Raw genomic sequence first — 55,164 nt, forward strand, 5'->3', positions numbered from 1 at the left:
ATCTCGGCGTACAGCGCGACGATGCCGCGATTCGTGTCTTCGAGCTCACGCGTCAGCGACAGCAAATCTTCCTGGCGCTCGCGCAGTTCGGCCAGGGTCTCGACGAGTTCCCGGTTCTGCTGCTGCACTTCCTGCCAGGTGTTCGGCGTGGGTGCGGATGCCAGTTCGGCGCCGATCTGGGCCAGGCGCGCGCTGCTCAGCGGCGGCTGCGGCGGCAGCGCCTTGCGCATCACGACGGCGGTACCGCCGGCGCCGTCGGCAATCTCGCAGGCATCCATCAGGCGGTGCGCGGTGACGATCGCCGGGTCGCCGGCCAGGCCCACCTGCACGCTGGCCAGGTGCGTGCCGGCGTTGATGCTGACTTCGAGCTGCTGGCCGCCACGCAGATCGGCCAGTGCGAATATGGCGCGCGCACCGGGGCCGCCGAGCGAGGCGGCGCGCGCCACTTCGGAAACGGCGGTGGCGATGCGCACCTGGTCCTGCTTCGAGAAGCCGAGCAGATGCGAGACCTGGCGCGCGCGCTGGCGCACCAGCACCACGTCCTGGTCGCTTTCCAGGGCCACGTTCAGGATACGCTGGCTCATGCCCTTCCCTCCCTTCTGCGCACGACGAGCACCATGGCGTCGTCGCGGCGGCGGATATAGTCGCGCATCAGCACCGCCGCGATCAGCGCCGGGCTGTGCCCGAGCAGGCCCGGATACTTGTCCAGGTCCCACTGCGTCTGGATGCCGTCCGAGTGCATGACGACGATGGCGCCGGCCGGGCACGGCGCGCTGAATTCCTGCACCTTGCGCATGTTGTGGCCGACGATGCCGTTGTGCGAGATGAGCGCGCGGCGCACCTCGCCGTCGATTACGCAGGCATTGATGTTGCCGATGCCGGCGAAGCGCACGCTGTCGCCCGCGAAATCGATGCGCGCCGCGGCCAGCGCCGCGCCGCGCGTGACGCGCAGGGCCTGGTGCGAGGAATCGACCAGCTGCGCCGGCTCCGACGTGGGCCGGTGCTGCAGCTCGACGATCGCGGCATGGGCCGCGGCGGCCGCTTCCGGGCCGTGGCCGAGGCCATCGGCGGCGAGCAGGGTCGCCCCCTGCCCATCGCAGGCCACGCCCCAGCCGTCGCCGCAGGCATCCTCGCCGGCCAGCGGCACGGTCAGCGCACCGACCTCGACCCGGCACAGCTCCGGCGCCGCTTCGTCGCGCCACAGGCGCATGAAGAACAGCGCGCCGTCGCCCGGCCGCGAGTAGACATCGAACTCGTTCGAGAGGCGGCGCAGGGCGCCCAGGCCGGTGCCGGCGGTGCCGGCGGTGGACATGCCGTCGCGCAGGCAGGCATCGACGTCGAGGATGCCGGGACCCTTGTCGACCGCCAGCACGTCGACCCCGGGCACGCCTTCGGCCTGAGCCACGTTCAGGTAAATGGTGCCCTCGCCCGCGTGCTTGAGCAGGTTGGTGCCGGCCTCGGTAACGATCAGCGCCAGCTGGCCGGCGCGGGTTTCGCTGAAACCGAGCTCGCCGGCCAGGCGCTGCCCGGCGCGGCGTGCGGCCGCGATGTCGCTGGCGTGGGTGATGGCGAACGACAGCTGGGTATCCAGCGAAGAAATCAGCGTTTCCATTTTACGACCGCGACCGCGGTGCCCTCTCCCACGCGGGTGTCGATCTCGAACTCGTCGACCAGGCGCTTCGAGCCGCTCAGCCCCAGGCCCAGGCCGCCGCCGGTGGTGTAGCCGTCGCGCAGCGCCAGGTCCAGGTCGGGGATGCCGGGACCGTTGTCGACGAACAGCAGGCCGATGCCGTTGCGGAAACCGTCGGCCAGCTTGTCGAGGTGGCAGGCGCCGCCGCCGCCGTACTTGATGGTGTTGCGTCCGAGTTCGCTGGCGGCGGTGACGAGCTTGGTCTGGTCGACCAGCGACAGGCCGATGGCCACCGCACGCTCGCGCACGTGCTTGCGCAGGCCGACCACATCCTCGTCGCCGCGCAACGGCAAGGTGATGCGGTCGGTGCGCAGCCGGGCGTTCAGCTCCAGCAGCTCGGTGTCGAATTCAACTGCGGTTGCAGCGTTCATCTAGTCAGGTTCTTTCCGAGCAGGGCCATACCCTTCTCGACGTTCAGCGCCGTCTTGACGCCATGCAGGGTCAGGCCCAGCTCGACCAGGGTAATCGCGACGGCCGGCTGCATGCCGACCACCACGGTCTGGGCGTCGAGCACGCGCGCCATCGCCGCCGTATTGCTGATCATACGCCCGATGAAGGAATCGACCAGGTCGAGCGCGGAGATGTCGATCAGCACGCCCTTGGCGCCGTCGCTGACGATGCGCTCGGTGAGGTCGTCCTGCAGGGTCATGGCCAGGCGGTCGTGCATGTCGACCTGGATGGTGACCAGCAGCAGGTCACCCATCCGCAGAATAGGAATGCGTTCCATCGCTTAGGCCTTGGCGATCAGCGCGGTGCCGGTGCGCTCGAGCGCCACGACGAAGGCGTCGGCCAGGGTGGCCTTGGTGATCACGTCTTCGAGATTGACGCCCAGGTGCACGATGGTCTGCGCGATTTGAGGACGGATGCCGCTGATGATGCAGTCGGCGCCCATCAGGCGCGCGGCGGCGATGGTCTTCATCAGGTGCTGGGCCACCAGGGTGTCGACGGTCGGCACGCCGGTGATGTCGATGATGGCGATGATGGCGCCGGTGTCGACGATCTTTTGCAGGATGTTTTCCATCACCACCTGGGTGCGCGCCGAATCCAGGGTGCCGATCAGCGGCAGCGCCAGGATGCCGTTCCACAGCTTCACGACCGGGGTCGACAGCTCCAGCAGTTCCTGCTGCTGGCGCACGATGATCTGGTCTTTCGCTTTCTGGAAGACTTCGATGGTGTACAGGCCGAGCTTGTCGAGCAGGGTGCTGATCGACCACGACGCGGCGGCCAGGGCTTCCGGTTCGGCGGCGAAGCCGGCACTCATCTGGGCGAAGATCGGCTGCTTCAGCGAGAACACGAACGTGGCGGTTTCGCTCGGGGTCGAGCCCGACTTGGCGCGGCTGGACGAGATCTCGGCCAGCAAATCGCGCACTTCATCCCACGAACGGTGGTCGACGTTTTCCAGCTCGCCACCGCGGGTGGCGGCAGCAAAGGCAGCCAGGAACTGCTGGCAATGGCCGCGTAGTTGCGCCTTCGAGCTGGCAGTGCCGCGCACGGTCAGCGCCTCGAGCTGCGCAATCCATTGCGAGCCGATCTCGGCTTCGTGTTCCTGGATGAGCTGGCTGATGCGGGCGGCGTTGTCCTTCGTGGTCATCTCTTCGTCCTTGGTAGGTAGGTTTGGCGTAGTGGTCCGGAACCGTGTGCGCAAGCGCGGCGCACCGCTCCCATGATTGGAAAAATGGCCAACTATAACATCTATTTAACTTTCACCACGGCACGGTTGTGCATACGAAAAAGCGCGGAGATACACAATTGACAGGCTGTTTTTTATTCCGCTGCGAGCGCGCTCAAGATGGCCTCGTCCGGGAAGGCCGTCACGCGCCAGCGCGGCAACTGGAACCCTTCCTCGCGCACCATCAAGTGGCCGGCGGCGGCAACCAGGTCGGCCCAGGCGACATTCCAGCGCCGCCCTTCCCGGCCCGGCTCGTCGAGGTAGCCGAGCACGATGCGGTCGGTCTCGGGCAGCAACGCCTCGACGCCGGCGGTCCAGGTCGACACACTGAAGATACGCTCCTCCTCGCCCTTTACCAGCATGTAGGTGGCAACGAAAACATCGGTTCCGTCCTGCTCGTAGCGCTGGTCGAGCAAGCCCTTCTGCTCGGCGTAGTCTTCCTGCAGCGCCACGCGCCGCAAATCGGCCAGCTTGCGCGCCACTTCCTCGTCCGCCGGGACGTAGGGAACCGCCTTGCCGTCGACGTATTCGTACATCAGGGTCGACACGCGCCGCCCCTCGGTCTGGATCGCCGACTGCGCATAGGTCACCAGGGTCAGCAAGTCGTCGCGGTCGTGCGAGGCCGACAGCAGCATGCGCCCGCGCGTCGGGATCATCACGACCGGATGCTGGCCGGCCACGCGGTGCACCAGGTCGGGCAGCAGGATGCGCGAGGAATCGTAGGCGTCGTTCCAGTCGCTGGCGTACAGGTTGGCGCCCAGCTGGACGAATTGTTCGGCCGCCAGGTCGCGCAGGTTGTCGAGGGCGATGGCGTGGGCGGTTTCCTTGGACACGCCCCATTTGTCGAGCTGGCTGGTGTCGAGGATGCGGGTCAGGTGCTCGGTGTCCCAGGCCAGCAGCATCACGGTATCGAGGCTGAAGTCGTTTACTGCGAAGCCGGTGTTCGGGGCGGCCCCGGTGGCCAGCGGGCCGAGTTGGGCGGCCTGGAGGAAGGCGCCGGTGCGCAGCACGGGCAGCAGCTTGCGTTTTGCGCCCTCGAAGGTGTCCGGGATATCGGTCTGGACGAACAGGTTCGAATACTTGTCCACCACGGCGCGGCGCCCGGCGCGCGAGGCCTGGCAATAGTCGTGGTAGAAGTTGTGCAGGTTGACGGCGCCGCTTTCGGCGCCCGGCATCAGGATGCGGAAGTTGGTTGCGTCGAATTCCATCGGGCCTTGAAAACCGCGCTCCCTGGCGGCCCCCATGGCGATCTGCGCGAATTTTTCAGGCGAGGGCTTGCGGAAGAAAAGGTCGAGGATTCCCACTGTGTGCTCCGAGATGGCGATAGCTCGGCAGTGTAGAGGGCTGGCGTAGCGGCGTCCATCGATCAATCGTGCGTGCTCAGCTCCGGATCATTCGCAAGGCTGCAGATTCCGGATCAATCGCGCTGTAACCGGCTCCGGATCAATCGTGCTGCAATCCGTACGGTGGGCACCCCGTGCCCACGCGGTTACGTGCGCGTCCTTTCTCCGGCGGCCGTGACTATTCGCCCGCCGGCTCGACACCTGGATACAAGCGCTAGCGAGACGCTTTTTGATGCGCTGCGAAGACGCGGCAATATCGATCAAACGAACGCCAACAATGATCATCGTTCCGCGTGGGCACGGCGTGCCCACCGTACGGTTACCGCCGCCGGTCATTGCCGATGCACCGAGCGCCCATAAAAAAACCGCCAGGCTCACGCACTGGCGGTTTTCATTATTGAAGCGGCGAACCGCTCCCGATACGACTTACTGCGCCGCAGCCTCAGCCGGATCAGCCGCCTTCATCGACAGCTTCAGGCGACCACGCTCGTCGGTCTCCAGCACCTTCACGCGCACCTGCTGGCCTTCCTTCAGGTAATCGGCAACCGCGTTCACACGCTCGTTGGCGATCTGCGAGATGTGCAGCAGGCCGTCCTTGCCCGGCATGACTTGCACGATCGCGCCGAAGTCCAGCAGCTTGAGCACGGTGCCGTCGTAGGTCTTGCCCACTTCGACCGATGCGGTCAGCTCTTCGATGCGGCGCTTGGCTTCCTGGCCGGCAGCGGCGTCGACCGAGGCGATGGTCACGATGCCTTCGTCGGTGATGTCGATCTGGGTGCCGGTTTCTTCGGTCAGCGCGCGGATGACAGCGCCGCCCTTGCCGATCACGTCGCGGATCTTCTCAGGGTTGATCTTGATGGTGATCAGGCGCGGTGCGAAGTCCGACAGCTCGGTCTTCACGGTCGGCACGGCCTTCTGCATTTCGGCCAGGATGTGCTGGCGGCCTTCCTTGGCTTGCGCCAGCGCCACCTGCATGATTTCCTTGGTGATGCCCTGGATCTTGATGTCCATCTGCAGCGCGGTGATGCCCTGCGCGGTGCCGGCGACCTTGAAGTCCATGTCGCCCAGGTGGTCTTCGTCACCCAGGATGTCGGTCAGGACCGCGAACTTGCCGCCTTCCTTGATCAGGCCCATGGCGATGCCGGCGACGTGCGCCTTCATCGGCACGCCGGCGTCCATCAGTGCCAGGCAGCCGCCGCAGACCGATGCCATCGACGAGGAACCGTTCGATTCGGTGATTTCCGACACCAGGCGCACCGAGTACGAGAACTCTTCCGGCGATGGCAGCGCTGCAACGAGTGCGCGCTTGGCCAGGCGGCCGTGGCCGATTTCGCGGCGCTTCGGGGTGCCCACGCGGCCGGTTTCGCCGGTAGCGAACGGAGGCATGTTGTAGTGCATCATGAAGTCGTCGGTGTACTCGCCCATCAGCGCGTCGATCTTCTGGCTGTCGCGTGCGGTGCCGAGGGTGGCGATGACCAGCGCCTGGGTTTCGCCGCGGGTGAACAGGGCCGAGCCGTGGGTACGCGGCAGGACGCTGGTGCGGATCGAGATCGGACGCACGGTGCGGGTGTCGCGGCCGTCGATGCGCGGCTCGCCTTCCAGGATCTGCGAACGAACGACCTTGGCTTCCATGTCGAACAAAATGTTGCCGACTTCGGCGGCGTCGGCCTGCACGCCCTGCTCGCTAAGTGCGGCCAGGACTTCGTTTGAGAGCGACTTCAGCTTTTGCTGGCGCGCCGATTTTTCGCGGGTCTGGTAGGCGTCGCGGATTTTCGCGTCGGCCAGGGCGGCCACTTGGCCGATCAGGACTTCGTTCTTGGCCGGGGCGGTCCACTCGACTTCCGGCTTGCCGCCTTCGGCCACCAGGTCGTGGATGGCGTCGATGACGGCGCGCATCTGGTCGTGGCCGTAGACGACCGCGCCCAGCATGATTTCTTCCGACAGTTGCTGGGCTTCCGATTCCACCATCAGGACGGCGGTTTCGGTACCGGCAACGACCAGGTCCATCTGCGAGGTCTTCAGCTGGGTGGTGGTCGGGTTCAGGATGAACTGGCCGTTGGCGTAGCCGACGCGGGCGGCGCCGATCGGGCCGCTGAACGGGATGCCCGACACTGCCAGGGCAGCCGAGGCGCCGATCATGGCCGGGATGTCCGGATCGATCTCAGGGTTGACCGACAGCACGTGGATGATGACCTGGACTTCGTTCAGGTAGCCTTCCGGGAACAGCGGGCGGATCGGACGGTCGATCAGGCGCGAGGTGAGGGTTTCCTTTTCGGAAGGACGGCCTTCGCGCTTGAAGAAACCGCCCGGGATTTTACCGGCTGCGTACGTTTTTTCGATGTAGTCGACGGTCAGGGGGAAGAAGTCCTGGCCTGGCTTCGCGTCTTTTTTCGCGACCACGGTGGCCAGCACGACGGTGTCTTCGACCGAGACGATGACGGCACCGGATGCCTGACGGGCGATTTCACCGGTTTCCAGGGTGACGGTGTGTTGGCCGTACTGGAAGGTTTTCGTAACTTTATTAAACATGGGTAATCCCTTTCTATTTGCCGACAGATTTTCAGGAGCTGTCGTTCACCTCATTACTGACGCCCGGACAGCGGCGTATTTACTTCAAACTGCGAACGGCTGAAACAAAAAATGCCCGCGTCAGCAACACTGGCGCAGGCATTTCATCGTTAAACCGACTGGCGCAAAGATTACTTACGCAGGCCGAGTTTGGCGATCAGGTCACGGTAACGGTTCAGGTCTTTGCCCTTCAGGTAAGCCAGCAGGCTCTTACGACGGTTGACCATCATGATCAGGCCGCGGCGCGAGTGGTGGTCTTTCTGGTGGGCTTTGAAGTGGCCGTTCAGTTCGTTGATGCGTGCGGTCAGCAGTGCAACTTGCACTTCCGGCGAACCGGTGTCGTTCTGGCCACGAGCGTTGTCCGCGATGATCGCGGCTTTGTTGATGTTTTCTACGGACATGATGTTACCTTTCACATGCGGTGCAAGAGTCGGAACCCAGCGCACCGTGATTGTTCATAAGCCTGCCCAAAACGGACAGACCCGCCAGTATATGCGAAAACAGTTGGCATCACCAGCGTTTACCGCCGCGAAGCTGGGGCATCATGGAGTCCTCAGCCATTTTGCGAGGTGAATGATGCACAAAATGATAAAGATGGCAATGTTATGTGCGGCAATCGTGCTGGCCGGCTGCGTCGGTCCTTTCATGCGCGAAGTGCCGAACCCGGGCGAACCGGTGGCCGCCGTCACCGCCAAGCTGGGCCAGCCCACGGGCAGCTACCCTGCCCCGGACGGCGGCCGGATGCTCGAATACGCCACCGGGCCGATGGGGCAATTTACCTGGATGGCGCGCATCGGGCCGGATGGGCGATTGGTGTCGTACGAGCAGGTGCTTACCGGGGAAAAGTTCGCGACGATCAAGATCGACAAGGCCACCAAGGCCGACGTGCTGAGCACCATCGGCCGCCCGGCGGAGCGCTCGGGCGTGGCCATGCACAACTACGAAGTCTGGTCTTACCGTTACAAGGAAGCCGGCGTCTGGAACTCGCTGATGCACGTGCACTTCGACCAGGCCGGCGTGGTGCGCATGATGCAGAACGGACCCGATCCGATGTTCGAGCCGCGCGAACGCTTCAGCTGGTAAGCGGCTGCCCTGGAGCCAGGCGCTTAGCGGGCAACAGGCTGGCGGCCGCCGTCGCTGCGCACGAACGCTTCCACCGCGTCGAGCGTCGGCGCCAGCGTGTGCAGCGAGCGCGAGAGCGATGCGACCAGGGTGGCGTGGTTGACGCCGTCGTAGTACAGCTCGCGCACCGGCACATGTTTTTCGCGCAGGCGCGTGGCCAGGGCGCCGGTATTGCGCACCGGGTTGACCGTCTTGTCCTCGTAGGCGGCAATCAGGAGGGCCGGCGGCGCGCCGGCGCTGACGTGCTGCACCGGCTGCGAATCCGGCGGCGTGTCGGGATAGTTGAATACCGGACGCGTGGTCTTGTTCTGCACCGGGAGGAAGTCGTAGGGGCCGGCCAGGCCGATCCAGCCGCGCAGCGACTCCGGCTTGACGCCCTGCTTGCCGAGCCAGCGCGCGTCGAGCGCCAGCATCGCGGCATTGTAGGCGCCGGCGCTGTGGCCCATCACGAAGACCCGCTTCGGGTCGCCGCCGTAGTTGCCGATCTCGCGCTCGGTCCACGCCACGGCCTGGGCGGCATCGTCGAGGAAGTCGGGATAGCGCGCTTCCGGATACAGCCGGTAATCGGGCACGACCACCACGAAGCCGCGCTTGGCCAGCGCCTGGCCGACAAAAGCATAGTCCTCGCGCTTGCCGCTTACCCAGTTACCTCCGTAAAAGAAGACGATGACCGGCGCCGTGCCGGCGTTGTTCGCGGGCTGGTAGATGTCGAGCTTGTTGCGCTCGCCCTTGCCATAGTGGATGGCCTGGGTGGCGCGCGCGTCGCCGTCGGGCGATACCGCGTTCACCAGTTTCAGGGGCGAGCAGGCGGACAGGGTGGCAGCCAGGAGTGCGAGGGCCAGGACAGGCAGGACGGTTGCAGGTCGGAACATGGTGTCGCCAATACGGAAAGATGAGTCCAGTATATCCCGCTGGCATCGGTTTTCCGCGCACCCAAGGCATCTTATTTAGAACCTGTCTCGGTAGGAGGGAGGAAGTTGATGACGATGCATGACGAGCGCGGGCAAGGCGCGAGGAGGCCGCATGGCGAGCCATGCAACGACGAGCAACGCAGTACCCGCTTGTCAGGCGCGTCAGAAACGACTCGCTCCTACCGAGATAGGTTCTTACAGCCCGGACAGCCACGCACTTTCGCCCTATACTGTTGCGTTATGGATAACACATACGCACTGCCGCCAGGGCTGCGGCCACGCCATGCCACCGGGATCGGCATCTCGCTGGCCGTGCACGCCTCGCTGCTGGCCATGTGGCAGATGTCGCGCCCGGTTCCCGCGCCCGACGACTGGACACCGGAAACCATGGTGCTGCGGCTCTTGCCTGAACCTGCACCGAAGCCTGCCCCTGCGCCGCAGGACCCGGTGGCCGTGGCGGCGCCGCGCGCCCTTGCCGGTTCGCATGCGCCGAGCGCGGCCAGGAAGGCGCCTGCGCCCATGGCCGCCCCGGCGCCGGCCATGCAGGCGGCGGTTTCCGAGCAGGACGCTGCCGAACCGGAGCCGGCTGTGCCCGGCGAGGCCCCTGCCCCGCCCGCATCCGGCAGCATGCTGGAACGTGCCCGAGCGATCGCCGGCGGCGCCGACCGCGCCATGCGCAAGGAACATCCGACGCGCGGCATCTTGGCGCCAGTCGTGACGCCGCAGATGAAGCTGCAAAAAGGAATTGTTAGGGCGAACGAACTGGCGCCCAACAAATGGTATGAGGCGCCGAAGACCGAGGAAGTCCTCGATCCCAGCCATTACGACCGCCGGCGCTACCGGATCGTCGGGGCGAGGGGCACCTATTGCGTGACCTACGAATCCCACCATGCGCCCGACGGTCTCGATACGATGCGCGATGGCATCAAACCGAAGAAGACGACTTGCGACCCCGATTGGTCGCCGCCAACTGCCCAGAAATGGAACTGAACAGTTGACATAAAAACGGCGCGTATCGCACGCGCCGTTTTGCATCAAGCCGGGCTCAGCGGCGCGGTGTGTCGTCGAGCGGATCGTCGTCCGTCGGGATGATGCTGACCGGCTTGCCCTTGGCACGCTGCAGCACATACACCGCATAGCCCGACAGGCCGTACAGCACGAAGATCGGCCACAGCACCTTGGTCGGGTCGCTCGCCACCAGCGCAAACGCCAGCACGATCAGGAACACGACGATGAAGGGCACCGACTTGCGGAAGTTCACGTCCTTGAAGCTGTAGAACGGCACGTTCGAAACCATGGTCAGGCCGGCGAACACGGCGATGCACCAGCTCACCCAGTCGACCTGGCGTGCGCTGATGTTGATGTCCGGGTCGGTCATGAACATGATGAAGCCGACCACCAGGGCCGCCGCCGCCGGGCTGGGCAAGCCCTGGAAGAAGCGTTTATCGACGACTTCGCTATTCGTGTTGAAGCGGGCCAGACGCAGCGCCGCGCCGGCGCAGTAGACAAAGGCCGCGATCCAGCCGAGTTTACCGAGGCCGCGCAGCGACCATTCGTAGATCACCAGCGCCGGCGCCGCGCCGAACGACACCATGTCGGACAGCGAGTCGTACTGGGCGCCGAACTCGGACTGGGTATTCGTCAGGCGCGCCACGCGGCCGTCCAGGCCGTCGAGCACCATCGCCACGAACACGGCCCAGCAGGCGTAGTCGAAACGCTGGTTCATCGCCATCACGATCGCATAAAAACCGCAGAACAGGGCGCCGGTGGTAAAGGCGTTCGGCAGCAGGTAGATGCCACGTCCGCGCTGCCCCTGTTTATCCTCGGCCCGGCGGCCGAAGCGCCTGAGGCGGGAGAATCGTGGCGCGCGCGGCGCCCCTCCGTTTTTTTTGCGTCGTGGGAAGGCTGGCATAGTTGTCCGTATTCAAAGCTGCGCGATCGAGCGCCGTTCCCTGCATTATAGAGGCGAGAACGGCTTGTTAGCGAACGGATACTATTGGGAATGTCATCATGCAGGCGGCCGGGCTCGCCGGCGCGCCTGCCTGTCGTGTTCTTACTTGAACTTCACCTTGCCGACCAGGCGCATCTGCAGGGTGGTTTCGCCCGGCTCGAAGCTCGGTTCCGGCATCTCGCTCGACACGTCGCGCTTGGAACGCGCCATCATCATCGGCGCGGCGGCTTCCTGCTGCACATAGTTGCCCGAGCCTTCGAAGTCGACCACATCCAGGGTCGCGTCGCCCGGCTGGCGGCCCATGGCGCGCGCGATCGAGACGATGCGCTCGTTCAGGTTGCGGTAGGTTTCGGCAATGCGCTGGTCATCCAGGCGCTTTTCCAGGGCCGGGCTGAGGCCGAAGCTGATGTTGTTGATCGACAAGACCTTCTGGGCGGCGGCGACGGTCTTCTCCAGCGTGGCGAGATTGGTCGTCTTCACTTCCAGGTACTGGCCGACGCGCCAGCCGATCGGCACCGGCTGCACCGGGGTGCGGCCTGCAGGCAGCGGCTGCACCGGCGGTTCCGGGTAGACCGGGTAGGTGAAATAGCCCATGGTCTTGAGCTCGGCCTTCGGATCGGCACGGCGCACGATCTCGGTACCCTCCTTCATCTTGCGGTTGACGCGGGCGGCGGCGGCCTGCTTGTCCTTGTCGTGCTCTTCCACAATGAAGCTGACGATGGCCTGGTCGTTGGCCGCCCGCACTTCACCGGTGGCAGGAACGACCACGACCGTGCCGCTTGTTGCGGGCATGCTGGTCGAAGGCGCGGTCTGCGCTTGAACGTGGGACGCCATCATCAGGCTGGCCAAGAGGATCATTTTTGGAAGGGACATCGGTTTTCTCCTATAAGAATGCATGTGTGCATGACTTATACGATACCGTCCCGTTCCTAGATAGAGTGATTTTGTAATGGAAAGTTGCAAATGGACGAAGCATGGGTTGCTGTGTGTCGCTGGCCCGGGACGATGACCGTACGGTGGGCACCCCGTGCCCACGCGGTTACGTGCGCCTCCTTGCACCTGTGGAGATGACCATCCGCTCGCGAACTCGGTAACGGCCGCGGGAGGGCAAATCAGCGTCCGGGCCGTCGCTCACATCGCGAGCGAGTCGGGACAGCCAACGGTGCAAGGAGACGTACGTACCGCGTGGGCACGGAGTGCCCACCGTACGAGTACGTGCAACCCGCCAGCATATGCCAACGGGGCATCGACCATCCGATCAGTTCTTCGACTGATCCACCAGCTTGTTCTTCGCAATCCACGGCATCATCGCGCGCAGCTTGGCGCCGACTTCCTCGATCTGGTGTTCCGACGTCAAGCGGCGGCGCGAGATCAGTGTCGGGGCGCCGGCCTTGTTCTCGAGGATGAAGCTCTTCGCGTACTCGCCGGTCTGGATGTCCTTCAGGCACTGGCGCATCGCATCCTTGGTGGCCGAGGTGACGACCTTCGGGCCCGTCACGTACTCGCCATACTCGGCGTTGTTCGAGATCGAGTAGTTCATGTTGGCGATGCCGCCTTCGTAGATCAGGTCGACGATCAATTTGAGTTCGTGCAGGCACTCGAAATAAGCCATCTCCGGCGCGTAGCCCGCTTCCACCAGGGTCTCGAAGCCTGCCTTGATCAGCTCGACGGTGCCGCCGCAGAGCACGGCCTGTTCGCCGAAGAGGTCGGTCTCGGTCTCTTCGCGGAAGTTGGTTTCGATGATGCCGGCGCGGCCGCCGCCGTTGGCCATCGCGTACGACAGGGCGATGTCGCGCGCGGCGCCGGACTTGTCCTGGTAGACCGCGACCAGGTGCGGCACGCCGCCGCCCTGTTTATAGGTGTTGCGCACGGTGTGGCCTGGGGCTTTCGGCGCGATCATGATGACGTCGAGGTCGGCGCGCGGCACCACCTGCCCATAATGCACGTTGAAGCCGTGGGCAAAGGCGAGTACCGCGCCCTGCTTGGCGTTCGGCTCGACGTTTTCCTTGTAGACCTGGGCGATGTTTTCGTCCGGGAGCAGGATCATGATGACGTCGGCGTTTTTCACGGCTTCGTCGACTTCGGCGACCTTCAGGCCGGCTTGCTCGACCTTGTTCCAGGAGGCGCCGCCGCGGCGCAGGCCGACGGTGACGTTGATGCCGGATTCGGAGAGGTTTTGCGCGTGGGCGTGGCCTTGCGAGCCGTAGCCGATGATGGCGACGTTCTTGCCTTTGATGAGGGAGAGGTCGCAGTCTTTATCGTAGAAAACTTTCATTTTTTTGTCCTGTATTTGGGTTCGTTGTCGTTGCCAGAGTTAGTGGCTGTTCGTTTGTGCGGCCGCGGGCTGATCATCGTTCCGCGTGGGCACGGGGTGCCCACCCTACGGACCGTGGCTCCGATCACGGTCGGTGGCCGGCGGGCCGTGGCTTCGGTCGCGGTGGTGGCCGTTCGTTACACTTTCAAGATCCGTTCGCCGCGGCCGATGCCCGAGCCGCCGGTGCGGACGGTTTCGAGAATGGAGCTGCGGTCGATGGCGTCGATGAAGGCGTCGAGCTTGCTCTTGGCGCCGGTCAGTTCGATCGTGTAGGTCTTTTCCGTGACGTCGATGATGCGGCCGCGGAAGATGTCGGCGGTGCGCTTGAGTTCCTCGCGCTCCTTGCCGACCGCCCTCACCTTGATCAGCATGAGCTCGCGCTCGATGTGCTGGCCTTCCGTCAGGTCGACCACCTTCACCACCTCGATCAGGCGGTTCAGGTGCTTCGTGATCTGCTCGATGATGTCGTCCGAGCCGGTGGTGACGACCGTCATGCGCGACAGGGTCGCGTCCTCGGTCGGCGCCACGGTCAGGGTTTCGATGTTGTAGCCGCGTGCGGAAAACAAACCAACGACGCGCGATAAAGCACCGGCTTCGTTCTCCAGAAGAACCGAGATGATGTGTCTCATTTACAGGTCCTCCGAGCCGAGCAGCATTTCAGACAGGCCCTTGCCCGCCTTGACCATCGGCCAGACGTTCTCGCTCTGGTCGGTGATGAAGTTCATGAACACGAGGCGGTTCTTCATGTTGAATGCGTCCACCAGCGCGCCTTCGACGTCGCCCGGCTTTTCGATGCGCATGCCGACGTGGCCGTAGGCCTCGGCCAGCTTCTCGAAGTCCGGCAAAGAGTCCATATAGGACTCGGAATATCGCGAACCGTAGTCGATCTGCTGCCACTGGCGCACCATGCCGAGGAAGCGGTTGTTCAAGAGGATGATCTTCGGCGTCAGGTGGTACTGCTTGCAGGTGGCCAGCTCCTGGATGCACATCTGGATCGAGCCTTCGCCGGTGACGCAGGCCACCGTCGCATCCGGGTTCGCCATCTGCACGCCCATCGCGTACGGCAGGCCGACGCCCATCGTGCCCAGGCCACCGGAATTGATCCAGCGGCGCGGCTTGTCGAAGGGATAGTACTGGGCTGCCCACATCTGGTGCTGGCCGACGTCGGAGGTGATGAAGGCGTCGCCCTTGGTGACTTTCCAGAGCTTCTCGACCACCGATTGCGGCTTGATGACGAGGTCGGAATCCTCGTACTTCAGGCAGTTACGGCCACGCCATTCGTCGATCTGCTTCCACCAGCCGCGCAGCGCTTCCGGATTCGCGCGCACGCCAGCGGTGTCCAGTTGCGCCAGGAATTCGGTCAGCACGTCCTTGACGTTGCCGACGATCGGAATGTCGACCTTCACCCGCTTCGAGATCGACGAGGGGTCGATGTCGATGTGGATGATTTTACGAGGATGGCTGGCGAAGTGCTTCGGGTTGCCGATCACGCGGTCGTCGAAGCGGGCGCCGATGGCGATCAGCACGTCGCAATGCTGCATCGCCATGTTCGCTTCATAGGTACCGTGCATGCCGGGCATGCCGACGAACTGTTCGCTGCTCGAACGCGAGCCGCCCAGGCCCATCAGGGTGTTGGTGACCGGCGCGCCGAGCTTGTCGACCAGGCGGTTCAGTTCGGGCGAGGCGTTCGCCAGGATCACGCCGCCGCCGGCATAGATCATCGGGCGCTCGGCCTGCTGCAGCAGCTGCACGGCCTTGCGGATCTGGCCGGCGTGGCCCTTGTCGACCGGCTTGTACGAGCGCATCTCGATTTCGCGCGGATAGTCGTAGGCGCACTTGTGCATCGAGATGTCCTTCGGGATGTCGACCAGCACGGGACCGGGGCGGCCGGTGCGGGCAATGAAGAAGGCTTTCTTGATGGTGGTCGCCAGCTCGCGCACATCCTTGACCAGGAAGTTGTGCTTGACCACGGGGCGGGTGATGCCGACGGTGTCGCACTCCTGGAAGGCGTCCTGGCCGATCGCGTGGCTCGGCACCTGGCCGGAAATCACGACCATCGGGACCGAGTCCATGTAGGCGGTGGAGAGACCCGTGACGGCATTCGTCACACCCGGACCGGAGGTCACGATGGCGACGCCGACGGTGTTGGAGCTGCGCGAATAGGCGTCGGCCGCGTGCACGGCTGCCTGCTCGTGGCGGACCAGGACGTGCTGGAACTTGTCCTGGTTGAAGATGGCGTCGTAGATGTAGAGGACTGCTCCACCGGGGTAACCGAAGACGTGCTTGACGCCCTCCTCGGCCAGACATCGGACGACGATTTCAGCGCCGGTGATCTGATGAGATCCCTGGCCTGATGCTTCGTTATTCATGAATCGTTCCTTTCAAGACCCATAGGGAGATTGATCGGATGCTCGTTCCTAACGAAATACGGTTTGCCCCACAGCGCTCCAGCTTCCCTTCTTTCTGCGCGCACGACGTTCGATCCGGGTATCGGCAGATACCGTTCACAACGACGCGAAACGCAACTCGTTTGGCTGAGTGTCTGTAGCGGCTCGACGCATCTCTCGCGCTTGTGGCGCGGGTTGGAGCAAACTGCCTACAAATGAAAGCGTGTCAGCCAGTTGGACTTTGTGTGTCGAACAGGATGACCATGAAGCTTCGGGGGTGCAAAGCGTAAGGAACACCTTACTGCGTTGCACCATTTTGGTCAAGATAAAAAGAAAGAAACAATTTGCCGAGTAGAGGATGTGCTCGGTTGGGGGATTGGGTGCACCGGCATGGTGCGTTGCGGGGTGGTGCGTGCATTCGGAATGGTGGGTTCGAGAACCCACCCTACATGCTACGGAGTCGCCGCCGTTGTAGGGTGGGCACTCGTGCCCACGCGGTACAAGCCCAATATAGTCGAACACGTAGGGTGGGTTCTCGAACCCACCATATGTAAAGCGCAATCTAGCGCTGCATCCCCCACCGCCGCACCGTCACCCGCTCCAGCGTATGGAACACCACCTGCTCCACCGCCAGCCCGATGATGATCACCGCTGCCAACCCCGCAAACACCTTGTCCGTGAACAGCTCGTTGCGGCTCTGGAAAATGAACCACCCCAGCCCACCCTGCCCCGAGGTCGTCCCGAACACCAGCTCGGCAGCGATCAAGGTACGCCACGCAAACGCCCAGCCGATCTTCAGCCCCGACAGGATCGCCGGCAGCGCCGCCGGTATCAAAATCTGCAGCACCAGCCGCAACCCGCCCAGCCCATAGTTGCGCCCCGCCATGCGCAGCGTCTCCGGCACCGCGCGGAAACCGGCGCAGGCATTCAGGGTCAGCGGCCACATCACCGAATGCATCAGCACCATGATCAGCGAACCTTTGCCCAGCCCGAACCACAGCAGCGCCAGCGGCAGCAAGGCAATCGCCGGCAGCGGATTGAACATCGCCGTCAGGGTCTCGATCAGCTCGCGCCCGACGCGATTCGACACCGCCAGCCAGGTCAGCAAGAATGCCCCGACAATCCCCATCAGATACCCCTGGGTCAGCACCGCAAACGACACGCCCACATACCCGAACAGCTCACCGGACACGATGCCCTCGACCAGCGCCTTGCCGGTGGCCAGCGCCGTCGGCAGCAATAAATCGTTGTCGTACCAGCGCGCCAGCGCTTCCCAGATCACGGCCAGCACCAGCAGCAGCGCCGCCTTGCGCAGCCAGGCCAGTTCGCCAAACGCAAAGCCACGGGAAGCAACGACATGCGCGGATGGCCGCAGCGGCGCACCGCCCAGGCTGGGCAGCGGCAAGGCCAGTTCGTATTCGGGACGGATCGGGGGTTCGCGGAAAGCACTCATGGATGGCTGGCGTAGGCTGGTGTGGAAAGGGTGGATGGAAAAACGGCATCGCCGAACAGCAGCCGGTGAATCCGTTCGTTCGCGGCCTGGAATTCAACGCTGCCGGCGCTGCCCAGGTCGAACTGGTGGCTGTTCAATTCGGCGCGCACCCGCCCTGGATGCGGACTCAATAACAGAATGCGGTTGCCCACCACCAGCGCCTCCTCGATCGAGTGGGTCACGAACAGCATGGTGAAACCGATCTCTTCCCACAGCGCCTGCAACTCTTCCTGCATCTTGCGCCGCGTGAGCGCATCGAGCGCGGCAAAGGGCTCGTCCATCAGCAGGATTTCCGGCTGCATGGCCAGCGCCCGCGCAATCGCCACCCTCGCCTTCATGCCGCCCGACAGGGTGTGCGGATAGGCGTCGGCAAAGCGCGCCAGCCCGACCTTGCCCAGCCAGTGACGCGCGCGTTCGCGTGCCTCGGGCTTCTTCATGCCGCCGGCCAGCAACGGGAACATCACGTTCGCCTCCACCGTCTTCCAGGGCGGCAGCTGGTCGAATTCCTGGAACACGACGATGCGGTCCGGCCCCGGCGCCGTGATCGGCTTGCCGCCCAGGCGCAAACTGCCCGCGCGCGGCGCGATGAAGCCGCCCACCGCCTTCAGCAAGGTCGACTTGCCGCAGCCCGAAGGCCCGAGCAGCACGAAACGGTCGCCGCGGTACACGTCGAAACCCACATCCTCGGTGGCGCGCACGGTGCCGTGCTCGCCGGCGTAATCGATGGTCACGTGCTCGGCGCGCAGCAACGGGCCCGACGGCGCAACGACTTGCAAAGCGGGTGCGATCATCTCAGCTCCCTTTTGCCAGGGCCGGATGCGCGAAGAAGTAATCGCGCCAGCTTTCCGGCTTCTTGCGGATCGCGCCCACCTGGTGCAGGAATTGCGCCAGCCCGAGCGTGTTTTGCGGCGCCACGCTGAACTGCACCTTCGGGTTCTTGATCACCTTGATCAAAAGCGCACGGTCGATGCTGTTCTTGTTCACGCGCAGGTAGGCGTCGGCCGCCGCTTCCGGGTTGGTCGACGCCAGCTCGGCCGCTTCCACCAGCGCATCGAGGAAGGCGCGGTAGGTCTTCGGATTCTCCTTCACCCACTTCTCGGTGGCGTACAGCACCGTGGCCGAGCTCGGCCCGCCCAGCACCTGGTAGGAGTCGAGCACGATCTTCGCATTCGGGTTGCCGGCCAGTTCCTGCTCCTGGAACGGCGGATTGGCGAAGTGGGCGTTGATCTCGGTCTTGCCCGCGATGACGGCGGCGGTGGCGTCCGGGTGCGGCAGCGCCTGGGTCAACGGATCGAGCTTGCGGAACTGGGCCTGCCCCCACTGCCTGGCCGCCGCCATCTGCAGGATGCGCGCCTGCACCGACACCGTCACGGCCGGCAGCGCGATGCGGTCCTTCGGCCCGAAGTCGGCAATCGACTTCACGGCCGGGTTGGTGCTGATCAGGTAATACGGAAAGCTGCCGAGCGAAGCCACGGCGCGCACGTTCTGCTTGCCCGCCGTGCGGTCCCATACGGTCAGCAACGGTCCCAGCCCGGCGCCGACCACGTCGACCGAATTCGACAGCAGCGCATCGTTGGTGGCCGCGCCGCCGGACAATTTGATCCAGTCGACGTCGATATCGACGCCCTGCCGCTTGCCATGCTTTTCGATCAGTTTTCCGTCTTGCGCCACGTTCAGCAGCAAATAGACCACCCCGAACTGCTCGGCGATGCGGATCCTGCCTTCGGCATGGGCCGACGCGGAGGCAAGCAGGGACAGGGCCGCCAGCACGGCGGCAAACTTGGTCAAGCGCTTCATGGATGCTCCTGGTCAGAACGGGACGTCGCCCGCGATGGTCGTGCGGTACAGCTTGCGGCGCTGGTCCGGCGGGCAACCGGCGGCCAGGTGCATCAGCGAACGGTTATCCCAGAACACCATGTCCCCGGCTTTCCACTGGTGGCGGTAGATGAATTCGGGCCGGGTGCCGTGCTCGAACAGGGCCGCCAGCAGTTCGCGGCTGCGGTCCTCCCCGATGCCGACGATACGCGTGGTGAAATGCTCGCTGACGAACAGCGCGCGGCGCCCGGTTTCCGGATGCGTGCGCACCACCGGGTGGCGCACCGGCACCACTTCGTCGATCTGCGCTTGCGTGAGTTGCGGGCGCCACGGGTTCAGCTTGCGCAGGTCTTCGTAGCGCGCCAGGTAGCTGTGCTCGGCCTGGGCATGCTCGACTTCGCGCTTGAGCCAGTCGGGCAGCGTGTCCCAGGCCAGGTGCTGGTTGGCGAACAGGGTGTCGCCGCCATCAATCGGCAGTTCCTGCGCGTGCAGCATCGAACCGAGGCTGGGCGTGGCTTTATAGGACAGGTCGGAATGCCACAGGTGGCCGGCGTCGCCCAGGCCGATCGGTTCGCCGTTCTCGCGGATGTTCGAGATGACCAGCACTTCCGGGTGGCCGGCCAGCTGGAACTGGCGCAGCACGTGGATCTGCAGTTCGCCGAAGCGGCGGCTGAAGTCGACCTGCTGGGCCGGCGTGATGGCGGTATCGCGGAACACCAGCACGTGGTGGTCGAGGTGGGCGCGGTGCACGCGCGCCAGGTCGGCGGTGCCGAGCGGGCGCGACAGGTCGAGGCCGAGGACTTCGGCGCCGAGCGGGGCGTTCAGGGGCTGGATGTCGAAGTCCTGGCGCTGGGTGGTGTCGAGTGGCATGGCAGTCAAGATGAATAATCGTTCAACCCAGCTTATCCACGCCCCCTTGGCGCGACAACGAATCATTTCGACTATCGTCATGCAGTTTTTGACAGCCGCGTCGCGCGTCGCAAAAGGGCTGGACTGAGCAATTCCGGTGCATGGCCGGTGGTTTTTTGCTAGGATTCGACAGTTTTCCATAAAGCACAGGCCAAGTACCTGCGCGCATCACCCCCTTTCATCGCATGGCGACAGACAAAGAACTCAACGACTTCCTCGAGAATGTCGAGCGGCGCGCTTTCAAGCAAGCCGTGTACGCCGTGCGCAAGGACGAGGCCGCGCTCGACATCGTGCAGGACGCGATGATCAAGCTCGCCGAAAAATACGGCGACAAGCCGCCCGCCGAACTGCCGATGCTGTTCCAGCGCATCCTGCAGAACACCATCCTCGATTACTTCCGCCGCGAAAAAGTCCGCAACACCTGGATCAGCCTCTTCTCGGGCTTCGGCCGCAAGGACGAGGGCGATGAGGACTTTGATATACTCAACACGTACGAGGCGGAAGAAGGGTCGGCCGCGGCCGAGTCGAGCATGGACCAGGTCGAGCGGGCACAAACCTTGCACCTGATCGAAGCGGAAATACAAAAGCTCCCAACGCGTCAACGCGAAGCCTTCCTTATGCGTTACTGGCAGGATATGGACGTGGCCGAAACGGCCTTAGCGATGGGCTGTTCCGAGGGCAGCGTCAAAACGCACTGCTCGCGCGCGACACATGCGCTTGCCGATGCCCTGCGGGCCAAGGGAATTAAACTATGAATACCGACGACATCAACCTGGCGTACAAGCTGCGCCACGCCTTGAACGAGAATCTCGACGCGCTGCCGGCTTCCACCACCGAGCGCCTGGCCGCTGCACGCGCGCTGGCGCTGTCGCGCAAGAAGCCGGATGCCGCGAGCACCGCGCCATTCGCGAAAAAGGACTGGCGCCGCAGCTGGTTCGATGTCGATTCGCTGTTTTCGCATGCCGCGCTGGGCCGCCTGGCGGTCGCGGTGCCGCTGCTGGCCCTGGTCGTCGGCCTGGGCGGCGTGTATCAGTATGAACAACAGCAGCAGATTGCCGAACTGGCCGAACTCGACGCCGCCGTACTGGCCGACGAGCTGCCGCTGACCGCCTACCTCGACCACGGCTTCAATGCCTACGTGGAGTCGCAACAGCGCCGCCAATGACGAAACGCACCTCCAAACCCCGCCGCGCCTGGATAGCAGTCGTGGCGGTGGCGGTGGCCGTCATCGCGGCCTGGGCCATTTCCGAAAGGTGGAGCATCGTCTCCCCCGACGCGGTGTCGGCCGGCGCCTCCGCAAGCGCAGGTAGCGCCCCGCACGCCGGCAAGAGCGGCCCGCTGATCCTCGACAAACCGCTGTGGCGCGACCTGACGCGCGCCCAGCAGCTGGCGCTGGGGCCGCTGCAGGCCGAGTGGGACGAGATGGATGGTGCGCGCAAGCGCAAATGGCTGGAAATGTCGCGCCGCTTCGCCTCGATGAACCCGGAAGAGCAGGGCCGCGTGCACGAGCGCATGCGCCAGTGGATCCGCCTGACGCCGGAAGAACGCAACCTGGCGCGCGAAAACTACAGCAAGGTACGCAAGCTCGCGCCGGGCGAAAAGGCCGCCAGCTGGGAAAGCTACAAGCAGCTGAGCACCGACCAGAAGCGGCGCCTGGCGCGCACGCCGGTGCGCAAACCCGATGCCGCCCCGACGCCGTCGGAGCCGACCATCGTGGCCCCGACCAGTTGCCCGCCCGGCACCACCCGCCGCGGCGCGGCCTGCATTGCCTTGCATGCACCGGAGACGCTGCCGAATGCGCCGGCGCTCACGCAGCCAGCCACGCAGCCGGCGCCCGCATCTGCGCCCTCCTCTGTTCCCGCCCCTGCGCCTTCCGCTCCGGCGCCGGCAGAACCGGCGGCGCCGGCGTCAAGCTCGCCGGCCACGCCGGCGGTGACGGCGCCCGGCACGAGCACCCAACCCGCAACCACTTCCACCGTATCGAATGCAAACGGCTAATCCATCCGCGATCGGCACGCCCACCGTCAAGCGTCGCCTGATCGCGATGGTGTATGAAGCTTTCCTGCTCACCGCCGTCGAGGCGCTGGCCGTCTTCATCTTCATCTTCGCCACCGGCAACCGCCAGGAACCGGCCTACCGCGCCGGACTGATGGCCTTCCTGTTCCTGGTTACCGCCGCCTATTTCGTGCATGCCTGGAGCGGTGCCGGCTTTACACTGGCCATGAAGACCTGGCGCATCAAGGTGGTCAAGGTTGGGCATGCAAAAGTACCGTTCAGGAATGCGGCGCTCCGCTACCTGCTGGCCTGGGGCTGGTTCGCACCGGCGCTGGCCATCGGCGCCCTGCTCGACCTGCATCATGTGAAGGAATGGGCGCTGTTGCTGACCCTGGGGCTGGTGGCCTGGGCACTGACGGCGTTCCTCGACAAGGATCGCCAGTTCCTGCACGACCGCATCGCAGGCACGCGCCTGATCGCGCTGCCGAAGATGCAGAAGGCGCAGAAAACTCAGGCAAAGGCAAACACGAAATAACCGCCCAGCAGCAGCATGCCGGCCACGGCGCACAGCACGCCGCCCAGCGACACCTGGTAACGGCGCTTGAGCAGGCTGGTCCATGATCCTGCGGCAGCGCCCTCATACCCATGCCAGCTTGCGCGCCAGGTCGTAAGCGCATACAGGTGCAGCGCCATCGACGCGGCCAGCAAGGCGGCGGCTTCGCGATGAACGGCCAGCACGACCGCCGCCAGGACCAGACAAAACGATGCAGCTTTGCATTGCGTTTTCATACTCGGTTCCGCCCGCTTCAGATGCCGGCTTTTTCCTGCCGCGCCAGCACGGATATCAACAAGATCAACAAACGTCACGGCTCATTGACTGAAGTTAATTCAATCGATTACGGGAGTCTATTTCTTTTGGGTGAAGTGCTGAGGCAAATCAAAGCGGATTGCGGGGCTGGACGCGTGGTTGACGCCACAGCGGTAGGGTGGGGTGTCGAACCCACCGGTTCACGGCAAGTGTATCGACAGATCGACCGGGGTACGGTGGGTTCGAGAACCCACCCTACGTCGGATCGCGGCCGGCCGCGGTTCAGAACCGTTCGTACTCGGCCAGGTAGCGCCACTGGCCTTCAGCCAAGCCCGCCATCGGCATGCGGCCCACGCGCAGGCGTTTCAGTTCCGTCAGCGTCAGGCCGACTTCGGCGCACATGTGCTCGATCTGGCCCGGCACCACGCCCTTGGCGGCAAAGCGCAGGCGCCCTTCGCTCTGCCAGCTGACCTTCATCGGCGCGATCGGCTTGCGGTTGAAGGTCAAGCCGTGGTTCAGCAGCGCCAGGCCGCCGTCCCTGATGCCGCCTTCGACCTCGGCCACGTATTCGTACTCCACGCGCGAGGCATCGTCGACCAGCTTGCGCGCCACGCGGAAGTCCTGGGTGTAGACGACCAGGCCGCTGGCATCGGTTTCCAGCGGCGTGCACAGGGTCAGGCGCGCCAGGTGGCGCTTCAGGAAGCGCGGCGCGCCGTGCGTCGCTACCAGGGACTCCGGCGTCACGCATTCCAGCGCACTGGCGCCGCGCATGCCGACGCCGGCATTCGCGCCCGACGGCTTGTGCAGCAGGATCGTCACCGGCGCCGGCTCCTCGGCCTTGGCGCCGGGCAGCAGCACGACCTGCTGGGCCGGCGTCACGCGCGTGGCAGGATCTTCCGCCACCACGCCATCGACGCTGACCCAGCCGCCGGCGATGTAGCGCTCGGCCTCGGCGCGCGAGCAGGATGCCAGTTCGGCCACGCGCTTGGCGAGGCGGATACCTTCGTCCGTCATGCCGCCTGCCAGTTCTTGAAGAAGGATTTGAAGGCGCCGACCGTGCGGTCGACATCGGCGGCCGAGACGTTCAGGTGGGTCACGATGCGCATGCGCGGACCGACCGTGGCACGGATGCCCGCATCAAGCAGCGCTTTACGCAGCGGGTCGCAGGCGGCGGCCGGCACGTCGAGCCAGAAGATGTTGGTCTGCGGGGTGCCGACGTTCAAGGCGTCGATCTCGGACAGGCCACGCGCCAGCGCGGCGGCGTTGTCGTGGTCATCGGCCAGGCGCTGCACGTTGTGCTCGAGCGCGTACAGCGCGGCCGCGGCGATGACGCCGGCCTGGCGCATGCCGCCGCCCAGCATCTTGCGCCAGCGCTTGCCCTGCTCGATAAAGGCCTTCGGTCCCAGCAGCACGGAGCCGACCGGGGCGCCCAGGCCTTTCGACAGGCAGACCGACACGGTGTCGAAACCCAGCACCGCTTCGCGCAGCCCGATGCCCTGCTTGACGGCGGCGTTGCAGATGCGCGCGCCGTCGAGGTGGGTGGCGAGACCGCGCACGTGAGCCAGCGTGGTTGCTGCCGCCACGTATTCCTGGCTCAGCACGCGGCCGCCGATGGTGTTCTCCAGCGCCAGCAGGCGGGTGCGCGCGAAGTGCATGTCGTCGGGCTTGATGTAGGCCTCGATGTCGGCCAGCGCGATCGAGCCATCCGGCTGGTTCGCGATCGGTTGCGGCTGGATCGAACCCAGCACGGCGGCGCCGCCGCCTTCGTACTTGTAGGTATGGGCTTCCTGGCCGACCAGGTATTCGTCGCCGCGGCCGCAATGGGTCATCAGCGCGATCAAATTGGTCTGCGTACCGCTCGGGGCGAACATGCCAGCTTCGTAGCCGAAGAGTTCGGCCGCGTGCTCCTGCAGGCGGTTGACGGTGGGGTCGTCGCCGTAGACGTCGTCGCCGACGTCGGCTGCCGCCATCGCGGCGCGCATCGCGTCGCAGGGTTGGGTGACGGTGTCGCTGCGCAGGTCGATCAGGTGTTGTTCGCTCATCGTTATCAGTCGTCTTGGGTTACTGCTTCAGGGTCAGCTTGAGATTTGGCTCGCTCAACGTGCGAGGTATAGAAACGCTGGCCCATCTCTTCCAGGCCCAGCGTGGACAGCACTTCCTGCAGTCGCTCGCTCGGACGGCGGCGCGGCAGGTTTTTATACGTGGCGACGATCAGCTCGTTCTTCATCGAGTGCTCCCAGCCGACCAGTTCCGTCACCGTCACCCCGTAGCCGTGGGCTTCCAGCTGCAGGCAGCGCAGCACGTTCGTCACCTGGCTGCCGAATTCGCGCGTGTGGATCGGGTGGCGCCAGATTTCGGTGAGCGCGCTCTTGCCCAGGTCCTTGCCCTTGTTCTTGCGCAGCACGGTGGCCACTTCGGCCTGGCAGCACGGCACCAGCACCATGTGCTTCGCCTTTTTCTTCAACGCGAAGTCGATGGCGTCGTCGGTCGCCGTATTGCAGGCGTGGAGCGCGGTGACGACGTCGATGGTTTCCGGCAGCCGGTTCGAGGTGGTCGATTCCGCCACCGACAGCGGCAGGAAGGACATGTTGGTGAAACCCAGGCGCGCCGCCAGTTCGGTCGATTTCGCGACGAGTTCCTCGCGCGTCTCGATGCCGTAGATGTGCGAGGCGTCTTCCAGCGATTTGAAGAACAGGTCGTAGAGGATGAAGCCGAGGTAGGACTTGCCGGCGCCGTGGTCGACCAGCGAGACGCTGCCCTTCTCGGCGCGGACGTCGTTCAGCAGCGGCTCGATGAAGTTGACCAGGTGGTAGACCTGCTTGAGCTTGCGGCGGCTGTCCTGGTTCAGCTTGGCGTCGCGCGTGAGGATGTGCAGCTCTTTCAGGAGCTCGATCGACTGGCCTGGTCGGACTTCCGGCGGCAGCGCGGGCGCTGCGGCGGTCTTGGTATTGGGTTGTTTAGCGTGCTTCATCGATCCATGCTGCCTGAATGGCCTCCAGTACGCGCTCGCCGCCGCGCGTGCGGTCGTCGTCGAAGCCGTCCAGCCCGACGACCCAGTTGTGCAGGTCGACGAAGCGCACCGTCGTCGGATCGACGTCCGGGTACTGTTCGTAGAGTGCTTCGGCGATGCTCGTGACGTCGGTCCACTTCATGGCAGATCCTGTCAGTGATTTTTCTCGGCTGCGTGGTTGATGGTGTATTTCGGGATCTCGACGACCAGGTCTTCCTCGGCGATGATCGCCTGGCAGGACAGGCGCGAATTCGGCTCCAGGCCCCAGGCCTTGTCGAGCATGTCTTCTTCTTTTTCTTCCTGTTCGTTCAGCGAGTCGAAACCCTCGCGCACGATCACGTGGCAGGTGGTGCAGGCGCAGACGCGGTCGCAGGCGTGTTCGATCTCGATGTCGTTCTCGAGCAGGACGTCGCAGACGGACTTGCCGGCCGGGGCTTCCAGGACGGCGCCGTCGGGGCAGAACGTCGGGTGGGGCAGGATGACGATTTGTGGCACTTTGTTACCTCGTAAATTGTTTATATCGTTTTTTGGCGGCATGATGCACGCCGGCGCTTCGCATATCGTTGGCGCTGACCGTACGGTGGGCACTCCGTGCCCACGCGGAACGATGCGCTAACGAGACGCTTTTCCACCCGCGAACAATGCGCAGAGTTTGCGGCTCAAAAAGCGTCAACGCGGCTCATGCTTCCGCGTGGGCACGGAGTGCCCACCGTACGGTCGCCGCTGCGTTTCATTTCATACGACTACGGCCGATCACACCTCGTCCAGCGACTTCCCGGCCAGCGCGCTGCGCACGCTCTTGTCCATGCGGCGCGCGGCGAATTCCTCGGTGCCGTGCGCCAGCGCCTGAACCGCGTCGTGCAAGCCATTCTGGCGCAGACCCGGCTCGATCGACGCATCGTTCGAACGATGCACCGCGTCACGCACGCCCTGCACCAGTTTCGCCACCGCGTCCTGCTCTTCGGCGCTGAGCAAATCGGCATCCGAATCCAGCGCCGACTGCGTCGCCAGCAGGATGCGCTCGGCCTCGACCTGCTCTTCGCGCAGCGCGCGCATCTGCATGTCGACCTGCGCCGAGCTGTACGAATCCTGCAGCATGCGCGCCACTTCGTCGTCGCCCAGGCCGTAGGACGGCTTGACCGTGATCGAGGCTTCCACACCCGAACGCGTCTCGCGCGCCGACACCGACAGCAGCCCGTCCGCATCGACCTGGTAGGTCACGCGGATACGCGCAGCACCGGCCGCCATCGGCGGAATGCCGCGCAGCTCGAAGCGCGCCAGCGAGCGGCAATCCGACACCAGCTCGCGCTCGCCCTGCACCACGTGCACCGCGAGGGCCGTCTGGCCATCCTTGAAGGTCGTGAACTCCTGCGCACGCGCGCACGGGATCGTCGAATTACGCGGAATGATCTTCTCGACCAGGCCGCCCATGGTCTCGATGCCCAGCGACAGCGGGGTCACGTCCAGCAGCAGCCAGTCGTCGCCTTCGGCGCGGTTACCGGCCAGCAAGTTGGCCTGGATCGCGGCGCCCAGCGCCACCACCTTGTCCGGGTCAATATTCGCGTGCGGGATGGTGTGGAAGTAGTCGCCCACGGCGCGGCGCACGTGCGGCATGCGCGTCGCGCCGCCGACCATTACCACGCCATCGACGTCTTCGACCGACACGTTGGCATCGCGCATGGCCTTGCGGATCGCGTTCATGGTTTTCGCCACCAGGTGCTTGGTGATCTCGGCAAACGTCGCCGCGGTGACGGTCACGTGCACGATCTCGCCCGAGTTCAGGATGGCGTCGACCGTGGTGTCGTCGTTGGTCGACAGCAGTTCCTTGGCCTGGCGCGCTTTTACCATCAGGGTGGCCGTGTCTTCGTCGGACAGCGGCGCCAGCTTGGCCTGCTCGTTGATCCAGCAGAACAGGCGGTGGTCGAAGTCGTCGCCGCCCAGGGCCGAGTCGCCGCCGGTGGACAGCACTTCGAATACGCCTTTCGAGAGCTTCAGGATCGAGATGTCGAAGGTGCCGCCGCCCAGGTCGTAGACGGCGTAGATGCCTTCCTTGCCGTGGTCCAGGCCGTAGGCGATGGCGGCGGCGGTCGGTTCGGACAGCAGGCGCAGCACGTTCAGGCCGGCCAGCTGGGCCGCGTCCTTGGTCGCCTGGCGCTGGGCGTCGTCGAAGTAGGCGGGCACGGTGATGACCGCGCCGACCAGCTCGTCGCCGAGCGAATCCTCGGCGCGCTGGCGCAGCGTGGCCAGGATCTGGGCCGAGGTCTCGACCGGGCTTTTCACGCCGGCCACGGTCTTGATCTGGACCATGCCTTCGCCATCGACGAAATCGTAAGGGAGGTTCTCGGCGTGGGCGATGTCCTTCAGCCCGCGGCCCATGAAGCGCTTCACCGAGACCACGGTGTTCTTCGGATCGACCGTCTGGTGGGCGCGCGCCTTGTGGCCGATGTGGGCGTGGCCGTTCGGCAGGTAACGCACGATCGATGGCAGCAAGGCGCGGCCGTCTTCGTCGCTCAGCACTTCGGGGCTGCCGCTGCGCACCGTGGCGACGAGCGAATTGGTGGTGCCCAGGTCGATGCCCACCGCCAGCCGGTGCTGGTGCGGCGCGGTCGACATGCCGGGTTCGGAAATCTGCAAAAGTGCCATTGTGTGTTACCTGGTTGTTATTCTTGGGGTGCGTGACCGCTGCCGCCAACGTCTGCGCGGCCTGGGTTTCGTACGGTGGGCACCCCGTGCCCACGCGGATGCATGCGTCGCGTTGACGCTCCTTGAGCCGCAAACTCTGCGCAGCGTCAGCATGTGAAAGTGAGCAGCGTTAGCGCATCGTTCCGCGTGGGCACGGAGTGCCCACCGTACGGTCGAGTGTGCGGCCAATTCATTCGTTACGAAATTCACCCGCCCATTGTACTAGTGGGCGGCATTTGCCGCCCACCTCATATCCCTCCGGCGCCGCGCGCCGGCACTCACGCCTCGATCGCCTCGAACGCGTACTGCACTTCGTCGCCGAACTTGTCGAGGAACATCAGCGCGCGCACGCCTTCGGCCGCCTTCTGGAATTCCCCGCCATCAATCTGCGCGCCCACCTGCGCCAGCATGCTCTTGCGTTCGCCGCGCACCTGGGCATCGAGTTCATCCAATGCCGAGGCGTCCTTCGCCGCGCGCGCATCGCCCAGCGCTTCGCGCCATTCCATCTGCTGCATCAGGAAAGCCATCGGCATCGCCGTGTTCGACTCGGTCTGCAAGTCGACGCCGTTCAGCTCGATCAGATACTGGGCGCGCTTCTGCGGGTTCTTCAGCGTTTGGTAGGCCTCGTTGGCGCGGGTGGCCCACTGCATGGCAACGCGCTTTTCGGCGTCGGTGGCGTTCACGAAACGATCCGGGTGCACGCGGCCCTGCACTTCGCGGTAGGCCGCATCCAGCGCATCCAGGTCGACGTCGAAGCGCGCCGGCAGCTGGAACAGCTCGAAATGGTTCTGCATCAGCGTCAGATACGGAAGCTCTCGCCGCAACCGCAATTGTCCTTGACGTTCGGGTTGTTGAAGCGGAAGCCTTCGTTCAGGCCCTCGCGGGCGAAGTCGAGTTCGGTGCCGTCGATGTAGGGCAGGCTTTTCGGGTCGACGAAGACCTTCACGCCGAACGACTCGAAGACATTGTCCTCGTCCGCCGCCTCGTCGACATACTCCAGCTTGTAGGCCAGGCCGGAGCAGCCGGTGGTGCGCACGCCGAAACGCAGCCCGAGGCCCTTGCCGCGGCGCTCGATGTAGCGGTTGACGTGCTTCGCCGCTTTTTCGGTCAGTGTGATTGCCATGTGGTTCCTCCAGCTAGTTCTACTGTGCTTACGCGGTCGGGTGCTTGGTCTTGTAGTCGGCGACGGCGGCCTTGATCGCGTCTTCGGCCAGGATCGAGCAGTGGATCTTGACTGGCGGCAGCGCGAGTTCTTCGGCGATCTGGGTGTTCTTGATTGCCAGCGCTTCGTCCAGGCTCTTGCCCTTGACCCATTCAGTCACCAGCGAGCTCGATGCGATGGCCGAACCGCAGCCATAGGTCTTGAACTTCGCGTCTTCGATCAGGCCCTGCTCGTTGACCTTGATCTGCAGCTTCATCACGTCGCCGCAGGCCGGGGCGCCGACCATGCCGGTGCCGACCGATTCGTCGCCCTTTTCAAAGGCGCCGACGTTGCGCGGGTTTTCGTAGTGGTCGAGTACTTTGTCCGAATATGCCATGGTGTTGCTCCTAGATTCTTTGAATGCGTTTCTAAATTAGTGTGCGGCCCACTGGATCGAGTTCAGGTCGATACCATCTTTAAACATATCCCACAAAGGCGACAGTTCGCGCAGCTTGCCGACCTTTGACTTCAGCAGTTCGATCGCGAAGTCGATGTCTTCCTCGGTAGTGAAGCGGCCGATGGTGAAGCGGATCGAGCTGTGCGCCAGTTCGTCGCTGCGGCCCAGGGCGCGCAGCACGTAGGACGGTTCCAGCGAGGCCGAGGTGCAGGCCGAACCCGACGAGACGGCCAGGTCCTTGATCGCCATGATCAGCGACTCGCCTTCGACGTAGTTGAACGAGACGTTCAGGTTGTGCGGCACGCGGTTGTCCATGTCGCCGTTGATGTAGACCTCTTCGATCTCCAGCAGGCCCTTGGCGAGGCGGTCGCGCAGCGCCTTCACGCGGGTCAGCTCGGCGTCCATCTCTTCTTTCGCGAGACGGAAGGCTTCGCCCATGCCGACGATCTGGTGGGTCGGCAGCGTGCCCGAACGCAGGCCGCGCTCGTGGCCGCCGCCGTGCATCTGCGCTTCCAGGCGCACGCGCGGCTTGCGGCGCACGTACAGGGCGCCCACACCCTTCGGTCCGTAGGTCTTGTGCGCGGTAAAGGTCATCAGGTCGCACTTGGTCTTTTCGAGGTTGATCTCGACCTTGCCCGTCGCTTGCGCGGCGTCGCAGTGGAAGATAATGCCTTTCGAGCGGCACAGTTCGCCGATGGCGTCGATCGGCTGGATCACGCCGATCTCGTTATTCACCAGCATCACCGAGACCAGGATGGTGTCCGGACGGATCGCCGCTTCGAGCTGCTCGACGGTGATCAGGCCATTGTCCTGCGGCTCGAGGTAGGTGGCTTCGAAGCCCTGGCGTTCCAGTTCGCGCACGGTATCGAGCACCGCCTTGTGTTCGGTCTTGACGGTGATGATGTGCTTGCCCTTCGTTTTATAGAAGTTGGCAGCGCCCTTCAGGGCCAGGTTGTTCGACTCGGTGGCGCCGGAGGTCCAGATGATTTCGCGCGGATCGGCGCCGACCAGGGCCGCCACGTGGGCGCGCGCTTCCTCGACCGCCGCTTCCGCGGTCCAGCCGTACATGTGGCTGCGCGATGCCGGATTGCCGAACTGCTCGCGCAGGTAGGGAATCATCTTGTCGGCAACGCGAGGATCGATCGGCGTGGTGGCCGAGTAATCCATGTAGATCGGGAAATGCGGCGCAGTCACGAAGCTCTGCTCGATTTGTTTGTCCAAAGGCGCGTTCATCAGTTCACTCCAGTTTGCTTTGCTTCAGTTTTATTCGGTGTTGCCGGGTTAAGCGCAGTGCGGCTTGATTCACTGTGCCGCGGCAGCGGCGGCGCGGTGCACCACCACGACGTTTTGTTCTTTCTGCTTTTGCTGGTCGACCAGGTCTTGCAGGGAAACCGAGTCCAGGTAATCGACCATCTTGGCGTTCAGCGTGGTCCACAGCTCGTGCGTCATGCAGCGCGTGCCGGCGGCGGCGTCCGCCCCGTGGCAATTTTCCTTGCCGCCGCACTGCGTGGCATCGAGCGGCTCGTCGACCGCGATGATGATGTCGGCCACCGTCACTTTTTCGGCCGGACGGGCCAGGCTGTAGCCACCGCCCGGACCACGGATCGACTCGACGATCTCGTGGCGGCGCAGCTTGCCGAACAGCTGCTCCAGGTAAGACAGCGAAATGGCCTGGCGCTGGCTGATGCCCGACAGCGTGACCGGACCATTGCCCTGGCGCAGGGCAAGGTCGATCATCGCGGTAACAGCAAAACGGCCTTTGGTGGTCAGACGCATCACAACCCCGGTTAATGTTAAAATATTGCTCTTGTTCACTAATCGCGTTGGCGCACATCTTGTGGATGCTGCCGGTTAAAAACCGGATTAGTTGAACGATTTAGTCAAGTATAGCAAATTCCGGGGGCCTTGTCTTGGCGCCCCCAAAAACCGCCAGCGCCCGATCCGTGGCGCATCCGACCCAGCCAGCGGCCGCAACCGTAGGGTGGACAGCTCCACCGCCAACACCAGATCATCCGCTCCGTATGCGCTGCCCACGCGGTGATACGCGACGTAATCCTGTCGCGCCCGCACCGACACCCACGATCACCGTCTGCGCAACAGTTGCATCGGCCCGAACAAGTCCTGCATTGTTTGATTGGCAATAAAAGTAAGGTTATAAGGATGCTCCGCCACCGCCTGCGCAAACCTCCCCGTCTCCGGCAATTTCCTCAACTCCTCCGCAATCTTCCCCCACAACACCAGCGTCGGCGCCGCCGCCTGTTCGGCCAGCACCGCCAGCACCACTTGCAGGAAGGGCAACCAGGCCCGCGCATCGACCACCGGCTTCACATGCGACCGGAACACCAGCGACGCATTCAGCAACAGGAAGCCCTCGGCCGTCAGATTCGCCTGCAGTTCCGCTAGCGTGCGGATCGACCCGTTCGTCAACGCATTCGCCGCCACCGGCGCCATCGCCTCGCCGCCGGTCGCCTCCGCCTGCAACTGCCCATCCGCCACCAGCAGCATCTTCATGAAGTTGCGCAGCGAGGTCGCCCGGTTCACCGGCTTCGACAAACCACTGTCACTCCACAGCGCACCGACCGCGCCATCCATGAAGCAGACCCCGGTCGCGCTCTCGGCGCGCGGATACGGCCCCTCCCCCACCAGCACGTAGCGCACCCGCTGCAAAGGCTGGGCGAAGGCGGCGAATAACCGGCCCTCGGTCGGCAGGTAATTGTCGATGGCCAGCGCCGGCAGATAGCCCGGGTTCGCACGCGCCACCGCCTCCAGGCCGCGCAGCAGATGCGGGCGCCAGGAGGCATCGGCAAGGTCGAGGGCGGCAAGAATGTCTTCTGGGATGGTGATGTCGGTCATGGTCAGGGAGCGCGGAAAAAGGAAGCGGATTGTAGCCCAGCCCGGATGCACGGGGCGCCAGGCCGGGCCGTGATTCCACGCTTCAATCTGGCGCAGCGTCGCGCCGATTGAAGGCAGGATGTCTTCACTGCGGCCTGGCCGGTCAACCTTCAACAGGAGCTCGAGGATGCAAACGATTCAAGAGGTGATGACGCGCGACGTGCAAACCATTTCCACGCAAGACACCGTGCAGCGCGCGGCCCAGCTCATGGACGAGCTGAACGTGGGTGCGATTCCGGTAGTGGATGACAGCAAACTGATCGGCATGATCACCGACCGCGACATCACCGTGCGCTCGGTCGCCGTCGGCCAGGACCCGACGAGCACCCGCGTCGGCGACGTGATGAGCACCGACGTGCGCACCTGCACCGTCGACCAGGGCGTGGAAGACGTGCTGGCGCAGATGGCGGACGTGCAGATCCGGCGCGTGCCGGTGGTCGACGACAACGGCCAGGTGATCGGCATCGTGTCGCTGGGCGACGTGGTGACCAAGGCGCCGGTCGAGGTCGAGCAGACGCTGGACGAGATTTCGACGCCGTCGGAGCCGGACCGGTCTTGATCGGGTTTGATCCGGTTCGGTCCGATCGTGATTCGGTCGCGATCGGATGGCGGGGCGTGCGGGGCGTGCGGGGCGGCGCAAGCGGCAGCGATCGACGCGTGGATGGCGGCGCGCGTGGGGCGGCGCCGGCGGTAGCGATCGACGCGTGGGCGGCGCCAGCGGCGACGATGATCATCGTGCCGGGTGGAGCCGACCACCCTACCGGTTACTCCGCGTCGGGTTGCTTCGACGGATGCGCGGCGTCGAAGGCCGGCAGCTCGATGCAGTGGGCATGGATGCGCGCGATGTTCGGGTAATCGTTCACATCGATGCCGAAGCGCTGGGCATTGAAGACCTGCGGCACCAGGAAGCAATCGGCCATGGTCGGCGAGGCGCCGTGGCTGAAGGGGCCGGCGGCCGGGTCGCGCGCCAGGTGGGCTTCGAGGCCTGCCAGACCTTCGCGGATCCAGTGCTGGATCCACTCGGTCTTGGCTTCCTCGCTCAGTTTCAGCTCGCCCACCAGGTGGCGCAGCACGCGCAGGTTGTTCAGGGGATGGATGTCGCAGGCGATGATCTGCGCCAGCTCGCGCACGCGGGCGCGGCCCGGGGCGTCGCTCGGCATCAGCGGCACGGCCGGGAAGCGCTCATCCAGATACTCGATGATCGCCATCGACTGGGTCAGCGTGATGCGGTCGTCCTGGAAGGCCGGCACCAGGCCGCTCGGATTGATCTTGCGGTATTCCTCCTGGCGCTGCTGGCCGCCATCCTTCAGCAGGTGCACCGGCACCGCATCGTAGGTCAGGCCCTTCAGGTTCAGCGCGATCCGCACCCGGTAGGCTGCCGAGCTGCGGAAATACGTATAGAGCTTCATTCCTTCCTCCCGTGATAATGCGCGACTTCATGGTCGATGGCGCCGAAGATACTGGCACCGGTGACGTCCAGCATTTCGATGCGCACGCTGTCGCCGAAGCGCAGGAACGGCGTTGTCGGCGCGCCGTGTTCGATGGTTTCGTACATCCGCACCTCGGCCAGGCAGCAGTAGCCCACGCCGCCGTTGGCGATGCTGGAACCGTGCAAATTGCCCTGCTTGTTCGACACCGTGCCGGAACCGATGATGCTGCCCGCGCCCAGTTCGCGCGTTTTGGCCGCGTGGGCGATCAATTGGGCGAAGCTGAAGGTCATGTCTTCGCCGGCGTTCGGCTTGCCGAAGAGTTGGTCGTTCAGGGTGACGCGCAGCGGCAGGTGCAGCTTGGAATCGACCCAGGCCTCGCCCAGTTCGTCCGGGGTGACGGCGACCGGAGAGAACGCACTGGCCGGCTTCGACTGGTAGAAGCCGAAACCCTTGGCCAGTTCGCCCGGAATCAGGTTGCGCAGCGAGACGTCGTTGACCAGCATGACCAGGCGGATCGACTTGGCGGCGTCTTCGACGCTGGCGCCCATCGGCACGTCGCCGGTGACGACCGCCACTTCGGCTTCGAGGTCGACGCCCCAGTCTTCCGACAGCACCGCGATCGGGTCGCAAGGGCCGATGAAGGCGTCGCCGCCGCCCTGGTACATCAGCGGGTCGGTGTAGAACGAAGCCGGCACCTCGGCATTGCGCGCCTTGCGCACCAGCTCGACGTGGTTGATGTAGGCCGAACCGTCGGCCCACTGATAGGCGCGCGGCAGCGGCGAGTGGCATTCCATCTCGATGAAGGAATCGGCCTGGCCGGCGGTGCCGTCGTTCAGCTGCTCGTAGACGGCCTGCAATTGCGGCACGCAACGCTCCCAGTCGTCGAGCGCGGCTTGCAGGGTACGGGCGATGTCGGGGACGGCCTGGCAAGTGACCAGGTCGCGGCTGACGACCACCAGCGTGCCGTCGCGGCCGCCGGTTTTCAGAGTGGCGAGTTTCATGGCGTTCCTTTGTTGTGCATAGTTGCCGCCATTAAAGATGAAAACGGACTATCATACAAACAATATTTTCCGGCTCATTTATCGGATTATCTTATGAATCCCACCCTGCGCCAGATGCGGGCCTTCGTGGCGCTCGCCAAGACAGGCAACTTTACGCTGGCCGCGCAGACCATGCACGTCACGCAGTCCGCGCTATCGGGTTTGATCAAGGAACTCGAACAAACCTTGAGCGCCCGCGTCGTCGACCGCTCCACCCGCAAGATCACGCTGACCGACATCGGCCGCGAGCTGTACCCGCTATTTAGCCAGATGATCGACGATCTCGACGGTGCGCTGGCGAACGTGGCGGACCACACGCAGCTCCGAAAAGGGATCGTTCGCATTACCGCGCCACAACTGATGTGCTGCACCCTGCTGCCCGAAGCCATTGCCGCCTACCGCGCCCGCCAGCCCGACATCGAAGTGCGCATCGCCGACAGCGAGGTCGACAGCGTGATCGCGCGAGTGCTCTCGGGCGAATCCGACATCGGTATCGGCCCCGAGCGCGAACCGCTGCCGCAGCTGGAAGCGCGCGAGCTGTTCGAGATGCCCTTCGCCCTGGTCTTCCCGCAAGGCCACCCGCTCGAATCCGCCGAACGCGTGACCTGGCAGGACGTGACGCGCTACCCCTTCATTGCCTTGCAAGGCCAATTTACCGAGCGCCTGCTGGCCGACATGCACACCGTGCTGCGCGAAGTGCCTTTGAAACCGGCGAACGAAGTCACCTTCATGACCACCGCCCTGGCGATGGTCAGCGCCGGCCTGGGCATCACGGTCTGCCTGCCCTACGCCGAACCGCTGGCGCGCCTGTACCAGTTGCGCATGCGCCCGCTCGAAGAACCGGTGCTGACGCGGCGCTTTTTCGTCTACACCCGCGCCGGGCGTTCGCTGTCGCCGGCGGCGGAAAGCTTCATCGATTTCCTGTTTCCATATGTGGCGTCGAAACGCCGGGCCGGCCAGGGCAACTGACCGGCCGCCAGCCCGCTTTTCCCAGCTGCGCTAGAATCGGACGATCCTCTTTACCAGGTTCGTACCGATGTCCCACAACACCATCGCCATCAACCAGCGCATGGACAGATTCAACAGCCACGCCAGCGTCTGGCTGTTCGGCTACGGCTCGCTGATCTACAAGGCCGACTTCCCCTTCCTTGAACGCCGCCCGGCCAGCATCACGGGCTGGACCCGCCGCTTCTGGCAAGGCTCGCACGACCACCGCGGCACGGAAGCCGCGCCGGGACGCGTGGTCACGCTGGTGCCCGACGCCGATGCCATCTGCCACGGCATGGCCTACCTCGTCACGCCCGAAGAATTCGCCCACCTCGACCACCGCGAAAAGAACGGCTACCTGCGCCTGGCCACCGAGATCCGCTTCGAAGACGGCAGCAGCGTCGAAGGACTGGTCTACATCGCCACCCACGAGAACGCCGCCTTCCTCGGCCCGGCCAGCGAGCAGGCGATTGCGCGCCAGATCGCCGAGTCGCGCGGACCGAGCGGGCCGAACAGCGAATACCTGCTGGAACTGGCCAAGGCGTTGCGCGAACTGGGCAAGGACGATCCGCATGTGTTCGAGATCGAGCGCCACCTGATCGAACTGGCTGCGGCTTGAGGAAGGCGCGCGGCGGTTCCTGCGATGGCCCGCCCGGTGGCCCGTGCTGCTGTTCCTCCCTGTTGCCCGTAAAGTTGCCTGTCCGCTTATTCGTTCTGCCGCTGCGCATCCAGGGCCTTGACCGCCTTTTCGAGCGCGCGCACTTTTTCGCGCATGGTCGATAGATTGCGCACCAGCACCGCATTGCGTTCCCACTCGGCGTTCCGGGCAACCGGGAAATAACCGGTATAGCGCCCCGGCTCGGTGAGCGAATTCGGCACCATGGTGGCGGCGGTCACGTGCACGTTGTCGACGATCTCGATGTGACCGTTGATCATGGCCGCGCCGCCAAAGGTACAGTGCTTGCCGATATGCGCGCTGCCGGCCACGCCCACGCAGCCGGCCATGGCCGTGTGCGCGCCGATGCGGCAGTTGTGGCCAATCTGGATGAGATTGTCGAGCTTGACGCCGTCTTCGATGACGGTGTCGTCCAGCGCGCCGCGGTCGACCGTGGTGTTCGAACCGATATCGACGTCGTCGCCGATCAGCACGCGCCCGGTTTGCGGAATCTTGATGTAGCTGCCCCCGTCCACCGCGAAGCCGAAGCCGTCGCCGCCGATCACGGCGCCGGAGTGGACGATGCCGCGTGCGCCGATGACGCAGCGGGCGTGGAAGGTGACATTCGCGAAGAAATGCGTGTCTTCGCCGACCACCGCTTCGCGCCCGATGTAGCAGCCGGCATCGATGACTGCGCCGGGCTCCACGCGCGCACCGGCTTCGATTGTGACGTGGGCGCCGATATGGGCGCTGGCGTCGACCCGGGCACTGTGGTGCACGGCCGCCGTCGGATGCACCCCGGGGTCCGGCGCCGGCGTGCGCTGGGCCACGAAAAAGTGCGCGGCGCGCGCGAACCAGGCATAGGGATTGGGGGTGACGACACGCGCGCCCGTGTAGGTGGCCGCCACCTCGGGCTCGTCGGCAGGCGCGAGGACCAGTGCGGCTGCCTGGCTTTGCGCCGCCAGGGCGCGCAGCTTGCTGTTGCTCAGGAAGCTGATCTCGGACGCACCGGCACGGTCGAGCGGCGCGATGGCCGTGACCTCGATGCCGGGGTCGCCAGTCAGCTGGCCACCGAAGCGCTCCAGCAGTTCGCCTAGACGGATCATCATGCTGCCTGCCTCATGTTGTGTCCTCGTAGAATAAGAGCACTGATAAGAGCACTGACAACACCCGCCAACGCTCCGCGTTACCCAGGTATGCACGATGGTTGGACAGGAAGCCCAACCCGGCAGTTCCGTCACCGGCAGGCCACATCGGCCTGCAACAGCCTGTATCAATATAGGCCGCCGATCAGAACAAGTCCAGCTGTCCAGCTCCCTTCGCTTTGCCCTTGCCTGCCGCCGCCGGCACCACCAGCGGCCGCCGGAACTGCGCCGTATCGAGCCGCTCGAAGCGCCCGCGCAGCGCGCCCAGGCCCATGCGCTCGACGGTCTTGTTGAAGCGCTGGCGGATCAGGTCGGACCAGACGCCCTCGCCGTGCATGCGCTGGGAAAAATCGGCATCGTAATCCTTGCCGCCGCGCATTTCGCGAATGCGGTTCATCACGCGCCCGGCGCGTTCCGGGAAGTGCGTCTCCAACCATTGCTGGAACAGCGGATTGACTTCCCAGGGCAGGCGCAGCACCGTGTAGTGGGCGCTGACGGCGCCAGCGTCGCGCGCCGCTTCCAGGATGCGTTCGATTTCCGGTTCGGTCACGAAAGGAATGATCGGCGCCACGCTCACGCTGACCGGGATCCCGGCATCGGTGAGCGTGCGGATGGCGCGCAGGCGCCGCGCCGGGGCGGCCGCGCGCGGTTCCAGGGTGCGCGAGATGTCGGAGTCGAGCGTGGTCAGGGTGATGGCCGCGCAAGCCAGCGAATGCTCGGCCATCGGCGCCAGCAAATCGATGTCGCGTTCGATCAATGCGGATTTGGTGACCAGCCCGACCGGATGCCGGCATTCGTGCAACACCTCCAGCACCTCGCGCGTGAGCCGCCGCTCGCGCTCGCAGGGTTGATAAGCGTCGGTATTCACGCCGATGGCGATGTGCTCGGGCTTGTACCCGGGATGCGCGAGTTCGCGCCGCAGCAGCTCGGCCGCGTTCACCTTGGCAAAGATGCGCGTTTCGAAATCCAGCCCCGGCGACAGGCCGAGGTAGCTGTGCGTCGGCCGGGCGAAGCAATAGATACAGCCATGCTCGCAGCCGCGGTAGGGATTCAGCGAGACATTGAAAGGGATGTCGGGCGAGGTATTGCGCGACAGGATGGATTTCGCGATCTCGTCGGTGACCACGGTCTTGGGCGGCGCCGCCGCGCCGTCTTCCACGGCCCAGCCATCGTCGAAACGCTCGCGGCCGTTCAGTTCGTAACGGCCCTGGAGGTTCGACACCGCGCCGCGTCCCTTTGTCGCGACCAGCGGACGCGGCAGGACGATCTCTTCCGCACTGTATTCGCGGTCGACGGTTCTTTCGACGTAAGCCATTCGGCAGCTCCTACTGTATATTCATACAGTATGGTACGCCGCTCTTTCCGCCAATTCAAGCGTGGCCGCGCGCGTGCTCAGGCTGGCCGGGCAAGATGTGGCAAATATGCAGCCTGTTGCCCGACAAATCCGTCGAAAGCGGCAAACAAGGGAGCATAGCGCGCCGCATCGCCCTCGATCTGGCCAAGCGCATGCGCGCCCGCCTCCAGCGTGGACAGCTGGTCGGGCGCGTGCGCCTTGCGGATGCGGTAGTGCGAGGCCGGCATGTCGCTCAGCGCCAGGCGCGGCAATTGCTGCAGCACCGGATTCAGGTAGAGCATCTTGCGGCTCTTGCGCCAGGTGGCGTCGAGCACGACCAGGCGCAGCCGCTCGGGCGGCGGCAGCGGCGCTGCAACGGGGGCACCCGGCGTAGGGGCGTCCGGCGTGGCGACGCGCGGCGTGGCGACGCCCGGCGTGTCGGGATACAGCAACACCGGAGTGCGCCCGCCGGCATGCAGCAGCGTATCGAGCGCAGCCGCGTCGAAGGCCTCGCCCACGGCCAGCACGCTGCCCGCCACGCTCAGGTGCAGCAGGCGCGCGCTGTTCTTGGCGTTCGCCACTTCCAGCGGATGCTGCAGGATCAACAACGCAACGGGCGAGACAAGCGGCCGCACCCAGCCGCAGATGCAGGCAGACTGCGCGCGCAGGCAGGCGGCACAGGTGCTGCGGCGGGGAGGCAAAGGCTGGTTCATCGGCGGCTCGGCAGGCAAAGGGCGCCGATTGTAGCAGCCGCGCGATCGCCCTCAGTCGGACGCGTTGCGCAGCCCCGCCAGCGCCCCGCTCCAGGCCTCCACCTGATCCAGCATCGCCGCCACCGATTTGTCGTGGTGGGCCGCCGGCTTGAAGGTGGCCATGTTTTCGAAATCGGTGAACAGCGACAGCATTACCTGGGCGCGCACGTCGGCCACCATCAGTTCGCCCATCACCAGGCGCAGGTTCTCGATGGCGCGGGCGCCGCCGGCGCTGCCGTAGCCGACGAAGCCGACCGCCTTGTTGTTCCATTCCTTGTACAGGAAATCGATGGCGTTCTTCAGCGCGCCAGACGTCGCGTGGTTGTATTCGGGCGTGACGAAGACGAAGCCGTCGAATTGCGCGATCTTCGCGGCCCAGGCCAGCGTATGCGGCTTCGAATACTGGCCCATCGAGGGCGGCACCGGCTCGTCGAGCAGGGGCAGCCTGAAATCCTGGATATCGACCAGCTCGTAGCCGGCGCCGCTGCGTCCCTGCGCCCTGTCCATCACCCAGCGCGCCACGTCCAGCGCCTTGCGCCCCGGCCGGGTACTGCCGACGATTACCGCAATCTTGACCATGTCCGCTCTCCTGTCGTGTGTCCGAGATAAGCCCGGACCCATTCTAGTCAGCGGTAAGGGAAAGGCGCGCCGCCTTGCAACGCAACAAAAATCCGGTGTACTCAGCGCCGTCCACTGAGGCGCCCCAGCAAGCCAATCAATTGCTCGACGTCGTAGGGCTTGGCCAGGATTTTTACGCCGGGAATCGAGACGCGCCGGTCGGTATAGCCCGTGGCCAGCACGACCGGCAAGGTAGGCCAGCGTTCGCTGACGGCGCCGGCCAGGTCGATGCCGCTGACGCTGCCCGGCATGACGATGTCGGAAAAGACGATGTCGATGGCGTGGTCGCGCTCCAGTTCGACGAGCGCCGCTTCGCCGTTCTCGGCCACGCGCACCGCGAAGCCGGCCGCGGCCAGTGCCTCGACCACGGCTTCGCGCACCAGCACGTCGTCTTCGACGAACAGGACCGTGACGCCGGCGGCAGGCGACTGGACGGGCGCCGGCGCAACGACGTCCGGTGCGATGCCCTGGACGGAAGGAACCGTTTCCGCGGCGGCAGCGGGCGCCGCCAGTTCGTCCTCCTGCGCGCGCGGCAGGTAGATCTGCACCCGCGTGCCCTTGCCCGGCGTGCTGTGCAGCGTCAGCAGCCCCTGGGCCTGGGTGGCAAAGGCATACGCCTGGGGCAGGCCCAGCCCGGTCCCCTGCCCCGGCGACTTGGTGGTAAAGAAAGGATCGAGGGCGCGCGCCAGCACTTCCGGCGCCATGCCGGCGCCTTCGTCCTGCACGGTCAGGAGCAGGTAGTCGCCTGAGGGCAAGCCTTCCGGCGGATGGTCGAGCGTGGCGTTGCGCGCTGCAATCGCCAGCCTGCCGCTGCCGCCCATGGCGTCGCGCGCATTGATGGCCAGGTTCAGCAGCGCCAGGTCGAACTGCAGGGGCTCGACCCGCACCGGCCACAGGGCGGGCGCGAAACCGGTCTCGATCTCGACACTGTCGGCCACCGCGCCGCGGATCAGTTGCAGCGCGCTGCCCAGCTGCGCGGCGGTGTCGACCGTTACCAGCCGCCCTTCCTGCACCCGTCCGAAGGAGCCGAGCTGGCCGGTGAGCGTGGTGGCGCGGGTGACGGTGCGCTTGCAGGTGTCGATCAGGCGCTGCAGGTTCGGCTCTTTCGCTTGCATGGCGGCCAGCTGCAGCGCCGTGGTGAGCGTTTGCAGCAGGTTGTTGAACTCGTGCGCGATGCCGGCTGTCAGGCGCCCGAGGGATTCGAGTTTCTGCCCGCGCAGCAGCGCGCCTTGCGCCTGTTCGGTGGCGAGGATGGCTTCGTTGACGCGGTGCTCGAGGTCGCGCTTCGAGCGGCGGATCTGCTTGCTGGCCTCGACCATGCGCCAGGCGACGGTGTCGATTTCTTCCAGCCCGTGTGGGCGGTAGGGAATTTCCTCGCCATCGGCCAGGCGGTCGGCGCAGCGGCCCAGGTATTCGATCGGCGCCACGGCGCGGCTGGCGAACCAGCGGCCGGCGGCGATCGCCAGCACCAGCAGCACCGCCATCATCCCCGCCAGCAGCGCGGCGGCTTCCAGCGGCACGCGGCGGATCTCGGCGCTCGGGATGGCGATCAGCACCTTCCAGCCGGAATTCGGCACCGTGGTGATCTGGGCCCGCACCGGCACGCCGGTCAGGGTATGGCTGGGGAAGACCAGGTCGCGGTCGGTGGTGGCCGCCAGCTTGCGCGTTTTTTCGCGCAGCAGGGTCCCGACATAGTGCCTGGGGTCGCTGGAGCGGGCGGCGATGCGGCCGTTGCGGTCGAACACGGTGGCGATCCAGGCCTTGGGGAAATCCTGGCGCTCGAGCAGCTGTTGCAGGATGCCGACATGCAGGCCCAGCACCAGGTGGTAGCGCGGCTCGCCGTCCACCAGCACCGGCACCTGCATCATGAAATCGTAGCGTTGCACCGGTGGCGCGTAGAACACGTCCGATACCAGGGTGCGCGCCGCGCCGAAGCGCTCCATCAGCGCCGGCAGGTTGGATGGGTCGCGCCCGGTGAGCGCCACGCCGAGCGGGCGGCGCGTATTCAGGATCGGCTTGCCGTCGAGGTCGTACAGCACCGCCACCGCATCCACGGCCCCGGCCGCGCGCCGCGCGTGCTGGTAGAACTCGCCGAAGTCGCCGGCCGCCAGCGCCGGCGAAGCTGCCAGGGTGCGCAGGATGCCTTCCTGGTGGCGCATTTCGTTGTCGATCAGTAGCGCGAACGCCCGTCCTGTCTCGGCAATGCTGCGCTCCTGGTCCTTTTGTTGTTCCACATAAACGTAAGCAACCGCCAGCGCCGCGCCGATGAACGAGGGCACGAGGATGGCAACGACAAGGATCAATAGCCGGTTCCGGAAACGCATCGGTGCTGGGGTCCTCCTGACCGGCGGATGGGTTGCAAAAGTGCCGTGGCAAAACCGGCTCACCCGATTATACAAGAGGCAAGCTTGCCTACCAGCTCATGCTTTTCGCTGCGTTTTGCCCACATGTTGAACGTTCGCTATTGATATAAGTAAGCATCTTTACCACACACAAAAATTTACCTCTGGAATTGCGTAAACGGATATTGCTCTCAGTGTTTTCGGTGCCTAGAATCAATTTATTCCTTCCAGCAATTCTGTCGCACCGGCAGACACTATCCAGAGTCGCCCATGTTCCGAGTTCGCACCGCCGCAGTCCGCAAGACCGTTACCGCTTTCCTCGCCGCCCTCGCCATCCTGCCGGGCGTGGCAATCGAACAAGAGCTCCAGCTCGACTACCGTATGAACGAGCGCGTCGTGCAGGTGCCTGCCGGCCGCGACAACCGCGCCATGCTGGAAACCACCGTCTTCCAGCCGAACGGCCAGGGCCCCTTCCCGCTGTTGATCATCAACCATGGCAAGGACCCGGGCAGCCCGAGCGCCCAGCCGCGCGACCGCTTTTACTACATGGCCGCGGCCTTCGTGAAGCGCGGCTACGCCGTGATGGTGCCGATGCGCCAGGGCTTCGCCAACTCGACCGGCCGCTACCGCGACCGCGGCTGCGACATGACCACCAACGGCTACCTGCAGGCCGAAGACATCCGCTCGGCCGTCGAATACGCCCGCACCCAGCCCTGGATCGTCGGCGGCCACATCGTCGTGGCCGGCCAGTCCTACGGCGGCTTGGCCACCATGGCGCTCGGCACCGAGCAGTTGCAGGGCGTGCGCGGCCTGATCAACTTCGCCGGCGGCCTGCGCGACGACAGCGCCGGCTGCGGCTGGCGCTCGTCGCTGGTCTCGGCCATGGCCGAGTACGGCGCCAACAACAAGATCCCGAGCCTGTGGATGTATGGCGAGAACGATTCGCTGTTCGGCCCGGACCTGGCGAACCGCATGCACGAAGCCTTCCTGGAAGCGGGCGGCAAGGGCCGCCTGGTCGAGTTCGCCTCGTTCAAGCGCGACGCCCACGGCATGCTGGCCAGCCGCGATGGCGAAAAGATCTGGCTGAAGGACACCATGGCCTTCCTGAAAGGCGTCGGCATGCCCACCGAAGTGATCTACAACGTGCCGCCGCCTCCTACCGCGGCGCGCACCGACTACGCCAGGGTCGACGACGTCGAGGCTGTGCCCTTCCTGTCGGAAAACGGCCGCCGCGCCTATGCCGACTACCTGACCAAGATGACGCCGCGCGCCTTTGCCGTGTCGCCGAGCGGCGCCTGGACCTGGGCCGAGGAAGGCGAGGCGCCGGAAGCGCGCGCCCTGGCCACCTGCTCGGCCAAGAGCAACCAGCCCTGCAAGCTGTATTCGGTGGACGACTACGTGGTCTGGAATGGCGAGCGCATCGATGCCGCCGAGCGCGCCACCATGATGGCATCGGTGACGCCGCCGGCCGATCCGAACGCGCCGGGGGCGGTGGGCAGCACGGTGCCGGCGGCGCCGGCCCAGCCACAGCCGGACGCGTCTGCCAATGCATCGGCCAAGCCGTCGGTTGCTGAAGCGCACTGATTCACTCCAGCATTGTTCGTCAAGCCATCTGCGCACGCTCCTGTTGCGCGGATGGCCGGTATCTCATCCGCACACGACCTGGCGCAAACCCGCGCCGCCATCCCGCTCCGACAATGTGGCAAGCGACCTCCCGGACCTTGCCATGTTGCGCTCCATCCAGATCCTGTTATGCATGCTGATGCTGGCCCTGCTGCCGGCGGGCGCCGCACGCGCCGTCAACAACGACCCGGTGGTGCTGGTGCATGGCTTCCTCGGCTTCGGTCCCGAGCAGTTTCCCGGCACCGGCTACCTGTACTGGGGCGGCTACCACGACATCGCCTCCCATTTGCGGGTGTACAAGGGGCCGCGCATGGTGGCCACCGCCACCGTCGGCGCCATCAGCCCGAACTGGGACCGCGCCGCCGAGCTGTACGCGCAAATCAAGGGCGGCTGCGTCGACTACGGTTTCACGCATGCGCGCACGCCGCCCGTGCAGGAGCAAAAGCCGCCCGGTAACTGCTGGGCGGCCGACCACGCCCATAATCCCGAAGGCTATCCGATGGCGCTGTATCCGGCCTGGGACGCCAACCATCCCATCCACATGATCGGCCACAGCCAGGGCGGCACCACCATCCGCGCGCTGGTCGAGCTGCTCGAACACGGCGCGCCCGGCGAAGGCGACGGCGAGCTGTACGCGGGCGGCAAGATCGGCTGGGTGCGCAGCGTGACCACCCTCTCGTCGCCGCACAACGGCACCACCCTGCGCGACGCCGTCTTCGACATCCTGCCCCAGCTGCGCTCGCCGCTGCGCGACTGGTTCCAGGCCGGCCTGTGGAGCTGGGAACTGGCGCCCGACGGCGCGCGCAGCTTCAACCTGTGGGCGCGCACCTCGCCCTACGTCTACTACTTTTCGATCGGCACCCAGGCCACCGAAGCCGGCGCCTGGTGCTGCAACGGCACCGACCGCGCCAACGCCCCGATCCAGTCCTCGAACTACCAGTACCCGCGCGTCGACATGTTCCCGTATTACAAAACCTATAGCGGCGAATGGATCGTGCCCTCGCTGCGCCAGCATGGCATGGGCGGCTACACGCAAAGCGCACCGGGGCGGGTGCGCATCGACAGCGAGTGGTTCGCCAACGATGGCGTGGTGAACACGGTGAGCATGCGCGCACCAAGCGGCCATCCGGTGCGCGACTACGACGGCACGGCGGTGCGCGGCAGCTGGAATTATCTTGGTACCTATCGCGGGTACGACCACTTCGATATCCTGAACTGGCCGAACAAGGGAGAGTCGGCGGATCCGATCTACGAGCGGGTCAGCGATATCATTTTTGGGTTGTGATCGGGTGTTCGGGCGCTGCGCGGTTTGCAGTTTGGCAAATCAAGCGCCGTACCGGTGGGTTCGAGAACCCACCCTACACAGCTGTGTCCACGCGGTACAACATCAAAACGTCGAAACGCTACCGTAGGGTGGGTTCTCGAACCCACCACTACGTGCGCTCGCCCACCACTACGCACGCCCTCCCTCCGATTACGCCGCCGACCGCAACGCCCGCGCCAGGTCCGACAAGCGATACGGCTTGTTCACGAACGCAAACTCGCTCAGGTTGTTGTGCTCGACCTTGAGCGCCGGCAGCGGGTAGCCCGACGCCAGGATGATCTTCACATCCGGATAATGTTCGCGCGTGTAGGCCGCCAGTTCGACCCCGTTCATCCCGTTCGGCATGATCACGTCGGTGAACAGGATGTCGATGCGGCGGCTGGCCAGCAGCGCCAGCGCCTCTTGCGCACTGGACGCGGTCAGCACCTCGTAGCCCATGCTGATGTACAGCGCCGAGGCGACGTCCATCAGGTCCGGCTCGTCCTCGACGATCAGCACCATCTCGGTGGTGTCCTGCTGGGCCGGCGCATCCTGGCCCGGCGCCGCCGGCAGGTAAATCGCAATCGCCGTGCCCTCGCCCGGCGCGGTGCGGATCTTGACCTCGCCGCCGGACTGCTTGATGAAGCCGTACACCTGCGACAGCCCGAGCCCGGTGCCCTTGCCCACCTCCTTGGTGGTGTAGAAGGGCTCGAAGGCGCGCTGCGCGGTTTCCGGGCTCATGCCGGTGCCGGTGTCCGCCACCGTCACCTTGACATAGCTGCCCGCCGCCAGGCCATTCACGTCGCGCTCTTGCAATTCGACGTTCGCCGTTTCGATGCAGATGCGTCCGCCGTCCGGCATGGCGTCGCGCGCATTCACCACCAGGTTCAGCAGGGCCGACTCGAAGCGGGCGCTGTCGATCACGGTGGCGCGGATTTCCGGTTCCAGGTGCACCTCGAAGTCGATGGACGCATTCACCGCGCGCCGCAGCACCGATTCAAAACCCGACACCAGGCGATTCACGCTGTGGGTTTCCGGCTGCAGCGGCTGCTGGCGCGCAAAGGCCAGCAGTTGCTGGGTCAGCGTGGCGCCGCGGTCGATGGCGCGGCGCATGCTGTCCAGGGTCTTCACATCGCCGACCGTGCCGCCGCGCAGTGTCAGCACTTCCAGGCCGCTGGCCAGCACCGACAGCAGGTTGTTGAAGTCGTGGGCAATGCCGCCGGTCAGCTGGCCGATCGATTCCATCTTTTGCGCCTGGAACAGGGCCGCATTCGCCTCGGCCAGGGCGTCGGCCGCCGCCTTCTTTTCGGTCAGGTCGCGCGTGATCTTGGCAAAACCGATCAGTTCGCCCGCCTCGTCGTGGATGGCGTCGATGATCACATGGGCCCAGAAGCAGGTGCCGTCCTTGCGCTGGCGCCAGCCCTCGGCCTCGTAGCGGCCTTCGCGCGCCGCGGTGCCGAGCGCACGCGCCGGCAGGCCGCTTTCGCGGTCGCCGTCGGTATAGAAGCGCGAGAAATGCTGGCCGACGATTTCCTGCTCAGAATAACCCTTGATGCGCTGGGCGCCCATGTTCCAGTTGCTGACCACGCCCTCGGGCGAGAGCATGTAGATCGCGTAGTCCGACACGCCCTGCACCAGCAGGCGGAAGCGTTCCTCGCTGGCGCGCAGCGCGTCCGCGGCTTTCTTCTTCTCGGTGATGTCGCGCGTGATCTTGGCGTAGCCGAGCAAGGCGCCATGCTCGTCGTAGATCGGGTCGATGATCACGCTGGCCCAGAAGCGGGTGCCGTCCTGGCGCATGCGCCAGCCTTCGGCCTCGTACTTGCCTTCGTTCAGCGCGGTGGCCAGGGCGCGCGCCGGCAGGCCGCTCGCCTGGTCCTCGGGCGTATAGAAGCGCGAGAAATGCTGGCCCAGGATCTCGGGCGCCTCGTAGCCCTTGAAACGCCGCGCGCCGGTGTTCCAGCTGCTGACGTGGCCCTCGGTGTCGAGCATGTAGATCGCGTAGTCGCGGATGCCGGAAATCAGGTACTGGAAACGCTGTTCTTCGGTCAGGTCCTGCCTGACGTGGATTGTGTTATTCATGGGCGGTTGCTAGGGTACGGACGCGGGCGGCGGTGTCGGGAAACATCTTATGATAACCCCAACGCCGGGCCATCGGCCACGCGAACGCCCCGCTCCGGCCCGACATCGCCTCCACTCGTCAATCACGCTTCATCCCGGATAGTTTGCCGATCGTTCCACGCCGGAAAAATCCGATGCTTCTTCCTTGAAAGCATCGCCTTCTTTCGCCTTCTTGCTTGCCTTTCAGGCTAAAATGGCGCTTCCGCAACCCAGCCGTACCCAGCTCGCGCATATGATTCCAGGCCAACCCGTACCGCTCGACCTGTCCCGCTGCGACCAGGAACCGATCCGCACGCCCGGCAGCATCCAGCCGCACGGCTTCCTGCTGACCTTGTCTCCGCAATTGACCGTGCTGCAAGCCAGCGCCAACCTCGCGCGCTGGACCGGCATCGATGCCGAAGCCGTGACCGGCGCCCCGCTCACCGACGTCATCGGCGAGACCGCCGCCACCCGTCTCGCGCCCGCCCTGCGGGACGAGAAGCTGGCCAACCGCCCCTTCTACCTCGGCACCTTCACGACCGGCAACGGCCAGCACTTCGATGTCCTGGTCCATGCCTTTGACAGCGTGATCATCGCCGAATTCGAAGCCGTGGAGCGCGACGCGCCGGCGGGTTTCCGCGAGCTGTATCCGCTGCTCGGCGACTTCCTGCTGAACGTCAACGAAGCGGCCTCGCTCGAATCGCTCGCCACCCTGGCGGCCCACCACGTGCGTACCGTCACCGGCTACGGCCGCGTGGTGGTCTACCAGTTCGATCCCGACGGCCACGGCCACGTGATGGCCGAGTCGAAGGAAGACGACTACGTGTCGTACATGGGCCAGCGCTTCCCGGCCTCCGACATCCCGGCCCAGGCGCGCGAGTTGTACACGCTGCAGCGCATCCGCCTGATCCAGGACGCCAACTACACCCCGGCGCCGCTGGTGCCGCCGCGCAATCCGGTCACCGGGGCCGCCAACGATTTGTCGTTCGCGGCCCTGCGCAGCGTCTCGCCGGTGCACCTGCAATACATGCGCAACATGGGCACGCTGGCCTCGATGTCGGTCTCGCTGATCGTCAAGGGCAAGCTCTGGGGCCTGATCTCCTGCCACAACACCGGCCCGGCGCCGATGGAATTCGAAAAGCGCACCGCCTGCGAGCAGCTGGGCCAGGTACTGTCGCTGTGCATCGAATCGCGCGAGGACGCCCAGGAACTGACCTTCCGCCTCGACGTGCGGCGCATGATGGTGGAAATGCTGGGCAACCTGACCAAGGGCGCCGACATCATCGACAACATGCGCGTCGTCTTCCCCGAGCTGCTGCGCTTCGCGCGCGCCGGCGGGGTGGCGATCGTCGCCAACGAGCGTGTGCTGACCTATGGCGATACCCCGGACGACGAAGCCATCGACGGCATCGTCGCCTGGCTCGAACAGCAGGGCCATGGCGCCGAGGTGTTCCAGACCGATGCCCTGGGCAGCATCTGCCCGCTGGCGGCCGGACTCGAACGCAACGCCAGCGGCCTGCTGGCGATGCCGATCTCGCGCGTACACAAGCACTACCTGCTGTGGTTCCGTCCCGAGGCGGTGCACACCATCGAATGGGCCGGCAACCCGCGCGGCAAGCACGAGGCGCCCGCGCCGGATGCGCCGACCCAGCTCAGCCCGCGCACCAGCTTCGATGCCTGGCGCGAGGAAATCCACGGCGTCAGCCTGCCCTGGCACGTGGCCGAAATCGAGCTCACCAACGAATTTCGCAGCGCCCTGCTCGGCATCGCCCTCGAGCGCGCCGAGCAGATGGCCGAACTGGCCGAGGAACTCGGCCGCGCCAACAAGGAACTCGAAGCGTTTTCGTATTCGGTCTCGCACGACCTGCGCGCGCCGCTGCGCCACATCGTCGGCTTTTCCGACCTGCTGCTCGAAGCCAGCGGCAGCGAAGACGGGATCATGCGCCAGCGCTTCCTTACCAACATCAAGGAGTCGGCGCGCCTGGCCGGCAAGCTGGTCGACGATCTGCTGAGCTTTTCGCAGATGGGCCGCGCCGCCCTGCGCCCGGTCGAAGTCGACATGCGCCACCTGGTCACCTCCTGCATCGACAAGCTCGGGCTCGACCTGCAGGGCCGGAACATCGACTGGCAAATCCAGCCGCTGCCGCGCATCGTGGCCGACCCCACCTTCCTGCACCTGGCGATGGTGAACCTGCTGTCGAACGCGGTGAAATTCACCGGCGGGCGCGACCCGGCCGTGATCCGCGTCTGGGCCGAGCAGGACGCCGTCGAGACCGTCTTCCACGTCGCCGACAACGGCGCCGGTTTCAACATGGACTACGTGCACAAGCTGTTCGGCGTATTCCAGCGCCTGCACCGCATGGAAGACTTCCAGGGCACCGGCATCGGCCTGGCCAACGTGCGCCGCATCGTCGAGCGCCACGGCGGGCGCGCCTGGGCCGAGTCGACCCTGGGCCAGGGCGCCACCTTCTCATTCAGTATCCCGCGCAAACTCGCATTACCTTGAAGACAAACCTACCATGCTAAAACCCATCCTCCTGGTCGAAGACAATCCGCACGACCTCGAACTGACCCTGGTGGCGCTGGCGAAAAGCCAGCTCGCCAACGAGGTCGTGGTCGTGCGCGATGGCGCCGAGGCGCTCGACTACCTGATGCGCCGCGGCGAATTCGCCGAGCGTGCCGAAGGCAATCCGGCCGTCACCCTGCTCGACCTGAAACTGCCGAAGGTCGACGGCCTGGAAGTGCTGGCCGAGATCCGCAAGACCGCCACGCTGAAAAGCATGCCGGTGGTGATGCTCACCTCGTCGAAGGAAGAACAGGACCTGGTGCGCAGCTACGAACTGGGCGTGAACGCCTACGTGGTGAAGCCGGTCGACTTCAAGGAATTCGTGCGCGCGATCGCCGACCTGGGGATTTTCTGGGCGGTCCTGAACGAACCGCCGCCGGGTTCGCAGCGCTACGTGCGCCCGAACTGATCGCAGCGGATCAGGAGGCGGAAGCGGCAGGCGCTCCGGCGCCCGGCTTGCCAGCCGCCGGGAGCGACGGCTTCTTCCTCCGCAGCAAGTGACGGATGCGCGCACTGAGCGCGTCCGGATGGTAAGGTTTCTGCAGCAGGTGCACCGAAGCGTTCAGCTTCCCTTCGTGCGCCAACACCCCTTCCGCATAACCCGAGGTATACAGGATCTGCGCGTCCGGCAGATGGCGGCGCAGCACCTCGCCCAGCTGCAGGCTGCTCACCGGTCCCGGCATGATCACGTCGGAAAACACCAGGTCGATGTGGCGCCCGCTCTCGATCAGCGCCACCGCGCCCGAGGCGTCGGTCGCTTCCAGCACCTCGTAGCCGAGCGCCGACAGGATGGCGCAGGTCGAATCGCGCACGTCGGCCTCGTCTTCCACCACCAGGATGGTTTCCAGGCCGCCGCACAGGGGCTGGTGCTCGGCCGGCGCCGCCGCCACCGCCTCGGTCTTGCTGCGCGGCAGATAGATGCGCACGCTGGTGCCTTTCCCGACTGCGCTGTGCATCAGGATCTCGCCGCCGGACTGCTTCACGAAGCCGTAGGCCATCGACAGGCCCAGGCCCGTGCCCTGCCCCACCGGCTTCGTCGTGAAGAAGGGTTCGAAGGCGCGCTGCAGTACTTCCGGCGGCATGCCCTTGCCGGTGTCGGCGATCTCGATCATCACGTAGTCGCCGGCCGGCACCTCGGGCGGCGCGGCGCCGTCCCGGCCGACATTCGCGGCGCGGATGGTCAGCGTGCCGTTGCCGTCCATCGCGTCGCGCGCATTGATGGCCAGGTTCAGCAGCACGTTGTTCAGCTGGTTCGGGTCGGCCAGGGTGCTGCCCAGCGACGGGTCGATGTCGGTGACGATGCGCGCGCCGGGCCCGATCACGCGGCGCATCATGTCGTCCATCTCGCGCAGCAGGTGGCCGGGATTGAGCACCACCGCCTGCAGCGGCTGGCGCCGCGCAAAGGCCAGCAGGTGCGAGGACAGCTTGGCGCCGCGCTCGACGCCGGACAGCGCCATTTCCACGCGGGTGCGGCCGGCATCGTTCAGGCCGCCCACCAGTTTCAGCAGCTGCAAATTGCCGCCGATGATCTGCAGGACGTTGTTGAAGTCGTGGGCGACGCCCCCGGTGAGCTGGCCGATGGCTTCCATCTTTTGCGCCTGGTTCAGGGCCAGCTGGCTGGCGGCCAGTTCTTCCTGGCTGCGCCGCAGCGACACGAAGGCCTGGTCGCGCTCGCGCCGGGCGACGCAGGCGGCGCTATGGTATTGCACGCGCGCCACCAGCTCGCGCGGGTCGGGCCACTTGACCATGTAGTCGTTGGCGCCGGCGGCAAAGGCGCGCGCCTTGATTTCGGGATCGTCCTCGGACGAGAGCAGGATGACGGGGACGTGCTCGGTCTCCGGGTTGGCGCGCATCAGGCGCGTGAACTCGAAGCCGTCGATCTCGGGCATGCGCAGGTCGACCAGCACCACGGTGCAGCCGATCTCGGCCGCCAGGCCGACGGCACGGCGCGCATCCGATTCATAGCGCAGCACATGCTTCACGCAGGTGCGCAGCCCATGCTCGATGATCTGCTGAGCGAAGGGCTCGTCGTCGATCAGGAGGATGGAGCAATTGCTTGATTCGTCTTCGATCATCCGTGCGGCCTAGTCTGCTTTCAGGGACCCCATGTTGTTATGCTATTTGCGAAGGGTTAATTTTACACCAAGGGGCAGGAGCCTGCTCATCAAAATCGACAACTGTGCGCCGCACCCTTGTGTGCGTCTATTTCGCCATCACATTGTATTTACTATGTTTTTTGCATCGACGGAGAGCGCATGACAGAGCCGGTATGCCCGCTGTGCGGCCGCGAACTGGGCACGGTCAACATCGACCGGCACCACCTCGTGCCGAAGAGCCTGAAGGGCAAGGAACAGTTCCCGATCCACAAGATCTGCCATCGTAAAATCCATTCCGCCCTCACCGAGCGCGAGTTGCTGCGCAGCTACCATACCTGGGATGCCTTGCGCGGCCAAGACGAGATCCGCGCCTTCATCGACTGGGTGGCGCGCAAGCCGCCTGCGTTCTATACCCGCACCTTTACATCGAATACCAGGAAGCGCAAGTAAGAAATTTCTTTCTGTACTCAAAGTAGCAAGAATTTGACGAATTTATTGCATAATGGATAGAACCCTTAAGGAACTGTCCATGGATTTCGCCGAATATCTGCAGTGCGATGCCAGCGCCCTGGCACAGCATGTCGCCCGTGGCGACGTCACCCCCGCCGAACTCCTGCGCCTGGCGCTGGACCGCAACGCCGTCGTGCATGGCCGCATCAATGCCGTGTGCCGCCTGCTGGAACCGCAGGCAGGGGCGCAGCTGGCGGGTCCGCTTGCCGGACCGCTGGCCGGCGTGCCCTTCCTGATCAAGGATGGCGTGCAGGACTACGCCGGCGTGCCGACCAGCTTCGGCAGCCGCTCGATGCGCAACTATGTGCCGACCGAGCACGCGGCCGTGGTGCGGCGCTATCTCGACGCCGGCCTGGTCGTGTTCGGCAAGACCAACCTGCCGGAGTTCGCGCTGAAGGGTGTCACCGATTCCCGGCTGTACGGCCGCAGCAGCAATCCCTGGGACCTGGCGCGCACGCCGGGCGGCTCGAGCGGCGGCGCGGCCGCGGCCGTGGCGGCCGGCATCGTGCCCATGGCAGCCGGCAACGACGGCGGCGGCTCGATCCGCATCCCGGCCGCCTGCTGCGGCCTGTTCGGGCTGCGCCCTTCGCGCGGGCGGGTGTCGAGCGGGCCGGCGATTGGCGAAGTCTGGTTCGGGGCGTCGAGCGAAGGCGTGCTCTCGCGCAGCGTGCGCGACTCGGCGCTGGCGCTCGACATCCTGCAGGGTGCGGAAGCCGGCGATCCCTTCGTGATTGCACCGCCGGCCGCTTCCTACGTCGAGCTGATGCGGCGCGATCCGGGCAAGCTGCGGATCGGCTTCAGCACCACGTCGCCGATCGGCACCCCGGTGCATTCGGAAGCGGTGGCGGCCGTGCGCCGCGCCGTCGGGTTGCTGCGCGGGCTGGGGCACGAGGTCGAGGAAGCGGCGCCCGACATCGACGGCCAGGCGCTTGCGCAAAGCTTCCTGCACATTTATCTCGGCCAGGTGCCGGCGATGGTCGCGCGCGGACGGGCGCTGGGCGCCAGGGCGGGCGACGTCGAGCTGATGAGCCGCTTGCTGCTGACGCTGGGCAGCGCCGTCTCGGGCGCGCGCCTGACGGCGCAGCTGGCGAAATGGAACGACTTCGGACGCGGCCTGGCGCGCTTTCATGCGCGTTACGACATGCTGCTCACGCCCACGCTGGCCGGTCCGCCCCTGAAGCATGGCGAGGGCGATCCGCCGCAGGGGGAACAGTTCGTGCTCGACCTGCTGCAGCGCAGCGGCGTGCTGGGCCTGCTGGCGCGGCTGGGATTGCTCGAGGGGACAGTGAACCGGATCGCGCGCGACAGCCTGCGCTTCGTGCCGTTCACGCAGCTGGCCAATCTGACAGGGACGCCGGCAATGTCGGTGCCCCTGTACTGGACCACCGACGGGCTGCCGCTGGGGGTGCAGTTCGTGGGGCGGTTCGGGGCGGAGAATCAGTTGCTGCAGCTGGCGCACCAGCTGGAAGGGGTAGCGCCCTGGTTCGATAAACTGGCGCCCATGGCGCGCG

55 protein-coding genes (2 of these 55 running past the window's edge) are annotated in these 55,164 nt (G+C 65.3%); 15 read left to right on the top strand and 40 right to left on the bottom strand.

The features are described 5' to 3' along the window. The 8 genes from QPK31_RS11195 to rpsO all read right to left on the bottom strand — a co-directional run. On the bottom strand, window positions 1-584 hold the beginning of the coding sequence (locus QPK31_RS11195; RefSeq protein WP_290423020.1) for a sensor histidine kinase. The gene continues 763 nt to the left of window position 1, outside the view; only the first 584 of its 1,347 coding nucleotides appear in the window; its start codon is at window positions 582-584; its stop codon lies off the left edge, out of view. Beyond that, window positions 581-1,612 (bottom strand): ATP-binding SpoIIE family protein phosphatase, encoded by a 1,032-nt coding sequence (locus QPK31_RS11200; protein ID WP_290423021.1) that lies wholly within the window; start codon window positions 1,610-1,612, stop codon window positions 581-583. Before QPK31_RS11200 ends, QPK31_RS11195 begins: the two co-directional genes overlap by 4 nt. Continuing rightward, window positions 1,600-2,061 (bottom strand): anti-sigma regulatory factor, encoded by a 462-nt coding sequence (locus QPK31_RS11205; protein WP_290423022.1) that lies wholly within the window; start codon window positions 2,059-2,061, stop codon window positions 1,600-1,602. Before QPK31_RS11205 ends, QPK31_RS11200 begins: the two co-directional genes overlap by 13 nt. Then, a complete protein-coding gene (locus QPK31_RS11210; RefSeq protein ID WP_290423023.1) occupies window positions 2,058-2,417 on the bottom strand; it encodes an STAS domain-containing protein in 360 nt (119 codons plus the stop codon). The genes QPK31_RS11205 and QPK31_RS11210 overlap by 4 nt, the downstream gene beginning before the upstream one ends. Window positions 2,418-2,420: 3 nt before the next feature. Continuing rightward, window positions 2,421-3,281 (bottom strand): STAS domain-containing protein, encoded by an 861-nt coding sequence (locus QPK31_RS11215; protein ID WP_290423024.1) that lies wholly within the window; start codon window positions 3,279-3,281, stop codon window positions 2,421-2,423. Window positions 3,282-3,454: 173 nt separating this feature from the next. Beyond that, window positions 3,455-4,663, bottom strand: coding sequence for a DUF1444 family protein (locus QPK31_RS11220; protein ID WP_290423025.1), 1,209 nt, complete (start codon window positions 4,661-4,663; stop codon window positions 3,455-3,457). 465 nt (window positions 4,664-5,128) lie between these two features. Beyond that, window positions 5,129-7,231 (bottom strand): polyribonucleotide nucleotidyltransferase, encoded by a 2,103-nt coding sequence (pnp, locus tag QPK31_RS11225; RefSeq protein WP_290423026.1) that lies wholly within the window; start codon window positions 7,229-7,231, stop codon window positions 5,129-5,131. A 170-nt stretch (window positions 7,232-7,401) separates the two neighbouring features. Beyond that, complete coding sequence (gene rpsO, locus QPK31_RS11230; protein WP_020652995.1) at window positions 7,402-7,671, bottom strand: 30S ribosomal protein S15; 270 nt, start codon at window positions 7,669-7,671, stop codon at window positions 7,402-7,404. 184 nt (window positions 7,672-7,855) lie between these two features. Here rpsO and QPK31_RS11235 point away from each other — a divergent pair, with 184 nt between their 5' ends. Continuing rightward, window positions 7,856-8,353, top strand: a complete 498-nt coding sequence (locus QPK31_RS11235; RefSeq protein WP_290423027.1) for a hypothetical protein — start codon at window positions 7,856-7,858, stop codon at window positions 8,351-8,353. 23 nt (window positions 8,354-8,376) lie between these two features. On the opposite strand, the gene QPK31_RS11240 is transcribed toward QPK31_RS11235, so the two are convergent. Further along, window positions 8,377-9,264 carry an alpha/beta hydrolase gene (locus tag QPK31_RS11240; RefSeq protein ID WP_290423028.1) on the bottom strand — a complete coding sequence of 296 codons (888 nt, stop codon included), beginning with the start codon at window positions 9,262-9,264 and terminating at the stop codon, window positions 8,377-8,379. Window positions 9,265-9,543: 279 nt separating this feature from the next. Here QPK31_RS11240 and QPK31_RS11245 point away from each other — a divergent pair, with 279 nt between their 5' ends. Beyond that, on the top strand, window positions 9,544-10,293 hold the full coding sequence (locus QPK31_RS11245; RefSeq protein WP_290423029.1) for a hypothetical protein: 750 nt from the start codon (window positions 9,544-9,546) through the stop codon (window positions 10,291-10,293). Between the two features lie 55 nt (window positions 10,294-10,348). On the opposite strand, the gene pssA is transcribed toward QPK31_RS11245, so the two are convergent. The 9 genes from pssA to QPK31_RS11290 all read right to left on the bottom strand — a co-directional run bounded on the left by pssA (window position 10,349) and on the right by QPK31_RS11290 (window position 20,132). Continuing rightward, a complete protein-coding gene (pssA, locus tag QPK31_RS11250) occupies window positions 10,349-11,215 on the bottom strand; it encodes a CDP-diacylglycerol--serine O-phosphatidyltransferase (protein ID WP_290423030.1) in 867 nt (288 codons plus the stop codon). Between the two features lie 141 nt (window positions 11,216-11,356). Next, complete coding sequence (locus QPK31_RS11255; RefSeq protein ID WP_290423031.1) at window positions 11,357-12,127, bottom strand: SIMPL domain-containing protein; 771 nt, start codon at window positions 12,125-12,127, stop codon at window positions 11,357-11,359. 385 nt (window positions 12,128-12,512) lie between these two features. Next, the gene (gene ilvC / locus QPK31_RS11260) at window positions 12,513-13,544 is read right to left on the bottom strand and encodes a ketol-acid reductoisomerase (protein ID WP_374045802.1); all 1,032 of its coding nucleotides are present in this window, start codon (window positions 13,542-13,544) and stop codon (window positions 12,513-12,515) included. 161 nt (window positions 13,545-13,705) lie between these two features. Then, entirely contained in the window at window positions 13,706-14,197 is a 492-nt protein-coding gene (gene ilvN / locus QPK31_RS11265; protein WP_229438618.1) for an acetolactate synthase small subunit, read from the bottom strand. Then, the gene (locus QPK31_RS11270; RefSeq protein ID WP_290423032.1) at window positions 14,198-15,937 is read right to left on the bottom strand and encodes an acetolactate synthase 3 catalytic subunit; all 1,740 of its coding nucleotides are present in this window, start codon (window positions 15,935-15,937) and stop codon (window positions 14,198-14,200) included. It abuts the gene before it with no gap. 580 nt (window positions 15,938-16,517) lie between these two features. Next, window positions 16,518-17,408 carry an ABC transporter permease gene (locus QPK31_RS11275; protein WP_290423033.1) on the bottom strand — a complete coding sequence of 297 codons (891 nt, stop codon included), beginning with the start codon at window positions 17,406-17,408 and terminating at the stop codon, window positions 16,518-16,520. Continuing rightward, window positions 17,405-18,238, bottom strand: coding sequence for an ABC transporter ATP-binding protein (locus tag QPK31_RS11280; RefSeq protein ID WP_290423034.1), 834 nt, complete (start codon window positions 18,236-18,238; stop codon window positions 17,405-17,407). Before QPK31_RS11280 ends, QPK31_RS11275 begins: the two co-directional genes overlap by 4 nt. Window position 18,239: 1 nt before the next feature. Further along, the gene (locus QPK31_RS11285) at window positions 18,240-19,244 is read right to left on the bottom strand and encodes an ABC transporter substrate-binding protein (protein WP_290423035.1); all 1,005 of its coding nucleotides are present in this window, start codon (window positions 19,242-19,244) and stop codon (window positions 18,240-18,242) included. A gap of 12 nt (window positions 19,245-19,256) precedes the next feature. Further along, the gene (locus QPK31_RS11290; protein ID WP_290423036.1) at window positions 19,257-20,132 is read right to left on the bottom strand and encodes a TauD/TfdA family dioxygenase; all 876 of its coding nucleotides are present in this window, start codon (window positions 20,130-20,132) and stop codon (window positions 19,257-19,259) included. A 224-nt stretch (window positions 20,133-20,356) separates the two neighbouring features. Here QPK31_RS11290 and QPK31_RS11295 point away from each other — a divergent pair, with 224 nt between their 5' ends. From QPK31_RS11295 to QPK31_RS11310, 4 genes are read left to right on the top strand one after another with little or no spacing between them, the layout of a single operon-like run. Further along, complete coding sequence (locus QPK31_RS11295) at window positions 20,357-20,926, top strand: RNA polymerase sigma factor (RefSeq protein ID WP_290423037.1); 570 nt, start codon at window positions 20,357-20,359, stop codon at window positions 20,924-20,926. Beyond that, window positions 20,923-21,336 carry a DUF3619 family protein gene (locus tag QPK31_RS11300; RefSeq protein ID WP_290423038.1) on the top strand — a complete coding sequence of 138 codons (414 nt, stop codon included), beginning with the start codon at window positions 20,923-20,925 and terminating at the stop codon, window positions 21,334-21,336. Before QPK31_RS11295 ends, QPK31_RS11300 begins: the two co-directional genes overlap by 4 nt. Continuing rightward, on the top strand, window positions 21,333-22,169 hold the full coding sequence (locus QPK31_RS11305; protein ID WP_290423039.1) for a DUF3106 domain-containing protein: 837 nt from the start codon (window positions 21,333-21,335) through the stop codon (window positions 22,167-22,169). Before QPK31_RS11300 ends, QPK31_RS11305 begins: the two co-directional genes overlap by 4 nt. After that, complete coding sequence (locus QPK31_RS11310) at window positions 22,156-22,701, top strand: RDD family protein (protein WP_290423040.1); 546 nt, start codon at window positions 22,156-22,158, stop codon at window positions 22,699-22,701. Before QPK31_RS11305 ends, QPK31_RS11310 begins: the two co-directional genes overlap by 14 nt. Here the strand turns inward: QPK31_RS11310 and QPK31_RS11315 are convergent. The 13 genes from QPK31_RS11315 to QPK31_RS11375 all read right to left on the bottom strand — a co-directional run bounded on the left by QPK31_RS11315 (window position 22,677) and on the right by QPK31_RS11375 (window position 33,117). Further along, window positions 22,677-22,955: a hypothetical protein gene (locus QPK31_RS11315; RefSeq protein WP_290423041.1), complete on the bottom strand. Its 279-nt coding sequence runs from the start codon at window positions 22,953-22,955 to the stop codon at window positions 22,677-22,679. The genes QPK31_RS11310 and QPK31_RS11315 overlap by 25 nt on opposite strands. Before the next feature lie 301 nt (window positions 22,956-23,256). Further along, window positions 23,257-23,988 carry an RNA pseudouridine synthase gene (locus QPK31_RS11320; RefSeq protein WP_290423042.1) on the bottom strand — a complete coding sequence of 244 codons (732 nt, stop codon included), beginning with the start codon at window positions 23,986-23,988 and terminating at the stop codon, window positions 23,257-23,259. After that, on the bottom strand, window positions 23,985-25,001 hold the full coding sequence (gene ltaE / locus QPK31_RS11325) for a low-specificity L-threonine aldolase (RefSeq protein ID WP_290423227.1): 1,017 nt from the start codon (window positions 24,999-25,001) through the stop codon (window positions 23,985-23,987). The genes QPK31_RS11320 and ltaE overlap by 4 nt, the downstream gene beginning before the upstream one ends. Window positions 25,002-25,021: 20 nt before the next feature. Beyond that, window positions 25,022-25,945, bottom strand: a complete 924-nt coding sequence (locus QPK31_RS11330) for an SAM-dependent methyltransferase (RefSeq protein WP_290423043.1) — start codon at window positions 25,943-25,945, stop codon at window positions 25,022-25,024. Next, window positions 25,932-26,126, bottom strand: coding sequence for a Fe-S cluster assembly protein IscX (gene iscX, locus QPK31_RS11335; protein WP_290423044.1), 195 nt, complete (start codon window positions 26,124-26,126; stop codon window positions 25,932-25,934). Before iscX ends, QPK31_RS11330 begins: the two co-directional genes overlap by 14 nt. A gap of 11 nt (window positions 26,127-26,137) precedes the next feature. Beyond that, window positions 26,138-26,479, bottom strand: a complete 342-nt coding sequence (fdx, locus tag QPK31_RS11340) for an ISC system 2Fe-2S type ferredoxin (protein WP_290423045.1) — start codon at window positions 26,477-26,479, stop codon at window positions 26,138-26,140. A 258-nt stretch (window positions 26,480-26,737) separates the two neighbouring features. Next, complete coding sequence (gene hscA / locus QPK31_RS11345; RefSeq protein WP_290423046.1) at window positions 26,738-28,627, bottom strand: Fe-S protein assembly chaperone HscA; 1,890 nt, start codon at window positions 28,625-28,627, stop codon at window positions 26,738-26,740. Between the two features lie 317 nt (window positions 28,628-28,944). Next, window positions 28,945-29,460: a Fe-S protein assembly co-chaperone HscB gene (gene hscB / locus QPK31_RS11350; RefSeq protein ID WP_290423047.1), complete on the bottom strand. Its 516-nt coding sequence runs from the start codon at window positions 29,458-29,460 to the stop codon at window positions 28,945-28,947. Between the two features lie 5 nt (window positions 29,461-29,465). Further along, window positions 29,466-29,789, bottom strand: a complete 324-nt coding sequence (gene iscA / locus QPK31_RS11355; protein WP_229438636.1) for an iron-sulfur cluster assembly protein IscA — start codon at window positions 29,787-29,789, stop codon at window positions 29,466-29,468. A 28-nt stretch (window positions 29,790-29,817) separates the two neighbouring features. After that, window positions 29,818-30,204 carry a Fe-S cluster assembly scaffold IscU gene (gene iscU, locus QPK31_RS11360; protein ID WP_290423048.1) on the bottom strand — a complete coding sequence of 129 codons (387 nt, stop codon included), beginning with the start codon at window positions 30,202-30,204 and terminating at the stop codon, window positions 29,818-29,820. A gap of 36 nt (window positions 30,205-30,240) precedes the next feature. Beyond that, complete coding sequence (locus QPK31_RS11365) at window positions 30,241-31,497, bottom strand: IscS subfamily cysteine desulfurase (RefSeq protein ID WP_290423049.1); 1,257 nt, start codon at window positions 31,495-31,497, stop codon at window positions 30,241-30,243. 69 nt (window positions 31,498-31,566) lie between these two features. Then, entirely contained in the window at window positions 31,567-32,040 is a 474-nt protein-coding gene (gene iscR / locus QPK31_RS11370) for a Fe-S cluster assembly transcriptional regulator IscR (RefSeq protein ID WP_290423050.1), read from the bottom strand. Window positions 32,041-32,346: 306 nt separating this feature from the next. Beyond that, window positions 32,347-33,117, bottom strand: coding sequence for a uracil-DNA glycosylase (locus QPK31_RS11375; RefSeq protein WP_290423051.1), 771 nt, complete (start codon window positions 33,115-33,117; stop codon window positions 32,347-32,349). A gap of 166 nt (window positions 33,118-33,283) precedes the next feature. On the opposite strand from QPK31_RS11375, the gene QPK31_RS11380 reads away from it, so the two are divergent. Then, window positions 33,284-33,715 (top strand): CBS domain-containing protein, encoded by a 432-nt coding sequence (locus tag QPK31_RS11380; protein WP_290423052.1) that lies wholly within the window; start codon window positions 33,284-33,286, stop codon window positions 33,713-33,715. Window positions 33,716-33,920: 205 nt separating this feature from the next. On the opposite strand, the gene maiA is transcribed toward QPK31_RS11380, so the two are convergent. Beyond that, window positions 33,921-34,565 carry a maleylacetoacetate isomerase gene (gene maiA / locus QPK31_RS11385; RefSeq protein WP_290423053.1) on the bottom strand — a complete coding sequence of 215 codons (645 nt, stop codon included), beginning with the start codon at window positions 34,563-34,565 and terminating at the stop codon, window positions 33,921-33,923. Continuing rightward, on the bottom strand, window positions 34,562-35,587 hold the full coding sequence (locus QPK31_RS11390) for a fumarylacetoacetate hydrolase family protein (protein WP_290423054.1): 1,026 nt from the start codon (window positions 35,585-35,587) through the stop codon (window positions 34,562-34,564). Before QPK31_RS11390 ends, maiA begins: the two co-directional genes overlap by 4 nt. 93 nt (window positions 35,588-35,680) lie before the next feature. Here QPK31_RS11390 and QPK31_RS11395 point away from each other — a divergent pair, with 93 nt between their 5' ends. Then, a complete protein-coding gene (locus tag QPK31_RS11395; RefSeq protein WP_290423055.1) occupies window positions 35,681-36,595 on the top strand; it encodes a LysR family transcriptional regulator in 915 nt (304 codons plus the stop codon). A 67-nt stretch (window positions 36,596-36,662) separates the two neighbouring features. Then, window positions 36,663-37,232, top strand: a complete 570-nt coding sequence (locus QPK31_RS11400; protein WP_290423056.1) for a gamma-glutamylcyclotransferase — start codon at window positions 36,663-36,665, stop codon at window positions 37,230-37,232. 86 nt (window positions 37,233-37,318) lie between these two features. On the opposite strand, the gene lpxD is transcribed toward QPK31_RS11400, so the two are convergent. From lpxD to QPK31_RS11425, 5 genes are all read right to left on the bottom strand, one after another. Next, window positions 37,319-38,377 (bottom strand): UDP-3-O-(3-hydroxymyristoyl)glucosamine N-acyltransferase, encoded by a 1,059-nt coding sequence (gene lpxD / locus QPK31_RS11405; protein ID WP_290423057.1) that lies wholly within the window; start codon window positions 38,375-38,377, stop codon window positions 37,319-37,321. A gap of 181 nt (window positions 38,378-38,558) precedes the next feature. Next, window positions 38,559-39,728, bottom strand: a complete 1,170-nt coding sequence (locus QPK31_RS11410) for a PA0069 family radical SAM protein (RefSeq protein WP_290423058.1) — start codon at window positions 39,726-39,728, stop codon at window positions 38,559-38,561. A 77-nt stretch (window positions 39,729-39,805) separates the two neighbouring features. Continuing rightward, window positions 39,806-40,459 carry a tRNA-uridine aminocarboxypropyltransferase gene (locus tag QPK31_RS11415; protein ID WP_290423059.1) on the bottom strand — a complete coding sequence of 218 codons (654 nt, stop codon included), beginning with the start codon at window positions 40,457-40,459 and terminating at the stop codon, window positions 39,806-39,808. A gap of 51 nt (window positions 40,460-40,510) precedes the next feature. Continuing rightward, the gene (locus QPK31_RS11420; protein WP_290423060.1) at window positions 40,511-41,077 is read right to left on the bottom strand and encodes an NADPH-dependent FMN reductase; all 567 of its coding nucleotides are present in this window, start codon (window positions 41,075-41,077) and stop codon (window positions 40,511-40,513) included. A 101-nt stretch (window positions 41,078-41,178) separates the two neighbouring features. Next, a complete protein-coding gene (locus QPK31_RS11425; protein WP_290423061.1) occupies window positions 41,179-43,419 on the bottom strand; it encodes an ATP-binding protein in 2,241 nt (746 codons plus the stop codon). Window positions 43,420-43,728: 309 nt separating this feature from the next. Here QPK31_RS11425 and QPK31_RS11430 point away from each other — a divergent pair, with 309 nt between their 5' ends. Then, on the top strand, window positions 43,729-45,042 hold the full coding sequence (locus QPK31_RS11430) for a dienelactone hydrolase family protein (protein ID WP_290423062.1): 1,314 nt from the start codon (window positions 43,729-43,731) through the stop codon (window positions 45,040-45,042). Window positions 45,043-45,184: 142 nt separating this feature from the next. Further along, window positions 45,185-46,366: a triacylglycerol lipase gene (locus QPK31_RS11435; RefSeq protein WP_290423063.1), complete on the top strand. Its 1,182-nt coding sequence runs from the start codon at window positions 45,185-45,187 to the stop codon at window positions 46,364-46,366. A gap of 189 nt (window positions 46,367-46,555) precedes the next feature. On the opposite strand, the gene QPK31_RS11440 is transcribed toward QPK31_RS11435, so the two are convergent. Further along, the gene (locus QPK31_RS11440; protein ID WP_290423064.1) at window positions 46,556-48,463 is read right to left on the bottom strand and encodes a PAS domain-containing sensor histidine kinase; all 1,908 of its coding nucleotides are present in this window, start codon (window positions 48,461-48,463) and stop codon (window positions 46,556-46,558) included. A gap of 271 nt (window positions 48,464-48,734) precedes the next feature. Between QPK31_RS11440 and QPK31_RS11445 the strand changes: the two genes are divergently transcribed. Next, a complete protein-coding gene (locus tag QPK31_RS11445; protein WP_290423065.1) occupies window positions 48,735-50,987 on the top strand; it encodes an ATP-binding protein in 2,253 nt (750 codons plus the stop codon). A 13-nt stretch (window positions 50,988-51,000) separates the two neighbouring features. After that, the gene (locus QPK31_RS11450; protein WP_290423066.1) at window positions 51,001-51,456 is read left to right on the top strand and encodes a response regulator; all 456 of its coding nucleotides are present in this window, start codon (window positions 51,001-51,003) and stop codon (window positions 51,454-51,456) included. 10 nt (window positions 51,457-51,466) lie between these two features. Here the strand turns inward: QPK31_RS11450 and QPK31_RS11455 are convergent, their stop codons facing one another. Beyond that, the gene (locus tag QPK31_RS11455) at window positions 51,467-53,122 is read right to left on the bottom strand and encodes a response regulator (protein ID WP_290423067.1); all 1,656 of its coding nucleotides are present in this window, start codon (window positions 53,120-53,122) and stop codon (window positions 51,467-51,469) included. Window positions 53,123-53,302: 180 nt separating this feature from the next. Between QPK31_RS11455 and QPK31_RS11460 the strand changes: the two genes are divergently transcribed. Both QPK31_RS11460 and QPK31_RS11465 read left to right on the top strand, forming a co-directional pair. Next, complete coding sequence (locus QPK31_RS11460; RefSeq protein WP_290423068.1) at window positions 53,303-53,593, top strand: hypothetical protein; 291 nt, start codon at window positions 53,303-53,305, stop codon at window positions 53,591-53,593. Between the two features lie 79 nt (window positions 53,594-53,672). Then, on the top strand, window positions 53,673-55,164 hold the 5' portion of the coding sequence (locus QPK31_RS11465; protein ID WP_290423069.1) for an amidase. It continues 35 nt past the right edge of the window; the window shows 1,492 of its 1,527 coding nt (coding positions 1-1,492); it begins with the start codon at window positions 53,673-53,675; its stop codon lies off the right edge, out of view.

This window comes from Massilia sp. YIM B02769, from assembly GCF_030411995.1.
Classification (GTDB): domain Bacteria; phylum Pseudomonadota; class Gammaproteobacteria; order Burkholderiales; family Burkholderiaceae_D; genus Telluria.

What these genes read in the sequence shown, in the direction of transcription:
- pssA (WP_290423030.1), bottom strand. Translation starts at nt 11,215, where the DNA reads ATGCCAGCCTTCCCACGACGCAAAAAAAACGGAGGGGCGCCGCGCGCG.
- QPK31_RS11380 (WP_290423052.1), top strand. Translation starts at nt 33,284, where the DNA reads ATGCAAACGATTCAAGAGGTGATGACGCGCGACGTGCAAACCATTTCC.
- pnp (WP_290423026.1), bottom strand. Translation starts at nt 7,231, where the DNA reads ATGTTTAATAAAGTTACGAAAACCTTCCAGTACGGCCAACACACCGTC.
- iscU (WP_290423048.1), bottom strand. Translation starts at nt 30,204, where the DNA reads ATGGCATATTCGGACAAAGTACTCGACCACTACGAAAACCCGCGCAAC.
- QPK31_RS11280 (WP_290423034.1), bottom strand. Translation starts at nt 18,238, where the DNA reads ATGATCGCACCCGCTTTGCAAGTCGTTGCGCCGTCGGGCCCGTTGCTG.
- hscB (WP_290423047.1), bottom strand. Translation starts at nt 29,460, where the DNA reads ATGCAGAACCATTTCGAGCTGTTCCAGCTGCCGGCGCGCTTCGACGTC.
- QPK31_RS11365 (WP_290423049.1), bottom strand. Translation starts at nt 31,497, where the DNA reads ATGAACGCGCCTTTGGACAAACAAATCGAGCAGAGCTTCGTGACTGCG.
- QPK31_RS11320 (WP_290423042.1), bottom strand. Translation starts at nt 23,988, where the DNA reads ATGACGGACGAAGGTATCCGCCTCGCCAAGCGCGTGGCCGAACTGGCA.
- iscR (WP_290423050.1), bottom strand. Translation starts at nt 32,040, where the DNA reads ATGCGTCTGACCACCAAAGGCCGTTTTGCTGTTACCGCGATGATCGAC.
- QPK31_RS11240 (WP_290423028.1), bottom strand. Translation starts at nt 9,264, where the DNA reads ATGTTCCGACCTGCAACCGTCCTGCCTGTCCTGGCCCTCGCACTCCTG.
- QPK31_RS11210 (WP_290423023.1), bottom strand. Translation starts at nt 2,417, where the DNA reads ATGGAACGCATTCCTATTCTGCGGATGGGTGACCTGCTGCTGGTCACC.
- ilvN (WP_229438618.1), bottom strand. Translation starts at nt 14,197, where the DNA reads ATGAGACACATCATCTCGGTTCTTCTGGAGAACGAAGCCGGTGCTTTA.
- QPK31_RS11390 (WP_290423054.1), bottom strand. Translation starts at nt 35,587, where the DNA reads ATGAAACTCGCCACTCTGAAAACCGGCGGCCGCGACGGCACGCTGGTG.
- QPK31_RS11415 (WP_290423059.1), bottom strand. Translation starts at nt 40,459, where the DNA reads ATGAACCAGCCTTTGCCTCCCCGCCGCAGCACCTGTGCCGCCTGCCTG.
- lpxD (WP_290423057.1), bottom strand. Translation starts at nt 38,377, where the DNA reads ATGATGATCCGTCTAGGCGAACTGCTGGAGCGCTTCGGTGGCCAGCTG.
- QPK31_RS11255 (WP_290423031.1), bottom strand. Translation starts at nt 12,127, where the DNA reads ATGTCCCTTCCAAAAATGATCCTCTTGGCCAGCCTGATGATGGCGTCC.
- QPK31_RS11290 (WP_290423036.1), bottom strand. Translation starts at nt 20,132, where the DNA reads ATGCCACTCGACACCACCCAGCGCCAGGACTTCGACATCCAGCCCCTG.
- QPK31_RS11285 (WP_290423035.1), bottom strand. Translation starts at nt 19,244, where the DNA reads ATGAAGCGCTTGACCAAGTTTGCCGCCGTGCTGGCGGCCCTGTCCCTG.
- iscA (WP_229438636.1), bottom strand. Translation starts at nt 29,789, where the DNA reads ATGGCAATCACACTGACCGAAAAAGCGGCGAAGCACGTCAACCGCTAC.
- QPK31_RS11435 (WP_290423063.1), top strand. Translation starts at nt 45,185, where the DNA reads ATGTTGCGCTCCATCCAGATCCTGTTATGCATGCTGATGCTGGCCCTG.
- QPK31_RS11330 (WP_290423043.1), bottom strand. Translation starts at nt 25,945, where the DNA reads ATGAAGCACGCTAAACAACCCAATACCAAGACCGCCGCAGCGCCCGCG.
- QPK31_RS11305 (WP_290423039.1), top strand. Translation starts at nt 21,333, where the DNA reads ATGACGAAACGCACCTCCAAACCCCGCCGCGCCTGGATAGCAGTCGTG.
- hscA (WP_290423046.1), bottom strand. Translation starts at nt 28,627, where the DNA reads ATGGCACTTTTGCAGATTTCCGAACCCGGCATGTCGACCGCGCCGCAC.
- QPK31_RS11205 (WP_290423022.1), bottom strand. Translation starts at nt 2,061, where the DNA reads ATGAACGCTGCAACCGCAGTTGAATTCGACACCGAGCTGCTGGAGCTG.
- QPK31_RS11275 (WP_290423033.1), bottom strand. Translation starts at nt 17,408, where the DNA reads ATGAGTGCTTTCCGCGAACCCCCGATCCGTCCCGAATACGAACTGGCC.
- QPK31_RS11375 (WP_290423051.1), bottom strand. Translation starts at nt 33,117, where the DNA reads ATGACCGACATCACCATCCCAGAAGACATTCTTGCCGCCCTCGACCTT.
- QPK31_RS11215 (WP_290423024.1), bottom strand. Translation starts at nt 3,281, where the DNA reads ATGACCACGAAGGACAACGCCGCCCGCATCAGCCAGCTCATCCAGGAA.
- QPK31_RS11310 (WP_290423040.1), top strand. Translation starts at nt 22,156, where the DNA reads ATGCAAACGGCTAATCCATCCGCGATCGGCACGCCCACCGTCAAGCGT.
- QPK31_RS11450 (WP_290423066.1), top strand. Translation starts at nt 51,001, where the DNA reads ATGCTAAAACCCATCCTCCTGGTCGAAGACAATCCGCACGACCTCGAA.
- QPK31_RS11420 (WP_290423060.1), bottom strand. Translation starts at nt 41,077, where the DNA reads ATGGTCAAGATTGCGGTAATCGTCGGCAGTACCCGGCCGGGGCGCAAG.
- QPK31_RS11400 (WP_290423056.1), top strand. Translation starts at nt 36,663, where the DNA reads ATGTCCCACAACACCATCGCCATCAACCAGCGCATGGACAGATTCAAC.
- QPK31_RS11200 (WP_290423021.1), bottom strand. Translation starts at nt 1,612, where the DNA reads ATGGAAACGCTGATTTCTTCGCTGGATACCCAGCTGTCGTTCGCCATC.
- QPK31_RS11460 (WP_290423068.1), top strand. Translation starts at nt 53,303, where the DNA reads ATGACAGAGCCGGTATGCCCGCTGTGCGGCCGCGAACTGGGCACGGTC.
- QPK31_RS11410 (WP_290423058.1), bottom strand. Translation starts at nt 39,728, where the DNA reads ATGGCTTACGTCGAAAGAACCGTCGACCGCGAATACAGTGCGGAAGAG.
- iscX (WP_290423044.1), bottom strand. Translation starts at nt 26,126, where the DNA reads ATGAAGTGGACCGACGTCACGAGCATCGCCGAAGCACTCTACGAACAG.
- QPK31_RS11455 (WP_290423067.1), bottom strand. Translation starts at nt 53,122, where the DNA reads ATGATCGAAGACGAATCAAGCAATTGCTCCATCCTCCTGATCGACGAC.
- QPK31_RS11445 (WP_290423065.1), top strand. Translation starts at nt 48,735, where the DNA reads ATGATTCCAGGCCAACCCGTACCGCTCGACCTGTCCCGCTGCGACCAG.
- QPK31_RS11300 (WP_290423038.1), top strand. Translation starts at nt 20,923, where the DNA reads ATGAATACCGACGACATCAACCTGGCGTACAAGCTGCGCCACGCCTTG.
- rpsO (WP_020652995.1), bottom strand. Translation starts at nt 7,671, where the DNA reads ATGTCCGTAGAAAACATCAACAAAGCCGCGATCATCGCGGACAACGCT.
- QPK31_RS11440 (WP_290423064.1), bottom strand. Translation starts at nt 48,463, where the DNA reads ATGAATAACACAATCCACGTCAGGCAGGACCTGACCGAAGAACAGCGT.
- QPK31_RS11245 (WP_290423029.1), top strand. Translation starts at nt 9,544, where the DNA reads ATGGATAACACATACGCACTGCCGCCAGGGCTGCGGCCACGCCATGCC.
- maiA (WP_290423053.1), bottom strand. Translation starts at nt 34,565, where the DNA reads ATGAAGCTCTATACGTATTTCCGCAGCTCGGCAGCCTACCGGGTGCGG.
- QPK31_RS11270 (WP_290423032.1), bottom strand. Translation starts at nt 15,937, where the DNA reads ATGAATAACGAAGCATCAGGCCAGGGATCTCATCAGATCACCGGCGCT.
- QPK31_RS11430 (WP_290423062.1), top strand. Translation starts at nt 43,729, where the DNA reads ATGTTCCGAGTTCGCACCGCCGCAGTCCGCAAGACCGTTACCGCTTTC.
- QPK31_RS11235 (WP_290423027.1), top strand. Translation starts at nt 7,856, where the DNA reads ATGATAAAGATGGCAATGTTATGTGCGGCAATCGTGCTGGCCGGCTGC.
- QPK31_RS11315 (WP_290423041.1), bottom strand. Translation starts at nt 22,955, where the DNA reads ATGAAAACGCAATGCAAAGCTGCATCGTTTTGTCTGGTCCTGGCGGCG.
- QPK31_RS11395 (WP_290423055.1), top strand. Translation starts at nt 35,681, where the DNA reads ATGAATCCCACCCTGCGCCAGATGCGGGCCTTCGTGGCGCTCGCCAAG.
- QPK31_RS11295 (WP_290423037.1), top strand. Translation starts at nt 20,357, where the DNA reads ATGGCGACAGACAAAGAACTCAACGACTTCCTCGAGAATGTCGAGCGG.